Origin of the sequence: Bradyrhizobium sp. AUGA SZCCT0176, assembly GCF_018130145.1 — a bacterium.
Taxonomy (GTDB): domain Bacteria; phylum Pseudomonadota; class Alphaproteobacteria; order Rhizobiales; family Xanthobacteraceae; genus Bradyrhizobium.
Window position 1 is genome coordinate 1 of sequence record NZ_JAFCMB010000020.1, and the last position, 57,671, is coordinate 57,671.

43 protein-coding genes (1 of these 43 running past the window's edge) are annotated in these 57,671 nt (G+C 59.9%); 14 read left to right on the forward strand and 29 right to left on the reverse strand.

What is annotated here, in order from left to right:
- Window positions 1-455: 455 nt before the first annotated feature.
- Both JQ600_RS30225 and JQ600_RS30230 read left to right on the forward strand, forming a co-directional pair.
- On the forward strand, window positions 456-1,430 hold the full coding sequence (locus tag JQ600_RS30225) for a tripartite tricarboxylate transporter substrate binding protein (protein WP_212391872.1): 975 nt from the start codon (window positions 456-458) through the stop codon (window positions 1,428-1,430).
- A 67-nt stretch (window positions 1,431-1,497) separates the two neighbouring features.
- Window positions 1,498-1,836, forward strand: a complete 339-nt coding sequence (locus JQ600_RS30230; RefSeq protein WP_212268985.1) for a monooxygenase — start codon at window positions 1,498-1,500, stop codon at window positions 1,834-1,836.
- A 66-nt stretch (window positions 1,837-1,902) separates the two neighbouring features.
- On the opposite strand, the gene JQ600_RS30235 is transcribed toward JQ600_RS30230, so the two are convergent.
- Window positions 1,903-2,184 (reverse strand): hypothetical protein, encoded by a 282-nt coding sequence (locus JQ600_RS30235; RefSeq protein ID WP_212391871.1) that lies wholly within the window; start codon window positions 2,182-2,184, stop codon window positions 1,903-1,905.
- Window positions 2,185-2,604: 420 nt separating this feature from the next.
- Here JQ600_RS30235 and JQ600_RS30240 point away from each other — a divergent pair, with 420 nt between their 5' ends.
- Window positions 2,605-4,101 carry a WG repeat-containing protein gene (locus tag JQ600_RS30240; RefSeq protein WP_212268983.1) on the forward strand — a complete coding sequence of 499 codons (1,497 nt, stop codon included), beginning with the start codon at window positions 2,605-2,607 and terminating at the stop codon, window positions 4,099-4,101.
- Window positions 4,102-4,358: 257 nt separating this feature from the next.
- On the opposite strand, the gene JQ600_RS30245 is transcribed toward JQ600_RS30240, so the two are convergent.
- The 3 genes from JQ600_RS30245 to thiD all read right to left on the reverse strand — a co-directional run bounded on the left by JQ600_RS30245 (window position 4,359) and on the right by thiD (window position 7,573).
- Window positions 4,359-5,447, reverse strand: coding sequence for a TRAP transporter substrate-binding protein (locus tag JQ600_RS30245; protein WP_212268982.1), 1,089 nt, complete (start codon window positions 5,445-5,447; stop codon window positions 4,359-4,361).
- Between the two features lie 182 nt (window positions 5,448-5,629).
- Window positions 5,630-6,610: a tripartite tricarboxylate transporter substrate binding protein gene (locus JQ600_RS30250; RefSeq protein WP_212391870.1), complete on the reverse strand. Its 981-nt coding sequence runs from the start codon at window positions 6,608-6,610 to the stop codon at window positions 5,630-5,632.
- 165 nt (window positions 6,611-6,775) lie between these two features.
- A complete protein-coding gene (gene thiD / locus JQ600_RS30255; protein ID WP_212391869.1) occupies window positions 6,776-7,573 on the reverse strand; it encodes a bifunctional hydroxymethylpyrimidine kinase/phosphomethylpyrimidine kinase in 798 nt (265 codons plus the stop codon).
- 195 nt (window positions 7,574-7,768) lie between these two features.
- Here thiD and JQ600_RS30260 point away from each other — a divergent pair, with 195 nt between their 5' ends.
- From JQ600_RS30260 to JQ600_RS30285, 6 genes are all read left to right on the forward strand, one after another.
- Entirely contained in the window at window positions 7,769-8,014 is a 246-nt protein-coding gene (locus tag JQ600_RS30260) for an Lrp/AsnC ligand binding domain-containing protein (RefSeq protein WP_212490210.1), read from the forward strand.
- A 55-nt stretch (window positions 8,015-8,069) separates the two neighbouring features.
- Window positions 8,070-9,392, forward strand: coding sequence for an ABC transporter substrate-binding protein (locus JQ600_RS30265; protein ID WP_212391867.1), 1,323 nt, complete (start codon window positions 8,070-8,072; stop codon window positions 9,390-9,392).
- Between the two features lie 163 nt (window positions 9,393-9,555).
- A complete protein-coding gene (locus tag JQ600_RS30270; RefSeq protein WP_212490211.1) occupies window positions 9,556-11,271 on the forward strand; it encodes an iron ABC transporter permease in 1,716 nt (571 codons plus the stop codon).
- A 25-nt stretch (window positions 11,272-11,296) separates the two neighbouring features.
- Window positions 11,297-12,406, forward strand: coding sequence for an ABC transporter ATP-binding protein (locus JQ600_RS30275; protein ID WP_212391863.1), 1,110 nt, complete (start codon window positions 11,297-11,299; stop codon window positions 12,404-12,406).
- A 73-nt stretch (window positions 12,407-12,479) separates the two neighbouring features.
- Window positions 12,480-13,529 (forward strand): Ldh family oxidoreductase, encoded by a 1,050-nt coding sequence (locus JQ600_RS30280; RefSeq protein ID WP_312011132.1) that lies wholly within the window; start codon window positions 12,480-12,482, stop codon window positions 13,527-13,529.
- Window positions 13,530-13,747: 218 nt separating this feature from the next.
- On the forward strand, window positions 13,748-14,908 hold the full coding sequence (locus tag JQ600_RS30285; RefSeq protein WP_212391861.1) for a TAXI family TRAP transporter solute-binding subunit: 1,161 nt from the start codon (window positions 13,748-13,750) through the stop codon (window positions 14,906-14,908).
- 151 nt (window positions 14,909-15,059) lie between these two features.
- On the opposite strand, the gene JQ600_RS30290 is transcribed toward JQ600_RS30285, so the two are convergent.
- The 9 genes from JQ600_RS30290 to JQ600_RS30330 form a co-directional block, all read right to left on the reverse strand.
- On the reverse strand, window positions 15,060-15,989 hold the full coding sequence (locus JQ600_RS30290) for a cytochrome c (protein ID WP_212391859.1): 930 nt from the start codon (window positions 15,987-15,989) through the stop codon (window positions 15,060-15,062).
- Between the two features lie 233 nt (window positions 15,990-16,222).
- On the reverse strand, window positions 16,223-16,672 hold the full coding sequence (locus JQ600_RS30295; RefSeq protein WP_211998934.1) for a cytochrome c: 450 nt from the start codon (window positions 16,670-16,672) through the stop codon (window positions 16,223-16,225).
- Between the two features lie 105 nt (window positions 16,673-16,777).
- Window positions 16,778-19,084 (reverse strand): xanthine dehydrogenase family protein molybdopterin-binding subunit, encoded by a 2,307-nt coding sequence (locus JQ600_RS30300; RefSeq protein WP_212391857.1) that lies wholly within the window; start codon window positions 19,082-19,084, stop codon window positions 16,778-16,780.
- Window positions 19,085-19,280: 196 nt separating this feature from the next.
- Window positions 19,281-20,153: an outer membrane protein gene (locus JQ600_RS30305; protein ID WP_212391855.1), complete on the reverse strand. Its 873-nt coding sequence runs from the start codon at window positions 20,151-20,153 to the stop codon at window positions 19,281-19,283.
- 173 nt (window positions 20,154-20,326) lie between these two features.
- Complete coding sequence (gene murJ / locus JQ600_RS30310) at window positions 20,327-21,868, reverse strand: murein biosynthesis integral membrane protein MurJ (RefSeq protein WP_212391853.1); 1,542 nt, start codon at window positions 21,866-21,868, stop codon at window positions 20,327-20,329.
- 130 nt (window positions 21,869-21,998) lie between these two features.
- Window positions 21,999-23,150 (reverse strand): DegT/DnrJ/EryC1/StrS aminotransferase family protein, encoded by a 1,152-nt coding sequence (locus JQ600_RS30315; RefSeq protein ID WP_212490212.1) that lies wholly within the window; start codon window positions 23,148-23,150, stop codon window positions 21,999-22,001.
- Between the two features lie 31 nt (window positions 23,151-23,181).
- The gene (locus tag JQ600_RS30320) at window positions 23,182-24,198 is read right to left on the reverse strand and encodes a Gfo/Idh/MocA family protein (protein ID WP_212268970.1); all 1,017 of its coding nucleotides are present in this window, start codon (window positions 24,196-24,198) and stop codon (window positions 23,182-23,184) included.
- 223 nt (window positions 24,199-24,421) lie between these two features.
- Window positions 24,422-26,578 (reverse strand): caspase family protein, encoded by a 2,157-nt coding sequence (locus tag JQ600_RS30325; protein WP_212391849.1) that lies wholly within the window; start codon window positions 26,576-26,578, stop codon window positions 24,422-24,424.
- A gap of 23 nt (window positions 26,579-26,601) precedes the next feature.
- Complete coding sequence (locus JQ600_RS30330) at window positions 26,602-27,528, reverse strand: DUF4399 domain-containing protein (RefSeq protein WP_312011131.1); 927 nt, start codon at window positions 27,526-27,528, stop codon at window positions 26,602-26,604.
- A gap of 305 nt (window positions 27,529-27,833) precedes the next feature.
- On the opposite strand from JQ600_RS30330, the gene JQ600_RS30335 reads away from it, so the two are divergent.
- The 3 genes from JQ600_RS30335 (at window position 27,834) to JQ600_RS30345 (ending at window position 31,774) form a co-directional block, all read left to right on the forward strand.
- On the forward strand, window positions 27,834-28,625 hold the full coding sequence (locus JQ600_RS30335; RefSeq protein WP_249136160.1) for a formylglycine-generating enzyme family protein: 792 nt from the start codon (window positions 27,834-27,836) through the stop codon (window positions 28,623-28,625).
- Window positions 28,626-29,063: 438 nt separating this feature from the next.
- Window positions 29,064-30,926, forward strand: a complete 1,863-nt coding sequence (locus JQ600_RS30340) for a hypothetical protein (RefSeq protein WP_212490213.1) — start codon at window positions 29,064-29,066, stop codon at window positions 30,924-30,926.
- An 11-nt stretch (window positions 30,927-30,937) separates the two neighbouring features.
- A complete protein-coding gene (locus JQ600_RS30345; protein ID WP_212490214.1) occupies window positions 30,938-31,774 on the forward strand; it encodes a class I SAM-dependent methyltransferase in 837 nt (278 codons plus the stop codon).
- A 68-nt stretch (window positions 31,775-31,842) separates the two neighbouring features.
- Here the strand turns inward: JQ600_RS30345 and JQ600_RS30350 are convergent, their stop codons facing one another.
- The 10 genes from JQ600_RS30350 to JQ600_RS30395 form a co-directional block, all read right to left on the reverse strand.
- On the reverse strand, window positions 31,843-33,249 hold the full coding sequence (locus JQ600_RS30350) for an MBOAT family protein (RefSeq protein WP_212490215.1): 1,407 nt from the start codon (window positions 33,247-33,249) through the stop codon (window positions 31,843-31,845).
- The gene (locus tag JQ600_RS30355) at window positions 33,246-34,322 is read right to left on the reverse strand and encodes a hypothetical protein (protein ID WP_212490216.1); all 1,077 of its coding nucleotides are present in this window, start codon (window positions 34,320-34,322) and stop codon (window positions 33,246-33,248) included. Before JQ600_RS30355 ends, JQ600_RS30350 begins: the two co-directional genes overlap by 4 nt.
- 78 nt (window positions 34,323-34,400) lie before the next feature.
- On the reverse strand, window positions 34,401-36,044 hold the full coding sequence (locus tag JQ600_RS30360) for a hypothetical protein (protein ID WP_212490217.1): 1,644 nt from the start codon (window positions 36,042-36,044) through the stop codon (window positions 34,401-34,403).
- A gap of 75 nt (window positions 36,045-36,119) precedes the next feature.
- Window positions 36,120-37,007 carry a bifunctional 2-polyprenyl-6-hydroxyphenol methylase/3-demethylubiquinol 3-O-methyltransferase UbiG gene (locus JQ600_RS30365; RefSeq protein WP_212490218.1) on the reverse strand — a complete coding sequence of 296 codons (888 nt, stop codon included), beginning with the start codon at window positions 37,005-37,007 and terminating at the stop codon, window positions 36,120-36,122.
- Window positions 37,004-39,184 (reverse strand): bi-domain-containing oxidoreductase, encoded by a 2,181-nt coding sequence (locus tag JQ600_RS30370; RefSeq protein WP_212490219.1) that lies wholly within the window; start codon window positions 39,182-39,184, stop codon window positions 37,004-37,006. Before JQ600_RS30370 ends, JQ600_RS30365 begins: the two co-directional genes overlap by 4 nt.
- A gap of 28 nt (window positions 39,185-39,212) precedes the next feature.
- Entirely contained in the window at window positions 39,213-41,138 is a 1,926-nt protein-coding gene (gene asnB, locus JQ600_RS30375) for an asparagine synthase (glutamine-hydrolyzing) (RefSeq protein ID WP_212490220.1), read from the reverse strand.
- A gap of 4 nt (window positions 41,139-41,142) precedes the next feature.
- Complete coding sequence (locus tag JQ600_RS30380; RefSeq protein WP_212490221.1) at window positions 41,143-42,192, reverse strand: glycosyltransferase family 2 protein; 1,050 nt, start codon at window positions 42,190-42,192, stop codon at window positions 41,143-41,145.
- Between the two features lie 372 nt (window positions 42,193-42,564).
- Window positions 42,565-43,977: a mannose-1-phosphate guanylyltransferase/mannose-6-phosphate isomerase gene (locus JQ600_RS30385; RefSeq protein WP_212490222.1), complete on the reverse strand. Its 1,413-nt coding sequence runs from the start codon at window positions 43,975-43,977 to the stop codon at window positions 42,565-42,567.
- Between the two features lie 13 nt (window positions 43,978-43,990).
- Window positions 43,991-45,004 carry an NAD-dependent epimerase gene (locus JQ600_RS30390; protein ID WP_212268966.1) on the reverse strand — a complete coding sequence of 338 codons (1,014 nt, stop codon included), beginning with the start codon at window positions 45,002-45,004 and terminating at the stop codon, window positions 43,991-43,993.
- Between the two features lie 19 nt (window positions 45,005-45,023).
- Window positions 45,024-46,310, reverse strand: coding sequence for a nucleotide sugar dehydrogenase (locus JQ600_RS30395; protein ID WP_212268965.1), 1,287 nt, complete (start codon window positions 46,308-46,310; stop codon window positions 45,024-45,026).
- Between the two features lie 193 nt (window positions 46,311-46,503).
- Between JQ600_RS30395 and JQ600_RS30400 the strand changes: the two genes are divergently transcribed.
- Window positions 46,504-47,475, forward strand: a complete 972-nt coding sequence (locus JQ600_RS30400) for a lysylphosphatidylglycerol synthase transmembrane domain-containing protein (protein WP_212268964.1) — start codon at window positions 46,504-46,506, stop codon at window positions 47,473-47,475.
- A gap of 31 nt (window positions 47,476-47,506) precedes the next feature.
- On the opposite strand, the gene JQ600_RS30405 is transcribed toward JQ600_RS30400, so the two are convergent.
- Together JQ600_RS30405 and JQ600_RS30410 are read right to left on the reverse strand one after the other, a co-directional pair.
- Window positions 47,507-48,178 (reverse strand): methyltransferase domain-containing protein, encoded by a 672-nt coding sequence (locus JQ600_RS30405; protein ID WP_212268963.1) that lies wholly within the window; start codon window positions 48,176-48,178, stop codon window positions 47,507-47,509.
- A 94-nt stretch (window positions 48,179-48,272) separates the two neighbouring features.
- Window positions 48,273-49,712 carry a glycosyltransferase gene (locus JQ600_RS30410; protein ID WP_212268962.1) on the reverse strand — a complete coding sequence of 480 codons (1,440 nt, stop codon included), beginning with the start codon at window positions 49,710-49,712 and terminating at the stop codon, window positions 48,273-48,275.
- Window positions 49,713-49,927: 215 nt separating this feature from the next.
- On the opposite strand from JQ600_RS30410, the gene asnB (JQ600_RS30415) reads away from it, so the two are divergent.
- Window positions 49,928-51,859, forward strand: coding sequence for an asparagine synthase (glutamine-hydrolyzing) (gene asnB, locus JQ600_RS30415; RefSeq protein WP_212490223.1), 1,932 nt, complete (start codon window positions 49,928-49,930; stop codon window positions 51,857-51,859).
- Here the strand turns inward: asnB (JQ600_RS30415) and JQ600_RS30420 are convergent.
- The 4 genes from JQ600_RS30420 to JQ600_RS30435 all read right to left on the reverse strand — a co-directional run.
- Entirely contained in the window at window positions 51,856-53,085 is a 1,230-nt protein-coding gene (locus JQ600_RS30420) for a glycosyltransferase (protein WP_212490224.1), read from the reverse strand. The genes asnB (JQ600_RS30415) and JQ600_RS30420 overlap by 4 nt on opposite strands.
- A 46-nt stretch (window positions 53,086-53,131) precedes the next feature.
- Complete coding sequence (locus JQ600_RS30425) at window positions 53,132-55,126, reverse strand: hypothetical protein (protein ID WP_212490225.1); 1,995 nt, start codon at window positions 55,124-55,126, stop codon at window positions 53,132-53,134.
- Window positions 55,127-55,228: 102 nt separating this feature from the next.
- On the reverse strand, window positions 55,229-56,989 hold the full coding sequence (locus tag JQ600_RS30430) for a glycosyltransferase (protein WP_212490226.1): 1,761 nt from the start codon (window positions 56,987-56,989) through the stop codon (window positions 55,229-55,231).
- A gap of 254 nt (window positions 56,990-57,243) precedes the next feature.
- On the reverse strand, window positions 57,244-57,671 hold the 3' portion of the coding sequence (locus tag JQ600_RS30435) for a bifunctional 2-polyprenyl-6-hydroxyphenol methylase/3-demethylubiquinol 3-O-methyltransferase UbiG (RefSeq protein ID WP_212490227.1). The gene runs 364 nt beyond the window's last position; 428 of the gene's 792 nt are visible here — the last part of the coding sequence; the start codon falls outside the window, past its right edge; the stop codon is at window positions 57,244-57,246.

Below are 57,671 nucleotides of genomic sequence, written 5' to 3' on the forward strand. Positions count from 1 at the left end.
CCGACGGCTTGACACCTGCAACGGGTGCCAGGACCACACGGTTTTGCCGTACGCCCGTCCACGCCGTCGTCTCAGCGTAAACCAGCGTCCACCGCAACCCGCCCAACGTCCGTGACGACGGCCGACGCCCTTCTGAGTAGGACGGGATAGCAAAAGATATGCACTTGATTTTCATTCTGGTAAACCGAAATATTTTTCATTTCGGGGCTTGACACGACTTCCGTAAATCAGAACTGATTTGCCCGACGGGTTGATTTGTCGCACTTGCGGAATTGGCCGTCGGTAGTCCGTAGCCCGGATGAGCAACGCGATATCCGGGTCTTATGTCGCATCGACCCCACATATCGCATGCGCTCATGCGGGCTACTTGCCGGCAGCGGTTGCTGCTGTCACACTTCCTCGAGGTCCTGCGGCAATGACCGCGCAAACCGGCATGCAGGACGAGAGAGGAAACGATGAAGTTCGTAGCGAGCCTGTCCGCCGCGCTGCTGGTGCTGCTGACGGCGCAGACGGCATCGGCGCAGTCCAGCTATCCGAACAAGCCGGTGAAGATCCTAGTCGGCTTCACGCCCGGCACTGCGCCGGACCTTGCGGCGCGCATTCTGGCCGAACGGTTTGCCGAGGTATGGGGCACGCCGTTCGTGGTCGAAAACCTGCAAGGCGCCGGCAGCAACATCGCCACCGAACGCGTCGCCAAGTCGGCCGCCGACGGCACCACGCTGCTGATGGGCGGCAACTCGGCGCTCGTCATCAATCCGAGCCTGTATGACAAACTGCCGTTCGATCCGGTCAAGGATTTTGCGCCGATCTCGCAGGTATTCATCGCGGCGAACGTGCTCGCCGTTCCGCCCGAGCAACCTGTCAAGACGGTGGCGGAGTTGGTGGCGCTCGCCAAGGCGCAGCCCGGCAAACTCTCCTATGGCCATGCCGGCGTCGGCACGTCGCAACATCTCGGCGCCGAACTGTTCAAATACATGGCGCGTGTCGACATCGCATCGGTCCCCTATCGCGGCACCACGGCGCTGATGCCCGACCTGCTCGCCAACCGCATCGCGATGTCGTTCGCCAATATCGTGAACGTGGTGCCGCTGGCCAAGGAAGGCAAATTGCGCGCGCTGGCCATCACCTCGGTCAAGCGCTCGGCCCTGGCGCCCGACCTGCCGACGATGGCGGAATCCGGGTTTCCCGGTTTCGAGGCCGTGCCGTGGTTCGGCCTGCTCGCGCCGTCAGGCACGCCACGGGACATTATCGACAAATTGTACGGCGAAACCGTCAAGGCGCTGGCGCTGCCGGAGGTACGCAAGAAGTTCGACGAACTCGGGCTCGAGCCGGTCGGCAATACGCCGGCAGAGTTCGCGGCCGTCATCACGAAGGAAACGCCCGAATGGGCAAAAGTGATCAAGGACGCCGGCATCAAGCTCGGCAACTAGACTAAACTGCACGCGCGCGGACTGCGCCTACCGCTACCCCGTCCACTCACCGACCTAGGAAACCGCCATGGCCAATTGCATCGTTGTCGTTCAGTTCGATCTGCCGAAGCGATCAGAGGAACAGGCAATCACGGGCGGCACGTCGAGCGCGCCGACCTACCGCGGCCTCGCCACCAAAGGATTGATCCGAAAGGACTACCTGAATGGCGAAACCGGTACCGGCGGCGTCTATCTCTGGGACAGCCGCCAATCGGCGGAAGCCTGGTTCACGGAGGAACGCGTGGCGGAATTGACCAAACGCTTCGGGGTGCGGCCTCGCCTGACCTGGTACGACACCCATGTCACGGTCGATAATCTGACGGACGAGACGCGCGTCAACGGCAAGGCGATCGAGGCCGTGGCCTGACGATAGCTGTTGCGGCACTGCGCGTGATTGCATCGCGCGCACTGCGTTAGGCGTGCGGAAGATATTCTAGGTCCCGCGCGTTGCCACCGAAGAGTATCGTTTGCTGCGCTTGCCTTCATTGGGCACGAACTGGGCAAACACTTCCCTGACGCGGTCGGCCGGCGTCGCATCGCGCGTGAAGCGAGGCTCGTTGAGGGTTTCCACCGCCCGGGGTGCGTAGATGGCGCTTTGATAGAGCGACCCGTCGAAGCGTGAATCGCTCTCGCTGTCGCGCAAGCAGGCATCGGAAACAAACAGCAATATGAACAGTGCCGACCCTACGACGTAAAAATACTGAAATATGGGCATCGCTTATGCGCCTCCTTTTGCAGGAGGATGCACGCCCGCGATAAAGGCCGGGTTTAGGATGGTCTTGATTTTGCCGAAGCAGTTTTTCGCCAGTTATCAATTTGTGTAAAATTTTAGCAATACTCATCCCTCGCCGGGAAGCTGCAATTCGGGACTGCGGACATGACCGGGTAAGCCGGCGGCCTGACCGGGTCGCGAATGACCCAAAGCAGAGTTTGGCATGACTCCAATTGGCGCTCGTCGGTCAGGCGCTTGGCGCAGGTGCGGATCATCCGAACCGAATAGACAGCCCGGCATTGATCGAATTGATTTCACCAAATGCAGTAAGGGTCTGGAAACATCGATGCCGGACCTCCAAGCTTATTAAGGCATTCTAGACGACACCGGGATACCACGACCATTCCACGCCCGGGGTGCTCCGTGAAGAAACTGATCGTTATTGCTACGCTGATTGCCGCAGCCGCGGTCGGCGGCATCATCTGGATTTTTCAGCCTCAACAAGAATTACTGAGCGCCTGTATTGCGAAAGAGCGGTGCGGCTACATCAACGATGAAGGCAAGTTCATCATCGCGCCGGAGTTCGAGGCAGCCAACGATTGGACTAAAGATGCAGGTCTCGTATGGCGAGGCGGCCGGGTTGGATCAATCGATCGCGACGGGCGCTACATCACGGAACCTCGGTCCTCCAGATTGACCATGAGCGGCGGAGCAAACAGCGTGCAGGTCAACCGCCAGCAATTGTTGACCGATTATGCGCTCCGGCCGCTGAATTCCGAACTCTGGGACGATTTCTACGGAATCAAACTTGATCGTCGATTGAGCCACGCACCGGAATACATCGCTGTCGGCCGCGGCGGGTTGTACGGTCTTGCCGACGGAAAAGGCAGGGTCATCCTTGAGCCGAAGTATGAAGAGATAGGCTGGCGTTCGCACGAATTTCCGCTTCTGTTCAAGGAAGGCAACCTGTTTGGCCACCTCGCAGAGGGCGGTCAGCCCATCAGCGCCCAGCGCTGGGATGCGGCGGGCATGTTCCACAATAAACTCGCCAGCGTCAGCCGTGCCGGAAAGTGCGGATACATCGATCGCGCCGGCCTTGTGGTCATACCGCCTGCTTTCGATGAATGCCGCCCGTTCCGTTATTCGGAGGCCACGATCGTACGGAAGGAACAGTCCTTCTCCCTTGTCGGCCGGAACGGCGTCGTCATCAGAGACGGCCTGGCGGATGCAGGAAATCCATCCGCAGATGGCATGCCCATTGCTGTTCGCGTTCAAGACAAATGGGGCGCCCTTGATATGAAGGGCAATTTTCCCATCGCGGCGGAGTTTGATGGCGTCGAACCACTGGACGTATTCGATCCGGAGCCCATGATGCCACTCGGACCGAAAACGGTTGCATTTATCGTCGAATTTCAAGGCAAACGCGGGATTATGGACGCCGCCGGCAAATGGATTTTGCCCCCCAGGTTTGACCAGGTCGACAACAACTATGAAGGGGACGGCAAACTGGCGACGTTTCGCGATGGCGAGCTTTGGGGCTTTGTCGATCTTGAGACCCGAAAGGCAACCACGGCATCATGGAACGAAGTCAAGGCAACAAGTCGCGCCGTGCTTGTTCCCGTGCGCGTCGGCAGCAAATGGGGCTACGTCGATGCGGAAGGCAATATGCGGATATCCGCGCAGTTTGACCTGGCGGAAGATTTTCACGGAGTTTGGGCAAGCGTGCAGACCGGCGAGAAATGGGGTTTGATCGACAGCAAGGGTGCACAAGTCACACCAGTCGTATTTCGGTCTGTTCACGAGGTCACACCTGAAAGGGCGCGCGTGACATTGGCTGAGTCGCGCGGCTGGGTAACCCGCAAGGGTAGGTTGATGGGAATTTCGGAAACCGACCTGCAAAAAGCTGGTCTCAGAAAATAAGTTCGAGGACGCCGCTAGACGGTCTTTCTGTTCTGAGCGGGTGTAAGAATGTCCGCTGTTGGCACACGGCGTCGCTTCGCTGCGGTGCTCGACCTGGACGCTGCCGGCGTACAGCGGACATGACAGAGCTTACCAATGGCCCCGCGTGTCGCGTTCATGCAGGACTTGCGACGGCAGCCGGTTGGCGATGTGGTGATCAGCAGGACGGCATGCCGATCATGGACCAGCAAGCCATCCGCCTCCGCCACCGGCCGGACTCAGCCCTTGCGCATCTTGCTGAGCAGATAATTGTCGTAATAGTTTTCCGCGATCTGCGTGTAGAACAGCACTTCCTTCATGTAGGCGTCGTGGCTCTCTTTTGTCTTCTTGAAGAGCGGGCTCTTCTCGGCGATTTCGTTCAGATGGTCCTGCGTGGCGGTGTAGCAGGCCTCCATGACCGGTTGCGGGAACGCGCGCAGTTCGGCGCCGCCCGCGATCAGCCGCTTCAGGGCGGCTGGATTGACGCTGTCATATTTTTCGATCATCCAGGCGCCTGCCGCCGCACCTGCCTGGTTGAGGATCGCCTGGTATTGCTTGGGGAGCGCATTCCACTTCTCGTCGTTGACGATCATGTGGAGCATGGCGCCGCCTTCCCACCAGCCGGGGTAATAATAGTATTTTGCTACCTTGTAGAAGCCGAGCTTCTCGTCGTCATAGGGACCGACGAACTCCGCAGCATCGATCGAGCCTTTCTCGAGCGCCGAATAGACGTCGCCGCCCGCGATCTGCTGCGGCACGATGCCGAGCTTTGCCAGCACATGGCCGCCCATGCCCGCGATGCGGAACTTGAGGCCTTTGAGATCATCGGCGGTCTTGATCTCCTTACGGAACCAGCCGCCCATTTGCGTGCCGGAGTTGCCACACAGGATCGCATGCGCCTTGAAAGGCTTCAGCGCCTCGTTGCAGAGTTCAGCGCCGCCGCCGAACGTCCACCAGGAATGCTGATGGCGATGGTTCATGCCGAAGGGTGCGCCGGTGGCGTAGGTGAGCGCCGGCTCCTTGCCGATGTAAAAGTAGAGCGGCGTCTGCGCCATCTCGACGGTTGCGGTGCTCACGGCATCGAGCGCCTGCAGGCCGGGCACGATCTCGCCTGCAGCAAACGTCTGGATCTGGAATTTGTTGTCGGTGGCGTCAGCGACGTATTTCGCAAACGTCTGCGCCGTGCCGTAGATGGTCTCGAGCGACTTTGGAAAGCTCGAGGTTAGGCGCCACTTGATCTCGGGCGCGGCTTGCGCGATCGCGGGTGCCGCAACCAGCGTCGTTGCGCCGGCCACGGCGCCGCCTTTGAGGAACGTACGGCGTTTCATGTGATTACTCCCTGGAATTGCAAACCGGTTGGCGCGCGGCAGCGAGGCCTCCGCGGCCTTCAGTCCTCATCTTAGCGAACTTTGGGGGATGCGTGGAAGGGCTACTTCAGCGGCCGGCGCTATGCGCAGCGGCGGGCGGGCACCGATCAGCGGTGCCCGCATTGGAGCAAGGAAAACGCTCTCTAGTCCAGCTTCACATTGGCCTCTTTCACGACCTTCCGCCAGCGCACGACTTCGGCTGACACCATCTTCGCGAATGCAGGGCCCGTCACGTCAGGGACATCAGAACCGTTGCGCTCCCAGGCCTCCTTGATCGCAGCCACCTGCATCGCCTGCTGCAGCTCCTTGATCATGCGTTCGACGATTGCCGGCGGCGTGTTCTTCGGCGCGAACAGTCCGTACCAGGTCGCCACTTCAAAATCGGGCAGACCGGCTTCCTTGGCCGTGGGAAGGTCGGGGAAAGCCGCCACCCGCTTCGGTGCGGCGACCGCTAGCGCGCGGAGCTGCCCGGCCCTGATCGGCGCAGCCGACGAGCCCATGCCGTCGAACACGACAGGCACATGGCCGGCGATCAGATCCTGCATCGCAGGTCCCGCCCCGCGATAGGGGACGTGCTGGAGGTTGGTCTTGGTCAGGATCTTGAACAACTCGCCCGCGAGATGATGCGTGGTGCCGGCGCCGGCGGAGCCGTAGTTCAACTGACCCGGGTTCGCTTTGTTGAACGCGATGAATTCGGCAAGCGTCTTGGCGGCGACCTTGTCGGGGTTGACCACGATCACCTGCGGCGGACGCGCGATCAGCGCAACCGCGACAAAATCCTTCTCGATGTCGTAGTCGAGATTGGGATAGAGCGAGGGTGCAATGGCGTGATGCGCCGCGCCCATGAAGAAGGTGTAGCCGTCGGGAGCGGCCTTGGACGCCGCGGAGGCGCCCACCGTGCCGCCGGCGCCGGCGCGGTTTTCGATCAGCACGCGTTTGCCGAGCTGGGTGTCGAGCTGGGCTGCGAGCGGGCGCGCGAAGGCGTCGGTGCCGCCACCGGCCGCGAACGGCACCACGAACGTGATCGGCTTATCCGGCCATGTCTGAGCCTGGGCCGGATTTGCGGCAATGGAAAGGCCCGCCAGAACGGTCAATATGGCGTAGCGCAGGGTTTGTTGTCTCACGGCGTTTCTCTCCCGGATATTGCGACATTGGTCCGCGCGTTGGCGACGTCGCGATTCACTTGAATTACAGGCGGCGAATTATAGGCGCCGGGCATGGCCCCGCCAATGGGCCATTCGGACAAGGAACAGCCGCGGCTGCGGCGGTGCTTCCAGTAACGTCTGCCTTCAGTAATACTTATAAAAATGATGCACCGGGCCATGCCCGTGGCCGACGCTGAAGCGGTCCGCGGCTGCGATCGCGGCGCTGATCCAGGCCTTGGCGTTGCGGACGGCGGTCTCCATGTTCTCGCCCTTCGCCAGTCCGGCCGCAATCGCCGACGACAGCGAGCAGCCGGTGCCGTGGGTGTTTTTGGTGGCGACGCGCGGCGCGGCCAGCGTGATGGTCTTCCCGGCGTCGATAAAATAATCGGTGCTCTCGGCGCCCTCCCCGTGGCCGCCCTTGATCAGCACCGCGCGGCAGCCCATCGCCAGCAATCGCTTGCCCTGATTTTCGACCGCGGCTTCGTCTGTCGCAATCGGCTCATCGAGCAAGGCCGCCGCTTCCGGCAGATTGGGCGTGATGACCGAGGCGAGCGGAATGAGCTTGGTGCGTAGCGCATCGACGGCTTCCGCGGCCAGCAGGCGGTCACCTGATGTCGCGACCATCACGGGATCCAGCACGACATGCTTCGGCGACCAGCGCGTCAGCCCCGCGACGATGGCATCGATGCTGGCGGGCTGCGCCACCATGCCGATCTTGACCGCGCCGACGGCGAGATCGGAGAATACCGCATCGATCTGGGCGGTGATGAACTCCGCCGGCACCTGATGGATGCCGCTGACGCCGGTCGTGTTCTGCGCCGTCAGCGCCGTGATCACCGAGGCGCCATAGACGCCGAGCGCGGCAAACGTCTTCAGGTCGGCCTGGATTCCGGCGCCGCCGGACGAATCGGAGCCAGCGATGGTCAGCGCGATTGGTGTCATCGCCCGCCTCGTGCAAAAGGTGTGTTCGGGATCATAAACTGTCCTAGCGCGCCGTTCCATTCCCAGCAAGTTGGCTTGCCACGGGCTCCCGTTTTTGGCCTTCTGACTCTGACGCGTTTTCCTGATGCGAACCGGTATCCACTTCGCTTGAAAACGCTATATTGAGCACAAATCTTCCCTTCGGAGACGACAACCATGGTTCCCTTCTTCGTCCAGTTCAAATGCAAGCTCGGCCAGTCCTATGCGGTGGCCAATGCGCTCGCGGAAGCCGAGATCGCCTCGGAAATCTATTCCACCGCCGGCGGTTACGACCTGCTGGTCAAGTTCTACGTCGACAACGCCACCGACATCGGTCATTTCGTCAACGAGAAGGTGCAGGTCATTCCCGGTATCCAGGACACCCACACCATCATCACCTTCAAGGCGTTCGGCGGGAGCTAGGCCCCGCCCGCTTCCGCGGCCACCGGCAACGACAAGAACAAGCAAACGGGGAAACATGATGCATCGGCTGTTGATGCTGTCGCTTTGCGCAGCGCTGGTCTCGACCGCGGCGTTCGCGCAGGCACCCGCCGGCAAGGTCACGGTCGTCACCTCCTTTGCCAAGGACGTCACCGACCCCGTCAAGAAGGCATTTGAGACGGCGACGCCGGGTGTGACGCTGGAAGTGCAGAACCGCAACACCAATGCCGGTGTGAAATATCTCGAGGAAACCAAATCCAGCAACCAGGTCGATCTGTTCTGGGCTTCGGCGCCTGATGCGTTCGAGGTGCTCAAGGGCAAGGGGCTGCTGCAGAAATACGCGCCCAAGGCGTCAGGCATTCCCGAGAAGATCGGGCAATTTCCGATCAACGACCCCGCCGGCTTCTATTTCGGCTTTGCCGCGTCCGGCTACGGCATCATGTGGAACGAACGCTACGTGAAGGCCAACAAGCTGCCTGATCCCAGGGAATGGCAGGATCTGGCCAAGCCGGTTTATTACGACCATGTCTCGATCGCCGCTCCCTCGCGCTCCGGCACCACGCACCTGACCGTCGAAGCCGTGCTGCAGGGCGAAGGCTGGGCCAAGGGCTGGGGCACCATCAAGGCGATGGCCGGCAATTTCCGCAACATCACCGAGCGCTCGTTCGGGGTGCCGGAAGCGGTCAATTCCGGGCAGGTCGGCTACGGCATCGTGATCGACTTCTTCGCTTTCTCGGCGCAGGCCTCCGGCTTCCCCGTCAAATTCATCTATCCGACCGTGACGACGATCGTGCCGGCCAATGTCGGCATCGTCGCCAACGCGCCGAACAAGGCGGCGGCCGAGGCCTTCGTGGAATTCCTGCTCTCGCCTGCCGGGCAGCAAGTGCTGTTCGAGCCGGGCATCCGCCGCCTCCCCGTCAATCCCGACGTCTATGCCAAGGCGCCCGCGGACTACCCGAATCCCTTCAAGGATCCGCGGCTGAACGCGATGATCAAGTTCGACGTCGCCAAGTCCGAAGCGCGCAACGATGTGGTCGACGTGCTGTTCGACCAGCTGATTTCGTTCCAGCTCGATTCGCTCAAGGCCGCGACCAAGGCGATCCACGAGGCCGAAGCCGCGCTTGCCAAGAAGGACAATGCGCAAGCTCGCGCACTCGTCGCGCAAGCGCGCGAGCTGATCGCCGCTATGCCGGTCGATGAAGCCGCCGCCTCCGCCAAGGAGACGGCAAGCGCATTCACCGGCGGAAAACAGAAGGGCGCGCGGCAGGCCGAACTGGAACAGCAATGGGCGGTTTTCGCCAAGGAACGCTACGCGCAGGCGCAAGCCAAGGCCGAGGAAGCGACGAAGCTGGCGAAGTGATGCGAGGGCGCCCATCATCCCTCAATGTCGTCCCGGCGAACGCCGGGACCCATAGCCACCGGCGTTTATTGTTGACGAAGGTCGCTGACGCCTACGTTTCACCGCGAGGACACGGCGTATGGGTCCCGGCCTTCGCCGGGACGACGTTGTCGGTGCACCGCCCATGAGCCTCGCCCTCCCCGCCCCTCGCGCCCGCGCAAGACTTTCGGCGACGCCTGGGCAGATCGCACTGGCGCTGGGCATTGCGGTTTTCCTCGCGCTGTTTTTGGTGTGGCCGTCCGCGACGGTGATCTATGTGGCGTTCACCGAAAAGGGCGGCGGCGCGTTTACCCTGGTCAATTTCGTCGATTTCTTCCGCACCGATTTGTTCCTGCGTTCGTTCTGGAATTCGTTCTACGTCTCCGCGATGGCGGTGGTCGGGGCGTCGATCCTGGCGCTGCCGCTCGCCTACATCACCTCGCGCTTTGCCTTTCGCGGCACGGTGCTGATCCAGACGCTGGGATTTCTGCCGCTGATCATGCCGCCATTCGTCGGCGCCGTGGCGATGCAGTTGTTTTTCGGCCGCAACGGCAGCGTCAACCTGCTGCTCGACGATTGGTTTGGCTTCAAGATCCCGTTCATGGAGGGACTGAACGGCGTCATCTTCGTGCAGTCGATCCACTATTTTCCGTTCATCCTGATCAACCTCTCGGCGGCGCTGCGCAACATCGACGCCTCGATGGAGGAAGCCGCGCAAAATCTCGGCTCGTCCGGATTTCGCCTGTTCCGCCGCATCGTGTTTCCGCTTGCGATGCCCGGCTATATCGCGGGCGCCTCGCTGGTGTTCGTCAAGGTGTTCGACGATCTCGCCACGCCGCTACTTTTGAACGTCAAGGACATGCTGGCGCCGCAGGCCTATCTGCGCGTCACCTCGATCGGGATCGCCGATCCCATGGGCTATGTGATCGCGGTGGTGCTCATCGTGGCCTCCGTCGCGGCGATGGCACTTTCGGCGCTGGCGACGCGCGGCATCGACTATTCGACCGTGCAGCGCGGCGGCGGCGGGCTCTCCCGGCGCGTGCTGCGGCCGTATGAAAGCGTGCTCGCCTATCTGACGGTGACGCTGATCCTGCTGCTGGTGCTGGCACCGCATGCCGGCCTGCTGCTGCTGTCGTTCTCGACCATCTGGTCGTTCTCGCCGCTGCCGGACGGTTATACAATGGCGCATTACGCGAGGATTTTCGGCGAGAGCTCGCTCTACATCAAGAACACGCTGATCTATGCCTCGTTGGCCGGGCTGATCGACGTCGTGCTGGGCACGGCAATCGCCTATCTGGTGTTGCGCACCAGACTGGTCGGGCGCGACGTGCTGGACTGGGCGGCCTCGGCCGCGCTCGCCGTCCCCGGCATCGTGCTCGGCATCGGTTATCTGCGCGCGTTTTACGGCGTGAAACTGTGGGATGGCACGCCGCTGGCCTCGCTGTGGATCGTGATCGTGCTGGCGCTGGCGATCCGCCGCCTGCCCTACGCGTTGCGGGCCTGCTACGCGGCGCTGCAGCAGATATCGGTATCGCTCGAAGAAGCCGCCGAAAATCTCGGCGCCACCAAGCTGCGCACCGTGCGCCGGATCGTAACACCGCTGATGATGGGCGGCATGCTGGCCGGCTTCGTCACCAGTTTTGCCACCGCCGCCGTCGAGCTCTCGGCGACGCTGATGCTGGTGCAGTCCAACTCCGATGCGCCGCTGGCTTACGGTCTTTACGTGCTGATGCAATCGGCGGCGGGCCGCGGCCCTGGCGCCGCGCTCGGCGTCATCGCCGTGCTGCTGGTCGCGGTCTGCACGGTCCTGTCGCATTTCGTGATCGAGCGTGGCCGCGCCATGCCGCAATCAGGACATTGATGTTCATGCCGGGATTATCAGCACCATGACGGCCGCAACAGCCAATCGAGCGATCGCCGTACCGGCCGTCGGTGTCCGGATCGAACAGGTCAATTTGTCCTATGGCGACAATCACGTCTTGAAGTCGATCGATCTCGATATCCGCCCCGGCGAGTTCTTTGCGTTTCTCGGCCCCTCCGGCTGCGGCAAGACCACGCTGCTGCGGCTGATCGCCGGCTTCAACCATGCCGACAGTGGCCGCGTGCTGGTCGGAGAGAAGGATATTTCCGCTCTGCCGCCATGGAAGCGCGACATCGGCATGGTGTTCCAGTCCTATGCGCTGTGGCCGCATATGACGGTGGCGCGCAATGTCGCGTTCGGCCTCGAGGAAAAGCGCGTGCCGCGCGCCGAGATCGGCCCGCGGGTCGCGGCCGCACTTGAACTCGTCGGGCTCACGGGCCTCGATCAACGCCGCCCGGCGCAGCTCTCCGGCGGGCAGCAGCAGCGCGTGGCGCTGGCGCGCACCATCGCGGTCGAACCGAAGCTCCTGCTGCTCGATGAACCCCTGTCCAATCTCGATGCCAAGCTGCGCGTCCAGGTCCGCCGCGAGCTGCGCGAACTGCAGCAACGGCTGGGACTCACCACCATCTTCGTCACCCACGACCAGGAAGAGGCCAACACGGTTTGCGACCGGATCGCGGTGATGAACCAGGGCGTCATTCAGCAGGTCGGCACGCCGAAGGACCTTTACGAGCAGCCGGCCAACCTGTTCGTGGCGAACTTTCTCGGCACGGCGAACATTGTCGAAGGCCGCGTGATCGGCGACGGCGCGTCGCGCGCCTATGAGGTGGCCGGCGGCCTGAAGATACCGATTGCTGTGGACCGGAAGCTGGCGCCGGGGGCGCGCATGGTGTTCCGGCCGCAGGATTGCACGATCATCGGCGCTGGCGAAAGCGCGGGGCCAGACAGGACAGAAGCCGCGGGCACGGTGAGCTATCGCGAATTCCTCGGCGCCAGCGTGCGCTATGGCGTGCGCGCAGGCGCCGCCAACATCGCCGTCGATTGTCCCTTCCACGCCGGCGACACGCTGCACGAGGTCGGCACCGCCGTGACCGTCGCCATCGCCACATCATCGGTGCGCTTCCTATCCGACTAGGAATTTGCCACGATATGTCCAGCGCAAGTGCGCCAACAAGAAAACGGGAGTTGGTATCCTGACGACATCGACAGTGACTTTCGACCGGCTGAAGGGCTTCATCCTCGAAGCCATGACAAAGCTGGGCCTGCCTGAAGCCGACGCCACTGATGTCGCCACGCTGATGGCGGAAGCCGATCTGCAGGGATCGGACGGCCACGGCGTCAGCCGGCTGCCGCAATATGCCCGCCGCATCAAGGCCGGCGGCTTCAACGTGCGACCCGACATCACGGTGGTGCGCGAGCACGCCTCCACCGCCTTGCTGAATGGCGATAACGGCATGGGCCACCTCGTGATGAAACGCGCGGCCGAGATCGCGATCGAAAAGGCGCGCACCACGGGGATCGCATGGGTCAACTCGCAATACAGCAACCATGCGGGTCCTGCCTCGCTCTACGCGTCGATGCCGCTGAAGCATGACATGATCGGGCTCTATTTCGCGGTCGGCAACGCCAACCATCTGCCGCCCTGGGGCGGCCTCGACATGCTGCTGTCGACCAACCCGATCGCAGCCGCAATTCCGGCCGGTGATGAGAAGCCGATCATTCTCGATATGGCGACGACGGTTGCGGCCTATGGAAAAGTGAAATCCAAGGCACTGCGCGGCGAGACCATGCCGGAGGGATGGATGATCGATCGTGAGGGCAAGCCGCTGACCGATCCGAAGCGCGCCGACGAAGGCATGCTGCTGCCGCTCGGCGGCATGGAGGCCGGCTACAAGGGTTATGGGCTTGCCATGATCATCGGCCTGCTCGCGGGCACGCTGGGTGGTGCAGCGATGGGCCGGGACGTCATCGACTTCAACCATGATGACGACAGCGTCACCAATACCGGTCAGGCGGTCGCCGCGATCAACATCTCGGCCTTCGGCGATGTTGACGTGTTCAAGGCGAGCGTCGACGCGCTGGTGCGCGATTTCAGAAACTCCGAGCGGATGCCCGGCGTGAACAGGATCTTCGTTCCAGGCGAGCGCAGCCACGCCACGCGCGAGGCGCGGATGCGCGATGGCATTCCGATTCCGCCGGCGCTGATGCGCGGGCTCGATCAGGTCGCGGATGAGCTTGGCATGGCGAAGCTGACCTGAATCAGGACCGGCCGCCACCCTCCGCCGTTTCGGACAACGCAACGCGTCAAGCTGACGCGGATCGATACCCCCTGCTTCTGCCTTGCGGGAGGAGCGGAAATCCGCGAGCATTCGCGTCAATACGCAGCGCCTGTTTCCAACTGACGTCCGTTTCGGGCAAGGAAGCACCGGCGAAAAGCGTCTCAAGGCTGCAACGACAGCCGCAACGGGAGGGATGAATGATCAATCCGAAGATGATGCTTGCCGCCATCGCGCTGACCGGAACCGTGGTCGCGGCATCGACGGCGGTCGCACAGGTGAAACTGCCGCCCAACGTGACGATGACCGCCTATGACACCGGGACCTCCGGCTTCAACATCACGGTTGCCGTCGGCAAGATGTTCAAGGACAAGTATGGCAGCGATGCGCGCGTGCTGCCCGCCGGCAACGACGTCGCCCGCCTGCAACCGCTGCGCCTCAACCGCGCCAGCATCTCGGCGATGGGCGTCGGGGTCTTTTTCGCGCAGGAAGGCGTGTTCGAATTCGCGACCCGGGAATGGGGACCGCAACCCATCCAGATCACGCTGAGCTCGATCGACTGCAACGGCCTTTCACTGGCGGTCGCCGCCGACATCGGCGTCAAGACCTATGCCGACCTGAAAGGCAAGCGCATCGGCTTCGTGGTCGGTTCTCCCGCGCTCAACCAGAATGCGCTTGCCGTGCTGGCGTTCGCCAATCTGACGGCCAAGGACGTCAAGATCGTCGAGTTCGCGGGCAACAATGCGATGTGGAAAGGCATCATCAACAACGATACCGATGCGGTATTCGGTTCGACGATCTCTGGGCCCGCCAAGGAACTGCAGACATCGCCGCGCGGTATCACCTGGCCCGCGATGCCATTCTCCGACAAGGCGGGATGGGAGCGCATGCGCAAGGTCGGCCCGTATTTCACCGAGCACAAGGCAACCTGCGGCGCAGGCGAATTTTCCAAGGACAAGCCGGTCGAGGTCGGCACCTATCCGTATCCGATCTACAGCGTCTATGGCAGCCAGTCCGAAGACGAGGTCTACATGCTGACCAAGGCGATGATCGACGGCTATGACGGCTACAAGGACAACGCGCCCGGCGCCAGCGGGCTTGCGGTGAAGGCGCAGGCAAAGAACTGGGCGGTGCCGACGCACAGGGGCGCGGTCAAGGCGCTCAAGGAGGTGGGCGCCTGGAGCGACGACCAGGAGAAGCACAACAACGCACTGCTCAAGCGGCAGGAAGTCCTGATCGCGGCGTGGACCGACTACATGAAGGGCAGCCCGGCTTCCGATCCGGCAAAACTCACCGAGGAGTGGATGAGCGCACGCAAGGCCGCACTCGCCAAGGCCGGCATGGTCAATACGTTCGAGTGATGCGGCAACGTCATTCCGGGATGGTGCGCAGCACCAGACCTCAGGGGCGCAATTGCGCCCCGGGGAATCTCGAGATTCCGGGTTCGATGCTGTGCATCGCCCCGGAATGACTGGTCGACACAGCTTCGGCTCTGATGCAGTCAGAGCCGAGTTATGACGCCTTCTCCGCCTTCTTCGGCCGCGGCGGTCCCTCCACCGGGGGCAGCGATTTCAGATACTCCGCCATCGCGGTGCGGTCCTCCGGCGACAATTGCGAGGTGTTGCGGATCACGCGCGCCATCGAGCCGCCGGCGGTGTCGCCCTCCGGCGTCATCCCGCTTTCGAGGAAATAGGCAAAATCCTTCGCGCTCCAGTCCGACATCCGCTTCTGCGTGATGTTGGGCACCCAGCCCTCGCCTTCCGGATTGGGCCCGCCGGCAAAGCGCTGCGCGTCGATGATGCCGCCGAGGAAATTGCGCGGGCTGTGGCACTCCGCGCAATGACCGAGGCTGTTGACGAGATAGGCGCCGCGATTCCATTGCGCCGACTTGCTGGCGTCCGGCGTGAACGGCTTGTCGTCCGTGAACAGGAATTTCCACACGCCGACATTGCGGCGAATGTTGAACGGAAACGGCACGTCATGGTCGCGCGTCTTGCCGGCCACCGGCGCCAGTGTCTTCAAATAGGCAAACAGGTCTCGGACGTCTTCGACCTTCGCATGTTCGTAAGACGCGTAGGGAAACGCCGGAAAATAATGGAAGCCCGACGGCGACGTGCCCTTGAGCACGGCGGTGACGAAATCGGCCTCGCTCCATCGCCCGATGCCGTCGTTGGGATCGGGCGAGATATTGGGAACGTTGAAGGTACCGAACGGCGACGGAATCGGCAATCCACCGCCGAGCTTGAGCCGGTCGGGCTGGTTCGGCACGGCGTGGCAGGACGAGCATCCGCCGGCATTGAACGCTGTGAGGCCGTTGGCGAGGTTAGGCTTGTAGGCTGGCAATGAACTCGCAGCGACCATCGCCGGTATGGTCAGCCACCAGAAAATGCCAAGCCCGGCGACGGCGGCCAAAACGGCCAGAAGGAACAGTCGTTTCAGCATTCACCAATCCGTCATCGCGCGTTTTGATATGGCGGCCAGTATGTACGCAATTTCAGCCGGAAGCTTCCACGAAATTTCGACAACTCACGGTGATGAAGCAGGCTTCACACCGAGGCGATGAAACGGGCTTCACACCGAACTGATGCGCGAGGCAAGCCTTCGCGCCCGCGAATAATGAAAGAGGCCGGACACGTCACGCGTCCCGCCTCTTCCTGTCTGGTCCAACCGAAAGCCTAGCTGTTCTTGACGCGGTAGGTCTCGTGGCAACCGCCGCATGCCTTGCCGATCCCGGGAAAATTCGCCTTCAGCGTATCGGCATCCTTGATCTTGGCCTTGGCATCGCTCACCGCCTTGGCGAAGTCTGCGATCTTGGCATCGAAGCCGGCCTTGTCTTCCCAGATCTTGGGCGAGGCGCTGTAGTCGCCGTCGGCCTTCAGGCCCTTGGTGCTCGCCGGAAACATGGTCGGCAGGTTCTTTGCGGTATCTTCGAGCGTCTTGATCGCCCCATCGACGGCGGCCTGATCATAGGGCTTCTCGCCCTTGAACATCGGCGACAGCACGCCGCCTAGCGCCCGGCCGGTGGCCTTCATGACGTCCTGGTCCTTCTTGACCACGTCCTGCTGTGCCATAACGGCGCCGACACTGAGCAAAAGCGCTCCTGCAACCACCAAAACCCGTTTCATCGCCAGATCCCTTTTTCATGACACAGACCGGGCCGCGGTCTCCACGGACCGCGCCCAGGCCTGATAACACCATAAACTTAGAATCATTCCAGCTGCGACAAAATATCAGAGGTTATGCCGGCGCTGCGCCTCCCGGATGGCGATCCAGACCCGTTCGGCGGTCGCCGGCATGTCGATGTGGTCGATCTTGTACTCGCGCCACAGCCCTTCGACGATCGCATTGACCACCGCCGGACAGGACCCGATCGCGCCGGCCTCGCCCGCGCCCTTTACGCCAAGCGGATTGGTGGTGCAGGGAACGTTGTGGGTTTCGAAGTGGAAGGACGGGCCGTCGGCGGCGCGCGGCATCGCGTAATCCATGAAGGTGCCGGTGACGAGCTGGCCGTCGCTGCCGAATACCGCCTGCTCCATCAGGGCCTGGCCGATCCCCTGCATCGCGCCGCCATGGACCTGCCCGGCCAGCAGCAGCGGATTGAGCGTCACCCCGAAATCGTCGACGATGACGTAGTTGACGATCTTGATGATGCCGGTGGCCGGATCGATCTCGACTTCGGCGAGATGGGTGCCGTTCGGATAGGTGCCGTCGGCCTGGTTGAAGGTCGCACTCGCATTCAGCTTTGACGGATCGACATCAGGACGCTTCGCCAGATCGGCGAAACTCACCGAGCGGTCGGTGCCGGCGATCCGGATCCGGCCGTCGCTGATCTCGAGGTCGGCAGCGCTGGTTTCCAGTGCTTCGGCCGCGATCTCCTTCAGCTTGCCGCCGAGGTCGTGGGCCGCACGCTGCACGCTGACGCCGCCGGTCGGGATCGAGGCCGAACCGCCGGTGCCAAGGCCGGTGGCGACGCGATCGGTGTCGCCCTGCACAATGTGCACGCGCTCGGGCGGCAACCCGAACTGTTCGGCGATCAACTGCGCGTAGGCGGTCTGATGGCCCTGCCCGCTCGACTGGGTGCCGATCAGGATGGTGACGTCGCCATTGGGATCGAGCGCCACATTGGCGGTTTCATCGCCCATGGTGCCGCAGATCTCGACATAGCTTGCAAGGCCAATGCCGCGCACCAGCCCGGCCTTCTTGGCGGCCTTGGCGCGTTTGGAAAATTCCTTCCAGTTTCCGACTTCCATCGCACGCTTCATATGCGCGGTGAAATCGCCGGAGTCATAAACCTTGCCGGTCACGGTCTTGTACGGCAGCGCCTTCGGCGGGATGAAATTCTTGCGCCTGATCGCATCGGGCGTCATGCCGAGTTTGCGCGCGCAGGCGTCCACCAGCCGCTCGATCACGTAAGCCGCCTCGGGGCGGCCCGCGCCGCGATAGGCATCGACCGGCACGGTGTTGGTGAACACTGTGCGGACGCGGCAGTGGAAGATCTGGATATCGTAGAGGCCGGGCAGCATGCCGGCGCCGCCATGCGGAATGTAGGGACCGAAGGTCGACAGATACGCGCCCATGTCGCCCATCAGGTCGACGTCCATCGCCAGGAACTTGCCGTCCTCGGCGAGCGCCATCTTCGCCACAGTGACGTTGTCGCGCCCCTGCGCGTCACCCACGAAGTGATCGGAGCGGTCGGCGGTCCATTTGATGGTCTTCTTCAGCCGTTTCGCCGCGACCGAGATCAGCGCATATTCGCGGTACGGAAACAGTTTGGTGCCGAAGCCGCCGCCGACGTCGGGGCAGATCACCCGCATCTTTTCCAGCGGTATCTTGAGCACCATGCCGCCGATGATCTCGCGCAGGCGATGGCTGCCCTGGCTGCCGATCGTCAGCGTCAGGTGATCCTTCTTGGCGTCGTATTCGGCGACCGCGGCGCGCGTTTCCATGAAGTTGGTGATGACGCGCGGATTGACGATCGACACTTCGGCGACCGCATGCGCTTTTGCAAACGCGGCGTCGGTTGCCGCCTTGTCGCCGATCGGCACGTCGAACAGCACGTTGCCGGCGTGATTGGGCCAGACCTGCGGCGCACCCTTCTTCACCGCGTTGACAAGGCCGACCACCGCCGGCAGCGGCGTCCAGCTGACCTCGATCGCCTCGATCGCGTCGCGCGCCTGGTCGATGGTATCGGCGACGACGAAGGCGACGGAGTCGCCGACGTGGCGGACTTCATCCTTGGCGAGGATCGGATACGGAGGTCCGGTGAACGGATCGACTTCGAAATTGAACAGGCACGGCAGGTCGCCGAGATCCTTGACGTCGTCGGCGATCAACACCGCGGCGACACCGGGCATGCCGCGGGCCTTGGTGACGTTGATGGTGAACTTCGCGTGCGCGTGCGGCGAGCGCAGCATCAACGCATGCAGGGAGGGAGACGGCGAGACGTCGTCGGTATAGCGGCCCTTGCCGCGAATGAGCGCATCGTCTTCCTTGCGCCGGACGCTGTGACCGACGCCGAACTTGATGGGAGCTGCCATCGTATCTCCAATAGCCGTTAGAAGCGTTCCATATTGCAGCGGTTCGCGCGCCAGCGCAAACCGCTTTCGTCGGGCTCGTGACGTTCCGGTCGCAAGGAAATCGATCCGCTTCCTGAAGTTTTTCGCGCCTGCACAACAAAAAAAGCCCCGGACGATGCCGGGGCTTTAATTTGCGGGAGGAAGACGGCCGCCGCGATCAATACTTCGCGACCACCGGTCCGCCGAAGGTGTAGTTCAGACCGACGCGCAGCACATGGTCGTGGAAGCGGGTATCCACGTCAGCGCGGATCGCGCTGGCCGGAGCGAGCGTGAAGCTGGCGGCGCGGAACGAGTCGAAATCCATGTAGAGATATTCGAGCTTGGCGCTCCAGTTGTTGGTAATCTTGCCTTCGACGCCAACACCGACGGTCCAGCCGAGGCGGACGTCGCTGTTGGAGCCGGTCGCGATCAGCGCAACGCCGGCGGGGGTCAAGCCAGTCAGCGTACCGGTGGTCTTGAGCGAGCCGTAGGCCAAACCGCCAGTGCCGTAGAACAGGACCTTCGGGGTGGCGAGGATACCGACGCGACCGCGCACAGTGCCGAACCATTCGAGATGGGTACCGAGAGCCAGGTTGGTTCCGGTCGCGCCGGCCGGCAGGAACGTCAAACCGGGAAGGCAAACGCCACCGGCGAGCGTGCCTGCGCAGCGATAGGCCGCACTGCCCTTTTCATCCGACCACTGTGCGTCGGCTTCGAGACCGAACACCCAGTTGTTGCTCTGCCAGTTGTAACCGACCTGACCGCCGGCAATGGCGCCGTTCATGTCGTAGCTGGCGCCAGTAATGGAGCCCGCAGGCGGGGCGATCTGCAAGCCGGTAACGGTGTTGTAATACGAGACGTCCGAGCTGCCGCGTCCCCAGCTGTAGCCGGCGTTGCCGCCGATGTAGAAGCCGGTCCAGTTCCATACCTCAACCACGGGGGCCGGAGCCTTGGTGTAGCGGGGTGCCATGTCGGCAGCGGAAGCAACGGAAGTAGCAGCGACGACAGCGAACGTCGAAACCGCAATGGCCTTAAGTGTTGAAGTGCGCATGGAAGCCCCACTAACGAAATTTTGATTGAATCTCTGATGTCAACTTAACGTAGAGTCTCCAATCACGCATGCGCAGATGCGTCGCGATGGACATTTTCTGGGCACTTGTTGCAAAAATATCCCAGCGCCGTTGCCGGGCAGGCTTGTTTAGATTTGTTATAATTTCGAGCAGCTTAAGGAATATCTCGTCGCTCCCGGACCAGCGAGAATATCCACCCGCGCCCGAACAGCAGCAAGATCGCCACCCCGTAGACGAACATCCCGGCCACCACCAGAAGCAGCAACGCCAATTCGTCGCGGAAAGCGGGCATCGATGCGAAATAAAGATTCGCGAACCGCGCGGTCAGCCAAAGCGCTATAGCAAGCACGATGCCGGAAACCGCGAACTTGACGAGCGATCTGAGCCATTCCCGGTCCAGTTCGAGGAATCCTCTTCGCACTGCAAAACCGAGTACCAGCAGCAGATTGACCCAGGCGCCGATCGCAGTGGCGAGCGCGAGGCCGATCTGGGCGAGCGTCCCCATTAGCGCGATTTTCAGGGCGACGTTGACGGCAACGCCGGTCAGCGCCGCCTTGACCGGCGTCGCCGTGTCCTTGCGGGCATAGAAGGTGGCGACCGCGCTGCGGATCATCACGAAGGGAATGAGCCCGACGGCATAGGCCGCCAGTGTCGCGCCCGCGGCCGCGGCGTCCGCCTTCGAGAACGCGCCGCGCGCAAACATGGCGCGCATGATCACGTCAGGCACCGTGAGGAACGCGGCGACGAACGGTATCGAAAACAACAGCGTGAAATTGAACGCCCGCCGCTGCGCCTTGGCGGCGCCGGCATGGTCCTGCGCCGTCAGCCGCCGCGACATTTCCGGCAGCAGCACCGTGCCGATCGCGATCCCGATCACGCCGATCGGCAACTGGTTGAGGCGGTCGGCGTAATACAGCGCCGACAGCGCGCCGGCGGCGAGAAACGTCGCGATGATGGTGTCGGCGAACAGCGCCACCTGCGTTCCCATCGAGCCGATCGTCGCCGGCCCCAGCGCGCGAAAGAAGGCGCGGACATCGTTATCGAGCCTGGGAATGCTGAACTTCGGCAGGATGCCGTTCTTAGCCGCGTCACCCGCCAGCAGCAGGAATTCGAGGATGCCGGCGATCAGGACGCCCCATGCGGCGGCATAGCCGGCGCCCGGAAAGAACGCGGCCAGCGCCAATGTCGCCATCATCGACAGATTGAGAAAGATCGGCGCCGCCGCAGCAGTGGCAAAGCGATGCATGACGTTGAGCATGCCGCCGTAAAGCGTCACCAGCGTGATCAGCAGGAGATAGGGAAAGGTGATCCGCGTCAGCGCAATCGCAAGTTCGCCGCGCGCCGGATCGTCGGAGAATCCCGGCGCCAGGAGGCCGATCACCTGCGGCATGAACAGCCACGCCACCACGAGCAGCACGACCTGGGCGCCGAACAACAGCGTGAAGATGCGATCGGCGAACAATTTTGCCGAGCTCTGGTTCTGCCCATGAAGGTGGGCATAGGCCGGCACGAACGCGGCGTTGAAGGCGCCTTCGGCGAAGATGGCGCGAAAATGATTGGGCAGGCGCAGCGCCACGAAGAACGCGTCCGCGACCGGCCCGGCACCGAGGATCGCCGCGAGCATGATGTCGCGCGCAAAACCGGTCACGCGCGAAAGAAGCGTATAGCCGCCGACGGTGAAGATGCGCCCAAGCATGGGCTAGCTTCTAGCGCATATTCGGTTCTGATTGCATCAGAACCGAGAGCTATATTTGTATTGACGCGTCTTCTTCACGTAAACGCTATCGGTTGTTTGACGCGTTTTCTTCGAAAACGCCATGCCGAAATCAGGAAGAAAGCGCGCCGCGCACCGCCTGGATGACGCGATCCTGCGTCGCCTCGTCGAGATAGGCGTGCATCGGCAGGCTGATGACGTCCTCCGAAAGGCTTTCGCTCACCGGCAGGCCGCCTTCCGCGACCGGGTAATTGCGATACGCGGTCTGCTGATGCATCGATTTGGTGTAGTAGACCGCGGTCGGAATGCCCTGCGCCATCAGCGCCGCGGCAAAGCCATCGCGGTCGGTGCCTTTGGGCAGGCGGATGGTGTACTGCGCCCACACCGAGGTGCAGCCGGAGGTGAGCCGCGGCACGGTCACCACATTGCCGAGGCCGCGCGCATAGCGATCCGCGATCTTGTTGCGCGCCGCGATCTCGTCGTCGAAAATCTTCAGCTTCTCGATCAGGACCGCCGCCTGCATGGTGTCGAGACGTCCGGTGAGGCCGAGGCGGACATTGTCGTATTTGTCAGAACCCTGGCCGTGCACGCGGATGCTGCGCAGCGTGTTCGCAAGTTCGTCATCGTCGGTGAAGATCGCGCCGCCATCGCCGTAGCAGCCGAGCGGCTTGGCCGGAAAGAAGCTGGTCGCGGTGGCGAGCCCGAAGGTGCCGAGCTTGCGGCCCTTGTAGCTGGCGCCAAAGCCCTGCGCGGCATCGTCAAGCACGAACAGCCCCTCGGCCTCCGTGACCGCGCCGATGGCGTCGTGGTCGGCGCTCTGCCCGAACAGATCGACCACGATCACCGCGCGCGGCTTCAGGCCGCGTTGCCGGGCGGTCGCGATGCCGCGCTTGAGCGAGGCAGGATCGATGTTGAAGGTGGCTTCATCGACATCGACAAAAACCGGCGTAGCGCCCGTCAGCGCCACGGCTTCACCGGTCGCGCAGAACGTGAACGACGGACACAGCACGGCATCGCCGGGGCCGACATTCCTGGCCATCAGCACCATCAGCAGCGCATCGGTGCCGCTGGCGCAGCTCACGACATGTTTGGCGCCGCTGAATGCCGCCAGCGCCGTCTCGAGCGCGGTCACTTCCGGACCGTTGATGAACTGGCAGTGGTTGAGCACTCGGGAAACGGCGTCATCGATCGACTTGCCAAGCCGGCGGCGCTGCGCGGCGATATCGATCAGGGGAATGGGTTCTGGACGCATGTGCTGGTTCATGGAGCCTTGCTACGAATGAGATGGACGGTAATCAGCCGGCGACGCGGCGTGGACCCTTGCGCGCGGAGGAAGCCGCGGGCCGGGCCGGCGCTTCGAGGCAGCGGATCGCGATTTCGAGGCTGGCCACGCCCTCGTCGCCGGTAACCGCCGGCACATTGCCTGACCTGACGGCATCGAGGAACGCGATCAATTCGGCGCGCAGCGGCTCGTCATGGCCGACCGGCAGATGACGCATCGAATAGCTGCCGTCGGGCTTGAAGCCGAAGCACTCCGTCACCTGACGCGTCAAGAGGTCGCCCATCACATATTTGCCGCGGGTCGCGACCGTGACGTTGCGCGCCTTGAACGGCGTCAGCCAGTTGGTGTTGATATGGGCGAGCACGCCCGACGCGGTGCGGAACTGCAGCAGCGCGATGTCCTCGCGCTCGGCGATCGCGCTGGAGAGCTGCGGCTGCACTTCGACGATGTCGGATTCGGTGAACCAGCGGATCAGGTCGATATCGTGCACGGCCAGATCGATGACGACGCCGACATTCGACATCCGCGGCGGAAACGGCCCGACCCTTGTGATGCCGATGGAAAGGATGTCCTCGCCGGAGATCGCCTGCTTGATCGCCGCGACCGCCGGATTGAAGCGCTCGACATGGCCGACCATCAGCGTGACACCGGCGCGCTGCGCGGCGTCGACGATATCGCGCCCTTCCTGCACGGTCGGCGCGATCGGCTTCTCGACCAGGATATGGATGTTGCGCGCGATGCAGGCGAGCGCGACCTCATGATGCAGATGGGTCGGAGCCGCGATCGTGACCGCATCGACGCCCTCGGCCAGCAATTCTTCGAGGCCCTCGAAAGCGCGGCAGCCTGCGAGTTCGGTGGCGCGCGCGCGGTGTTCCGGCAGCGGGTCGACGATGCCGACCAGCGTGACGCCCGGCAGCCCCGCCAGCACGCGGGCATGGTTGCTGCCCATCACACCGGCACCGATCACGCCAACGCGCAGTTCACGCGCGGCGCCGCTCTTCGCGTCCGATCCGGACCCTTTAAAACCCATATCGTCGACCCCAACAGACTTTTCGCCAGTCCCCGGCGGTTCTCTAGCACGCCGCCACAAATGTGGCGAACGCCATCCCCGCTATCCGGACACGTTTTGATTCAAAGAGTTACAGCCCAGGAGGCACTTGGAGAAGCGATCTGGCAGGACTCATAGGGGGCTTAGGCCACCGCAATATGGAGGAATTAAGTGCTTGGCCGGGGGCTGTGAGAGCCCATCCTGACTAACCGCCGGACAGGCTTTCCCGCAGCCGGATGACCTGAGGCCGCAACTGCTCGCAGGCCAGTTCGCGCTCGAATCGAACCACATCCTCGCGTGACTGGCTGGCGCGCAGCTTGGCCAAGGTGGCCCTCTCCTCGTCACAGCTTCGGACCTGAACAATCGGCGCGGGTTGCGCCGGCTTCGCCCCTGATGGCGCGGACTGAGCGGATTGAAGGGTTGGCGCATTGGCCGCGGCCGACGGCTGATCCGGCTGCGGCGCGTCCTTCGCAGTTTCCTTCGCAGTTTCCTTCGCAGTTTCCTTGGCAATTTCCTTGGCAATTTCCTTGGGCAGGCTCTCGCGCAAGCGCACGATTTGCGGGCGCAACCGCTCGCAGCCGAGGTCACGCTCGAGCGCGGCCAGATCGGCGTGCGAGGGATTGGCGCGGATCTTGGCAAGCCTGGCTTCGTCCTTTTTGCATTCGGGTGCCGGTGCGACAGTCGCAACGGCAACCTTCTGCGGCTCCGGCGGCTTCGGGGCAGCTTCCTGTTTCGGCGCAGCCGGAGGCGGCGGCGGTGGCGCAATAACCAAGGCCGGCGGCGGGGCAATTTTTTCAACGACAGGCTTGATCTGGGCGGCGATGGCCGGCGCCGCATTGGCGACCGCCGAGAGGCTTTCGCGCAATCGCAGTATCTGGGCACGCAATTTCTCGCAGCTCAGGCTCCGCTCCAATTCGGTGACGGCCTCGATCGACGGGTTGCTGCGCAACTGCGCCAGCATGGCCCCGTCGCGATCACAGGGATCGGCAGGCGCCGGCGCGGCCTCAGTCGGCGGCGGCAGCGTCCGGATGTCGGTCGATATGCCGGCAAGCGACGGACTGGTCGGCTCCTTCCGATCGATCGCGGCGATTTTGGTCCGCGCCTGCTCGGCCAGCAATTGCAGCGCCTCTTCACGCAGCTTGCGCTCCCGCTCGGCCGCGAGCTTCACACGTTGCTCTTCCTGGGCCTTTGCAGCTTCCCGCTCCTTGCGCTCCTTCTCGGCCACGAGCCGCAAGCGCTGCTCTTCCTGCGCCTGGGCGGCCTCGCGCTCCTTGCGGACTTTTTCAGCTGCCGCCTGCGCGCGAAGGGTCTCCTGCTTGCGCAGCGCCTCTTCCTGCTCGGCCAGTTTGCGCAGCGCCGCTTCGCGTTCGGCCTTGCGCTGTTCTTCCGCAAGCCTTGCTGCTTCGCGCTGCCGGGCCTCCTGGTTCTGGCGTTCGCGTATAGCGGCCTCGATGCGCTGGATGCGGTTTTGCGCCTCCGGCACGTAGCTCGACGTCGAGAACTTGGCGATGAAGTCCTGCAGCACGGCGGGATCGGGCGAGTCCTTGATCTTGTCGAACGCGATCCGGTCGGTCTGGTTGAGGTAGTAATTGCTCAGCAGCGACACGTAGGTTTCCGGGCGCTGACGGCCGCCGGTCTGGGCGTTGACGTCGGCGGCGACGCGGCGGAACAATTGTTCGATTTCGAGTCCGGGCTCCTTGAGCCGCTTCAGGAAGGCGCTGGTGAACGGGCTGTTGCGGCCGTCGCCGTCGGCGGCGACTTCATCCGCCGCGGTGGAATAGGCCACTACCATGCCCTGGGCCTTGTCGATCTTGGCGAGCCCGCCGCGCACGGCATCGATGGCGCGGCTGTCGCCGGACTTCTTCTTGCGGCGAAGCGCGTTGACGATCGGATTGTTGCGGCACGCATCGAGGATCACGATCTTGACGCCGTCGCCGCGGTCGAGCGCGGCGCGCACGTCGTCGAGCGGCGTCATCTGGTAGCGGAAGCTGATCTCGTCCTCGACTTCGGCGTCGGTCGGCATCAGGAAGTTGCGGCCCTGATACTGGACGGCATGACCGGCGTAATAGAACAGCGCGGCGTCGGCGTCCGTCGCCAGCCTTGCGAATTTGGCCATGTTCAGGTCGAGATCGCGCTTGTTGGCGTCGATCGCTTGCAAGACTTCGAAACCGACCCCGCGGAGTGCCGCGGCAACGTCCGTGGCGTCGTTCTTCGGATTGGCCAGGAACAGGCTCGCATTGCTGTAGTTCGAGTTGCCTACAACCAGCGCAACGCGCCGGTCAGCCTTCGCAACGCTGATCGAACAGGTCAGCAGCACGAGACTATACAGAGCTGCAATCCAGATCGGACGACGTGTGCTCATATCAGGCTCCGGAACTGCCCCCCTTAGTAATAGCGACGATATTTGCGATACTTCTTCTTTGCAGGCGGACGGCCGCTGGCGGTGACCGTGACCGTGATCGGTTCCGACAACAACGGCGGATCGTGCGGAATGTGGAGCTCGTCGGCCAACAGCAATCGCAGGGTATGCTTGCCGAGCGGCAGCGTGATCTTGGCTTCGGTCTGGCCGGCGCCGAAATGCAGATGATTGAAGTCGGCTGGAATCGGCAAATCGAGGTTCGGCACGTCGGTATCGATCAGCAAATGGTGGTGACCGGTGTTGACCTTCTCGAAGCCGGCGGGCGCGACGCCCATGCCGATCAGACCGAAGCGGATGACCGGCGTCGGCGAGACGTAACCGCGGTTGAGCGGATAGACGAAGTACACCTTGGCGCCGGGCGGCGATTTTTTGCGCCCCGTGCTGGCGGGGGTGGTCGTGGCGGGCGCCGCCGCAGATGCCGACGCCGCAGGCACCGCGGAGGCGGCAACCACGCGAATCTTGATCCGCTCGGAGATCAGCGGAATCGTATTGGGAATGTGGTCCTTGTCGCCCAGCACCAGCTGCAGCGTGTGCTCGCCTTCCGGCAAGGTCACTTCGGCCTCGGTTTGCCCCGCGCCAAAATGCAGATGATTGAAGTCGCTCGGTATCGGCTGATCGAGCGGCGGCAGCTCGGTGTCGATCAGCAAATGGTGGTGTCCGGCATTCGCCTTGTCGGAGCCGGCGGGTGCGACGCCCATGCCCTTGAGGCCGAAATTCACGGTGAAGGTGGTCGGAACGGTCTGACCATCCTTGAGACCAACGAAGTAAACGGCCGCTCCGGGGGGCGAGGGATTGGGCCCGCCAACCGGCTTTTGCTGTCCGTGGCTCGTTCCGATCGTTCCTGCCAGCATAAAAAGCGAAACAGCAATTCCGGTCGATACTTTCGAGAACACACACACCTCCTAAAATCACGACAGGCGGCTGCCAAAAGCTCAAATAACTCAAGAACTGAAATGCGTCTGTGAAATAGTACACTGGATTTAAGCCATTGAATATCGTCCCCTGCCGCGGGCGGACCACACCCTGCGCACAAGCTCTCATCGATTTGATGATGGGATGAGGCAAACGGGAGTATTATATTACCATCAAACTAACTGACGATAGCGACACTGCGACTTTTGATTTTATGGAGTGTTGCGGGCACGATGGACCACGGGCGACGCGCCAGACGACCGGCGCAATTGAGGCCGAGGGTATGATGTTCAGATTTTTTGCTTTTTTGATATTTCTGCTCGCTACCGGACCGGCCGCCGCCCAGTCGGCCGCGGCGCCCGAGCCCGGCGAGCTGTTCCGAGATTGTCCGGATTGCCCGGAAATGGTGGTGGTGCCATCAGGCGAGTTTGACATGGGCGGCAAGGACAGCCCGTACGAGGGGCCGCCGCACCGGGTCACCATCGCCAAGAACTTCGCGATCGAACGGCGCGAAACCAGTTTCGCCGAGTGGGATGCGTGCGTCTCCGACGGCAAATGCAGGCACCGGCCGGATGATCGCGGCTGGGGTCGCGGCGATCAGCCGGTCATCGACGTGAGCTGGGAGGACGCCAAGGCGTTTGTTCTGTGGCTAACGCAGAAGACCGGCCGCAACTACCGCCTGCCGAGCGAGGCCGAGTGGGAATATGCGGCGCGCGCCGGCACCACGACCACCTACTGGTGGGGCAAAGAGGTCGGCAAGTCGAACGCCAATTGCGACAATTGCGGCGACTCGCTGCGCCGGACGATGCGGACCGGATCCTACCGGCCGAACGGCTTCGGGCTCTACGACACATCCGGAAACGTCTACGAATGGGTCGAGGATTGCTGGAACGACAATTACAAGAATGCGCCCAAGGACGGCTCCGCCTGGACGCAAGGACAATGCCGCCAGCGCGTGCTGCGCGGCGGATCGTTCGCCAACAAGGCCAATACGGTCACCTCGGCGGCGCGTTACCGGTACGATCTCGACGTGCGCTATTTCGCCAACGGTTTTCGCGTCGTGCGGGACGTTCAGTAGTCCCGATCAGGCGCGCTAATCATTCTCAATGCGAATGATATCGCCCTCGCCGGAATTCGCCGCCGGCACGGGGAGCGAGCTGCTTCTGCAGCCGAGAGACATGGGCCGTCAAGTCGCACGCAACTCTGCGATCAGACGAGCAGGGCTCACCTTGGTCAGGCTCCCGTCAAAGCCAGACTCATTAGGGACCTCGACCCCGATGCATGGGCCAAAGCCAAAAATTGGATGCAATGGAACACCTATCGGTGGCTGAAATGCAGTATGACCGTTACGAGTCAGCGCTCGACTACGGGTGCGCCGCGTTAGTCGCGAGATTGCATATGAAATGATTTCGAAAACTGTTGGCCAACTTTCAGATATGCATTGATTGAAAAGGCCTTTTACTCAACAAGGATATATTCGACTCCTCGCCGCGGCGTAAGATTCCGGACCATACTAATGCAAATGGATGTGCGCCTTCATACGATACTTGCAGTCGCTATCTGCTTGGTTGGTATTGCAGTTTGGGGCTCCAGCCTCTGGTTAATGGCTCCGCCTGATCCAAACTACAGCGACACCGTTGCCCCTTCGCTTTGGTACGCCGGGAAGCTCGCGGCTCCCGTCGGTACCTTACAACATTCCCTATTCCCTCAGCTCCCACTCCTGCTCCCACGGATCCTAGGTGCGCTAGACCAGTCGTGGGCTCTTTCCGTGGAGTTAGCTCATGATGTTCTTGCGGGCCTTTTCTTAGTTTGCGGCCTCGGCGCCATTGGTATCCTAGCGGTTAGACTGTCATCGGCTCGCGGCTATGGAGCAGCTTTCGTCGCGATTTTTGCGATCGTAGTGTTCTTAAAGAGTTGGGTAACAGGACTTCACGTTGGCTATCCTTTGTATGTTCAGTATCCAAACCATCTGCTTGGCAGCTGGGGAATTGCGGCCTCACTTTTCGTTTGGGCCATCTGGATTACGTCCGGACAAAAACTCATAAATCTATTGATTTGTGCTGGACTAGCGGGGCTGCTTACTAATCTGCACGCAACGTACGGACTTATTGTTATAGGCATTATTCTTACGGGTATCAGTGTTGAAGCCTTGATCGTTCGCAAACTCGCACCTGCATTGCAGCGCATGGTGTTGGCGATATTTTGCTTCTCGCTTGGTGCTTTGCCGCAGGGGCTTCTCATACTTTATCACTTGCCGCCTGCCAGCCTGCCCACCGGGTTGCCCGACACAGCGTGGTGGACACTTATGATCTTTCGTAAGCCGTCCCACATCTATCTTTGGGGCCCTGGCGGCATTGTCCAACCTCTGTGCTGGATATTTGCTTTTTGGTGCGCCTTTATTGCGGCACTGTCATCAAGACTACCTGCCATCTACACTTACCGACTAATTGCGACGGGAGTCGCAGTTACCATTTTTTGTGCAATAGCGTACGCCGCCTTCGCAATTGTTCCTATGCCTACACTGATCGGGGCGGTCCTATCGCGCTCGGCATTGATACCATTGGCCGCGATCCCCGCGCTTGCAGCGACTCTTACAATACTTTGCTTGAGAAGCTGGAACGAGCAGCAAAATACATTGAACGCGTTGCGCTTGATTCTCGCTTCGCTAACAAGCGCCGTACTGGCTCTTCCGATGGCCAGCGATCTCGTCAAAGCATTGTCATTGATAGCGTTGGTAGCAACAACTATACTCATGCACCTACCCGATACGGTACCGACCGTCGCTGTGCGACGCACAACGCAACTTCGCCGAACTGCGCTCGCAGTTCTCGCCGTTGCTGTGCCATTTCTTATGTTGGCCGCAAAATGGCAAGGAGCGCTTGCCATGATGCCTCGCCACCCCGGCACTTCCTGGGCACAGGTCACAGATTACGTCCGAAACGTTATTCCACGCGATCAGATCGTTCTGATGCCGCCATATCCTTACGCCACGGTAACGTCTCGACACATAAATCCGGCGGATTACGGGTACATGGGGTACTCCGTTTACGCGCGCGGACTCTTGCCATTCGAAATTAACCAGATCGAACTTCTACTGAAAATCAATCTTTTGACTTCTTCGCCACAGGCCATTCAAGCTTACCTCGCAAATAACGGCCAAATACTCTGCGTCTTTGAAAAGGGTTACGCCAAGCTCACTTCGGACATTTCTCGGTTACACCAACTTCGCTCGCAGTATCCTTCGCTACATTACTTTGTAGGGATCAAACCTGGAGCGGCACCTGCGCAATGGACGTGCGGACCGGCCGAAACGCAAACTCTGGATCTACCTCGTGTCTTTGAAAACGACACCTATGTCGTGTATCAGCTTTCGGAATAAGCAGGATTATCATGCCGCGGGATTTGAAAAGCGACGTTAGATCGTTTTGGGAAAGCAAACCCTTATTTGTGGGCGAAACCACGTATGATCCAGGCGCCCGCGAGTATTTTCAGCATCATGAAAATGTCTACCTATCTGATGTATTCCCGCGCGGGCTGATACCGCCTGAATTTTTCCCATTCCAGGATCGGGAAATGATCATAGACGTGGGGTGCGGTCCGGGCTTTTGGGTTCGGCAGCTATCCCGTCGCGGGATGAACGTCATTGGCATTGATATCACTCTCGCGGCGGCAAAACTGACAACAAAGAGCTTGGCTATATTTGACTTGCACGCTCATGCGATTACGGCAGATGCCGAGACGATCCCATTCAGAGCTAACTCATTCGACGGAGCAGTGTCTCACGGCGTTATTCATCACACTCCGGATACTCAGGCATGTATTTGCGAGATATTCCGAATTCTGAAGCCGGGCGGATCCGCCGTCATTAGCGTGTATCGGCGCAATGCGATTCTGAAATCGAAACTACTCACACGACTAGCTGCCTTTGCGCTCGGTAAGATGGTTTTCTTGCCGGGCCGAGGGCGCGAAGATTTGCTTAAGTCAGGTGATGCAAATGAAATCGTTCGACTTTACGACGGAGTCGATAACCCCGTTGGCAAGTCGTACACCCAGGCGCAGATTTGCCGGATGATGGTGGACGCGGGTTTCAGTATCGAGAAAGCCTGGCGTTACTATTTTCCTTTGCGCAGCCTTGGCCGGATGGGAGCACTTTTGAAGCCGTTGCACAGCTTCATATCCCGACGATACGGCCTGATGATCGCCGTGCACGTCGTTAAGCCAATGTGATTGTGCGCTTGTACGGCTCGACAGCACCAAGATTGAGACCGCGTTTGTCGGCGATCTCTGAACTGAATCTAGAACTGGAAGTAGATAAACGTTTGAGAAGTGCCTGCTAAAAGGAAGCAGCCAACAATTATTGCTGCGATCGCTACGACTCTTAGCGTGACGCTTTCAACTCCGATTGAGCAAACATTATCCTGGTGTCGTCGTAGCCGATAAGTAATGGAATGCATTAAGGCCGCTACGAGCATCCCAACAATTAGCAGTGGCGACACGCGATCGAACTTTTCGGTGAACGGCATTGATCCAAGGCCAAGCATCCCTCCCCAGATTTGCATTGCATCTACGATCGTTTTTGCGCGAAAAAGAACCCAACCAGCAACAACCGACAGGAAAACTATCAGCATTTGTAGCGGAGCGGGTACATGTTCCCACAAGCTTCCGATTCGGGAGCCACGCGACCAGCCAGCGGCGGTGACCAACGTGCCGTGGTAAATTCCCCAGAGTATGAAAGTCCAAGAAGCTCCGTGCCACAATCCACCCAAAAACCATGTAACCGTGACGGCTGAAGCGAACTGCGTTAGACCGCCTCGGTTCCCTCCGAGCGGAATGTACAAATAGTCGCGGAGCCACGATGAAAGAGAGATGTGCCACCGGCGCCAGAAGTCGCGGATTGATCGGCTGAAATAGGGCCAGTCAAAGTTCAAGGCCAGCTCAAAGCCAAGCAACTTCGCAATGCCACGCGCAATATCCGTGTATCCACTGAAGTCGCAATAGATTTGGATGGCGAACGCAATACAAGCAATCCACAAGACGCCTCCGCCATATGCAGCGTGGTTGAGGAAAACTCGATCTACAAACGGCGCAAGGTTGTCCGCGATAACGAGCTTCTTGAAAAAGCCAACAGCGATTAGTTCAAGACCGCGCCTGGAGGCATAAGGATCAAATGGTTTCGCGGTTTCGGTTTGCGGAACGAAGTCGGCAGCTCGAACTATTGGCCCCGCGACAAGATGGGGAAAGAACGAAATGAACAGAGCATAATCACGCAGCCGCCTGACCGCAGGCATACGCTTACGGTGCACATCGACAATATAACTGATCGACTCGAACACATAGAAGCTAATGCCTAACGGCAGTTCCAGGGAAACTATCGGAAGGCACTTACAGCCCGCAATCGAGTTAAAAGTCTCCGCGAGAAATCCAGCATACTTGTAAGAGGCAAGCAGCGCGGCGTTGATTACGACGCCGATTATGAGCGCCCCGCCGTTACCCTTGGCCGATCCACGTTCGATCAGCTTTGCCAATCCGAAATTCAGCAACGTCATTGCAACCAGGATCGCCAGCCACAAGAGCGACCCGGCCGCATAAAACAAGTAACTTGCAATTACCAGAATCCACGGCCTAGCCGTATGCGTTACAGCAGCTAAAACAAATAACGTTACCGAAAGAAGAAAAAAGAATTCAATGGAGTGAAAACTCATCGGCCGAGCACCTCATCAACCTTTGCGCCGATGGCTTTGCTGTATTTTTCACGCCCTTTGGCAGACAAGTGTACTTCATCAACGAAATTTGCATCATCATCTTCAAACACTTTGTCGCGACCGATGTAGTAAGCGCCACACTGCTTCGAAATCTTTTCGATGCGCGCATCGATCGCATCGAAGTCAATTCCAACAGCGTATGGATTGGTTCGGCCAAAAAGTGCTTCCGGGGCCGCCGATATGATGAGCCTTACGTTATTTCGCTTAAGATCATCGCAAAAAGAGCTTAGTGCTGAATAGCCAAGTGTAGTGTCGCGCTCCGAGCTCTCAATGTAGGCACGACGCACCCAATTTTCCGATGAAACGGGCGGCCGTGGCACTCTGGTCCGCTCGCTCATTGGAGGCGGCGGCCGGTCAACAGAATAGTCAAAGGGCGACCTCAGCGGTTCAATATCCGACGCAAGAATGCGTTCAACATACGAAATAATGAGATTTCGATAGCGCCGGATCCAAAGGCGCTCTGATAGCAGCCGCTCACCAAAGCGAGCTGCGCGCCGAATTTGCCACCACGCAATCGGCTCATGGTTTAGGTCATCAATTGCACTCCCTCTGGCATCGATAGCATCGGGATTGCGGACATCAGAAAAGGAAAAGCCGTTGTACAAATACACCACGGCCACCGTGCCATCCGAAACAAGCAAAGACCGTAGCGGCGAAAGCTCACTAGAGAGCATACCCGTGAGCCCCAAGTTTCTCGGCTGAAGTTTGGGCGCCGCCTTTAGCGCTACTTTGACATCGTACTCGTCTATGCCATTGACGACCGAGCTACTACCAACGAACGAAACTCTTCGTTCTGGTTCTCGCGCCAAGGCTTCGAGGTGCAACATCTGCTTTTCAACGTGAACCCTGATATCAACCAACCCACTTCTGGGTATGTAGGGAGGCCTGTGGAGATCGAGCCACTGAAGAACTGGCTTGCTTCGGAGTGTTGATTCAATTGCCACAATAGTTACCAAAGCCAACGCGCTGGCACAGATAACTTCGATCAAGACAATTGCTTTTGATGATCGCATCATTCTATCGGTGATGACACATGACCTTAGGAGACGGACGGCTAGATTCCAGCCGATGTTCAAGATTATTCGCGGGCATCAGGGCAGCGCTATATGTCGATGATAGGTAGGCGGCTCTTGGGATCCATCGCTGAGCGGTTTCGCTGGCTTACATGCGACATGCGCACCACACCAATCCTCAAAATCCGCGTACCGCGATGACCCCATATGAAAGGGCACATGGCGCGGCACGGGAATGGGCGCTCCGCTCACACCTGTGATCCGATCCTCGATTGTTATCTTCCCGTCTTTCGCGACGGAAATGCGCCGGTGCAGCCGGCCCGGATGACTCCTTTTCTTGCGAATGAGCGTCGCGACCAGCAGGTCTTTGAGCCAGCGCGATACAGCCGGGAAGCGCCCCAGCGTGGTGGTGAAGAGTCGGAACGCGACGAATCGCCAAGGATCGAACCGCATCGAGGGAATGCCACGAAAGGCAGTTTCCACATCAGCGTGCAGCAAACGTTCATGATCGGTCTCGATCTGACAGCGCCCCTCACCCTGACTGACTACGAAGCCGTTCGGCGACGCGACAGCATATCCGCAGTCTTCATAGATCAAAGCGCCTGTCATCTCGAACAATTTGACCGAGCCACCCATCTGGCCACCCATCGCAACAATGCGATTATTGGCATTTGCTATCGCAAGGCCGGCATCCGCAAACACCGCGACAGCACCTCGAGTCCGCCAGGGAAGCTCCGCCGCATGCGAAAGATCGCCAGCGGCATCCGCGGCGAAAAGCAGGTTGTTAAGCAGCGGAAACTGATTCCACGCGTCCATCTCTCGCGCACCTACGCCGCGACCCGCTGACAATCTCTCGCGCATGTGCTTGGCAACCGCGGCAGATGATGGCACACGCGCTGCCAGCATTTCGAATGCAGCGGGATAAGCGAACTTCGTTCCTCGGCTCGCATACTCTCCCCCGAGACTGCCGTCGGGATGAGCGAACCAGCTCACAAAATCGCTGGCACGGATCAGACGCCCGAACAGCTCCTTATCGCCGGTCCGACGTTCGATCTCGGCAAGATAGAACATCCCGTGACTTTGATAGCCCGGATCCGCACCGCCATACTCTTTCATCCATCCTTCATCAGGATGCTGATGCTTGTAAATCACGCCGAGATAGCGATCCCGCGCGGCCTTAAACTTGTCAGTGCCGACGACGTCACCCGCCACCTGCAAGGCAGCCGCGGACGCCGCGAGATGGTTGGAGAGGATACCATGATGTTCGCCATTATTTGCGAGCCAAGTCGCCCCACGCTCGATCGACGAAAGTGTTTTCAGCTCCGTCGCCTGGTCTACCCTGTCCCGTATCCGCTCCAGCGCGATTCCAAGATAGAAGCCGGTGAACGCCGTCGCGGCCAAACTTCGCTCAAACGGATAAGCCTCGTCAAAACTGCCATCGCTGTGCTGAAGCCTTGTCCAGAAACGCAGGGCGCCACCGGCAAGCTCTGTCATGCGGCCTCTTGCTTCGACAGGCGCCGGCGATCTTGGGGATGACGCCAGCCAGCCAAGCAGATGCGCACCTTCCTGGAAGCGGGTGGCAGAAAAATCGGTAAACTTCCAGCACCACCACGTTCGATCGAAGCTACCGTGTGTCGGCGATGTTGGCTCGGCATCGAGACCTGAAAGGGCACGGCCCAACAGCGGCCGGATGGCGGCGAGATAACTGTCCGAATTATCCATTGGCCCGCTCATCTTTTACCACCTCGAACTACAACAAACATGTTCTCGCCGACCAGCGACATGTTTCGAAGAACATCAGGCCTTGATGTCATTCAACGGCTTGCGGGCAATTGCTGTCAGCAAGGTCATGGAGCCAACGCGGCGCGCGAGCGCGAATACGCCCTGCACCGCAACACGCAAAACCGGCTGCGCTACAGCCAGCTCAGACGATTCCAACTCGCGGGCCTCTATTTTCACTTGTTCAAAGCCTGTTCTCTGCAACAACGCCGCCAGCGACGCCTTGGTAAAATACTGAACATGAAAGGGCGGCCAGAGACGCTCTTGCAGAGGCCGCAGCAATCCAGACAATTTCGCAAGCCCCCGGCCGATCCGATAGACGAGCCCATCGTAATTTGGCGTTTCCAGCGCCAGCGTGCCGCCTGGCTTCAGCACACGAAATGCTTCGCGGAGGAAGCGATCAGGATTATCGACGTGCTCGATGAGATCGAATCCGCAGATGATGTCGGCACTACATGCCGCCAACGCAGCGGTCTCCAGCGTACCGACCCGCAAGTCGCGGCCCGCGGCGCGGCCGAGCTCCACCACCTTGGGAAATATGTCGATGCCGATCGCTGTCATATGCCGACTTTCTACGGCATAGGCGACGAGGATTCCGAGATCGCACCCGACATCGATCATAGCTTTGCCGTCAAGCGCGCCGATTTGGCGCTCGACCCGCGACAGTTTTGCCTCGCATGCCGCACGTAGCACGGAAGTCAGCTCACGCCGCGCGATGAAATACGGATGGTTGAAATAGTCGTCGCTGCCATGCAGAGCCGTCAGATCGAGTGCGGAGGGGCGCGGCTCCAGCAATCCTGATCCGCAACTGCCGCACTCGCGGATGCCGCCGTACCCCAGCGAAACTCGCAACGGCCGCGGGTCAGACGAACCGCAAACCACACATGGCACGATCTTCCCTGTCATGCGTCGGCTCGCCCAATCTCGTCTTCGGATCCAACGCCCCGCAAAGCCTCGGTTACTGCGAGGGTAACCTCGGTGGTTGCAATCAAGCTTTCGATCGAAATTGCGGGATTGCCCGTTCGACAAGCCTCCGCGAAAGCGGCCGCTTCCGCCGCAAATCCCTTGTCAACATTCAAAGAGCGGCGGCGCGATGTTTTGTTTTTGGCCACAAGATCGAGTGCACGGAAATTGTCCAGCAGCGCCATGCGCTCTTGCGCAAAGGCTTCGAACCGTTCCTTAGGATAGCTTGCGTCACCGTTCGACCAGTAGTGCACGGTGCCAATCGACCCGTCCTGGAATCTCACCGTAAAGGTAACGATATCGTCGGCGGCAACATCGGAACGTCGCGGACTAACATGGGCTACTTGAACAGACTCTGGAAGTGAACCGCAGACGCTCTGCATAGCATCGATGAAATGGCAGGCTTCACCGATGATTCGGCCGCCACCACTTTCCCGATCGTGTACCCAGCCGAGCTCGGACTTGAGCGCAATACGGCCAGCGTTGATGCGATAGAGCATAACCATCGGTTCCGAGCGCCCCTTGAAATGCCCAGCCATCGCTTGCACTAAAGGTGAAAACCGCCGGTTGAAACCGACAGTCAGCGTGCCTGAAGAGGCGCGCGCCGCTGCCTCAACATCGATAAGTTCCTGGCGCGAGATTGCCAACGGCTTCTCGACGAAGACATGCTTGCCCCGGTTCAAGGCTTCGACAACATAACGCGCGTGGCTGTCGTGACGGGTAGCGATGACGACCGCCTGAACGGAGGGATCATCCAGCAAAGCATATCCATCGTTGTGGGCCATGCTCGCGCCATACCGCTCGGCAACACTTTTTGCTGAAATGCCCTTTCCGCTAGCTACGCCGACCATGTGGAACGCCTGAGCGTCCATCAAAGCGGGCAGCAGGATACCTTTTGCAAACGTTCCTGCCCCTATGACACCAAGGCCAATGCGACCGGATACGGGCCGTCGCGATACCGAAAGAGCAAGCGACTTCGAAGGACTCATTTCGGATGGATACTCAAGGACAATGCCTACGCTAAAATCCTGTTTTTTGCCGGTGACCAGATCGTAGCCCTCGGTTGCATCCGCGATTGAAAACTTATGAGTCGTAAGCCGCGCCGGATCCAACCTGCCATCACCAATCAATTCAAGAAACGCTGAGAGGTTGCGCCGCTCAGTCCAGCGCACGTAACCGATCGGATAATCCTGACCTTTCGCCTCATAAGCGGGATCATATCGGCCCGGTCCGTATGAGCGTGACTGAAGAATTTCCAGTTCTTTCTCGAAATAGGTTCGACGCGCTATATCCATCTTGACATCGCCGACCACGACTACGCGCGCCCGGTCGCGACACAGCTTGGCAACGTCTTCGAAAACTGCGCCGCTATCGCGGGAACCTACAGTTAGCAAAACCGAATCCACACCAAAACCACCTGTCATCGCGGCTATCTGAGTCGCAAGCGCGGGATCAGACGGTATTGCGGCAACGGTCGCACCGGCGGCTCGCGCCATATCGAGTTTGCGAGAATCCAGATCGAGGCCCGCAACCCGCATACCCGCAGCGACGCATAACTGCACGGTCAATTGACCGACCAAGCCCAATCCTACGACCAGAACAGTTGCTCCCAGTTGCTGATCCGCCTGCCTCAAGCCGTGGAGTGCAATGGCGCCCAGCGTCACATAACTGGCTTGTTCGTCGGTAACCGCTGCTGGCACACGAACACAGAGATTCTTGGGAACGGCCACTAGCTCCGCATGATTTGCAAAACCAAGGCCGGCGCAGGCAACGCGATCGCCCACCGAAATGTCGTTCACATCGCGCCCAATCTCCAGCGCGGTGCCGACAAGGGAATATCCGAGCGGGATCGGTTCTGCGATCAGATTCTTCACTACTTTATACGTTGGCCAAAGGCCTTCGGTGCGCGCCCGGTTTATCACCTTCATCGCAAGATCGGGACGGTCCAGGGCCTTGCCGAGATATCCCTTCTTGCCCAAGCCGATTATCGCGCGATCGGTGCCGGAACTGATGAGCGAACTATGCGCCCGAACGAGAACCTGACCGGGACCCGCACGCGGCGCGGGAACATCGGCGACCGACAGAACGCCAGACTTAAAGTTCTGCACCACAATCTTCATAAGGCCACCTTCTGTATTACCGCGCAGTTCAAGTCCAGCTTGAAGACGGCGCGAATCGTTCGAACCAAAGCTCCAGCATCACGATCGAGAACAACCGCTTGAGTGGTAAAAAGCCTTGGGCAGGATCCGCAGCGCGCTGCGCGGCAATCCATTGAGGACTAAAGAGACCGCGCTTCTTGACACGCACGGGATCGAGAGCCCAATCGAAAATATCAGCAAGAGGCTTGGTTGTCGCATACGCCTCAAGCGGAATGTAGAATGCGCGTTTGGGAGCCTGCAAGACCTCCGACGGCAGGAGACCAACTCCGAAGCGCCGCAACGCAAGCTTGTTGCCGGACGCCCCCAATTTGGTCGCATCCGGCAAGGCTGCCGCGGCTGCGATGACCAACTCGTCCATGAACGGTACCCGCCCTTCGATCGAATGTGCCATGGTCATCTTGTCGGCCTTCATAAGAATGTCGTCTGGTAGCCAATCGGGGTACTGCATCGCGACCAGCGATTGTAGTGCCGTTTCACCGGGTAATCGCTTCAAAACCGGACCGACGCTGCGATCCGCCACACCGGCAAGCGCATGACCTCCCGCCATCGCGCGGATATCATCCGCGTCGAAGAGCGACACAGCCGATCGATAGAGATCCGTCAGCGGTGCATCACCCATGCGCTCCAGCATGGACACGATCTTGCGACGCCCCACTTTGCCAAGCGCGCCAGGATAATCGAAAAGTCTCTCAAGGATCGCGACCGGCATGATCGAGGCGAGGCGTGCGGCAACTGGAAACGAATGCGCCGGCACAAACGATTTCACCCGCGCAATTTGCTGAAGCTTGCGGTGAAACATGTATCCGCCGAGAATTTCATCTGCGCCTTCACCGGACAATACCACCTTGACCTCTTTTCGGGCCTCGCGCGCGAGCACATACATGGGAACAACAATCGCGTCTCCCACCGGCTCGTCCAGCGCAAAAGCGATCTCCGGCAAGCTGGCCATATCCTCGGCGCGGCAATCGATCGCGTGATGGTCAGATCCGATGCGACGCGCCGTCAGAGCCGCAAGCTCGCGGTCGTGATCGGGGAAATCGGGAAATCCGATCGAGAACGTCTTGACCGGGCCAGCCGCAACCTCGGCCATCAAGGCGACAATTATGTTTGAATCGATGCCCCCGGACAGGAAGGCGCCTACCGGCACGTCCGCAATCATGTGCCGGTGAACGGACGCGCGCAGGGCCGTGCCAAAGCGATCCGCGGCCGCTTCGATATCAAGGCCAGCTTCCACCGAATCCGCGCCGGGCGGAAACCACCAGCGCCTCACCTCGATGTCGCCTTCGCACCAAACCAGGTCATGCCCGGCCGCAAGCTTTTCGACGCTCGTCAGTAGCGAACCGGGGCCTGGCACATATCGAAGAGACAGATACGAACGAATTGCGGCCAGATCGACCTCGGATGAAAACCCGCTGTCTGCCTGAAGCGCCTTGATCTCGGACGCGAACAGCAGGCTCTTGCCCTGACGGCGGAAATACAAAGGCTTGATGCCCGGACGATCGCGAACCAGCAATAGCTTCGTTCGACTGCCACGTTCATCAACAATGGCGATCGCGAACATGCCGTGAAGGCGCACCCAGGCGTCGCGCCCCCATGCTAGATAGGCATGAAGCACAACTTCGGTATCGCTCGTGGTGATAAAGCGATGACCCAGCTTCTCAAGCTCGGTACGCAATTCACGATAGTTATAGACCTCACCATTATAGACGATGTGGACGCGATTCTGATCGCCATGCAGCGGCTGATCGCCCGTTTTAAGGTCAATAACGGCAAGACGCCGCATTCCAATGCTTATTTCGGCACTTGGGAGATCGTGAAAGCCAGCGCCATCGGGTCCGCGGTGGGAAATCCTATCGGCCATGCGGCGTACCAAAGCCGGATCATACCGGCCTGCTGTCCCAACAATACCGCACATTTCGTTAGCTAGCTTTCACGGGAAATACCAATTCAGCAGGCTTTGCGGTGGGCGGAGTCCTCGCACCGTATCCTTGCATCCAATTCGTTCGCGCGAGCTCTCGTAGCTGAAAGAACAAAATAGAAAAGCCCGCAAAAAGCAGAGCAATAACGAAGAGAATCAGGCCGACCAGCGCGAGATAGATCGCCGGCGCTGCATGCGTGACCAGCATGGCGACAGCGGCTGCGATGAATCCGCAGCCGAGCAAAGCGGCTAGCGCTGTTAAGAAGGCGAAGTGCCGAACAGGTTGGGCGATAGCGATAAAGCGTAGATGGCTAGTGATAGTCTTGAAAATTTTTGTAGATGACTTGCGCTTGGCCGCACCGTCGCGTTGGAGTTTGTGATCGAGCCAAGTCAGGGTGGCGGGGATCTCGCGCGCACGAAAGCCGAGGCCAAGAAGCTTGAGAAGCACCTCAAGATGAAACTCTTTACCATTCTCCTCCGTCAGGAGCGGTTGAATAACGGCGGCGCGATAACCACGAGTCATGCCCGTATTCATCGTGACGCTGCTGTCGAAGAAAAGACGGATCAGCCTGTTGCCTGCCTGGGTCAGGAACACCCGAGCGGGTGATACGTTCACCAAACTTCCGCCTTCGCGATGGGGCGACGCAATTACAAAATCCGCCTCGGGATGAGCCACTAGCTCTGCGTGTAAGCGTTGAACTATGTCGTCGCCCCACGAGCAATCGGCCTCTGTTGTTACGATGATAGGAGCCGTCGCTTCGTCGATACCGATTTTGATAGCGCGCCCTCGTCCCTGGTTGATGGGATAAGACAACACTCGGACCTGCTTTTCTGCACGTTCGGCCACGAGCACGCCAAACAAGCGTTCCAGCGATTTATCCTTTGATCCGTCATTGACCAAAATCAGCTCAAACGCCTCGCCGAATTGCTGGCGGAGATTCATGAGCATGCGCTGAACGGCGCGCTCGATAATCGCCTCTTCGTTAAAGAGGGGACAAACAACAGAAACAATAGGATAAGTAGCAACTGTCTTGGGCGCGTTTTGATCCACGATTAGTGCCTATTTGCCCGAAGGGTTGAAGGGGCTTTCCAAAGCACGGCAGCTATACCAACGCAACCACGGCACAGGAACGGTTACACACGCCAGTTTGGGGCCGAGTTAGGGACCCTATGCACCACATTTACAAAATATAAGTTTTTTCAATAGGTTATACATGAAGATGTCGAGGTCCGACGACCTGATGATTGCCACCGGTCGCCTCTGACCTCCGTCATATTCGGTCTGTACCTCAGACACCCTTAGCTTTGCGCGATGCACCGCCCTGAGCACCGTTTGGGCATGCCATCTGCCCCCCAGCAGGGTGGGCAAAATGGGTATCCCAGGCGCAGCATAGTTCCCAATGATCGCTAGCTTATCGACCCTCTATGAACGACTGTAATCATCTTCAATGCGGATGATGTCGTCCTCGCCGAAATAGCTGCCGGTCTGGACCTCGATCAGTTCGAGCTGGATCTTGCCGGGATTTTCCAGCCGGTGCACCGCGCCGATCGGGATGTAGATCGATTCGTTTTCGTGCACGGTCTTGACCAGTTCGTTGACGGTGACGCGGGCGGCGCCCCGCACCACGATCCAGTGCTCGGAACGGTGATGGTGCTTCTGCAGCGAGAGCCGGCCGCCCGGCTTGACGATGATGCGCTTGACCTGGTGACGCTCGCCATTGTCGACCGACTGATAGGAGCCCCAGGGCCGGTGCACCTTGATGTGATCTTCGGTCACCTGCGGCGCCACATTCTTCAATGTCGCGACCAGCCGCTTCAGCCCGTTGGCGTCCTTTTGCCTGGATACCAGCACCGCGTCCTGCGTTGCGACCACCACGAGGTCATCGACGCCTTCGAGCGCGACCAGCGCGCGGTCGGTCGTCACGTTGCAATTGCGCGAATCCTCGAACACGGCGGCACCGCGCGCGGCGTTGCCCTGCCCGTCCTTGTCGGACAATTCCCACACCGCATGCCAGGAGCCGACATCGGACCAGCCGCAGGCGACCGGCACCACGGCGGTACGCGAGGTCTTCTCCATCACCGCGTAGTCGATCGAGATCGACTTGGCGGAAGCGAACGTATCGGTATCGAGCTTGATGAAGCCGAGGTCGCTGCCGGCGTTGGCGACCGAATCGGCGACGGCCTGAACGCTGGCGCTATCGACCTTGCGGTATTCGTCGAGCAGCACCGCGGCGCGGAACATGAAGTTGCCGCTGTTCCAGAGATAGCCCGATTTGACATAGCCCGCCGCCGTTTCCGCGTCAGGCTTCTCGACGAATTTTGCGACCGCGCGAACTTGCCCCGAGATGACATCGCCCGGGCTGATGTAGCCATATTCGGTGGCGGGACGCTCGGGCTGGACGCCGAAGGTCACGATGTGCCCGGCTTGCGCAGCGTTAAGCCCCTCGCGGCAGGCGGCGACGAAGGCTGCGGTGTCGCGCACCACGTGATCGGCCGCCAGCGCCAGAACGATCGCATCCTTGTCACGCGTTTGCGCGAAGGCGGCGCCGGCCGCGATCGCAGGCCCGGAATCGCGCCGCATCGGCTCCAGCAGCACGTCGGCTTCAAGGCCGATCTCCGCCAATTGCTCGAGCACCATGAAGCGATAGGCATTGTTGGTGATGATGACAGGACGCTCGAACAACGCCGCGTCCGATACCCGGATCAGCGTATCCTGAAACGTCGAACGTGCCCCGAACAAGGGCAGGAACTGCTTCGGATGCACCTCGCGCGAGGCCGGCCACAGCCGGGTCCCGGCGCCGCCGCACATGATCAATGGAATGATGCGCTTGTTCATTTAAGCCCTGCCGCTAAATCTTGTGATATTCACGATACCATCTGGCAAATCGCATAATACCATCTTCAATCCTGGTCGCAGGACGGAAGCCGATATCGCGCGCCAGGTCTTCGACGTCGGCGTATGTCGCCGGCACGTCACCCGGTTGCATGGGCAACATCTCCTTGGTGGCCGTCCGTCCAAACTCTTTCTCCAGAACCGAGATCACATGCATGAGATCTTCAGGATTGTTGTTGCCAATGTTGTAGATCTTCCACGGCGCCGCGCTGCTCGAAGGATCGGGCCGGTCGCCGGACCAGTCCGGGTTACCTTGAGGTGGCCGGTCCACCAAGCGAACGATCGCCTCACTAACATCCTCAACAAAGGTGAAATCACGGCGCATCTTGCCGTGATTGAACAGCTTGATCGGCGTCCCGCTCAGGATCGCTTTTGCGAAAATGAACATCGCCATGTCCGGACGCCCCCACGGACCGTAGACCGTGAAAAATCGCAAGCCGGTGGCCGGAACGCGATAAAGATGGCTGTAGGTGTGGGCCATCAGCTCATTGGCCTTTTTCGACGCGGCATAGAGGCTGATGGGATGATCGACATTGTCGTTTACCGAAAACGGCAATTTGGTATTGGCGCCGTAGACCGATGACGACGAGGCGAACAGGAGATGCCCGCATCCATTATGCCGGCAACCTTCAAGCACATTGATAAAGCCTTCGATGTTCGCATCGATATAGGCGTGCGGATTTTCGAGTGAATAGCGAACGCCCGCCTGTGCCGCGAGGTGGATAACGGTAGGAAAGCGGTGCTGCGCAAACAGCGATTTGATCGCCGCGCGATCAGCCAGGTCGAGCCTCTCAAAAGCGAAATTTGGATCGCGCTTGAGAATTTCGAGACGCGCTTCCTTCAGCCTCGGATCGTAGTAGCTGTTGACGATATCGAGACCAACAACCTTGCGGCCAGCCGCCAGCAGGCGCTGCACCACGTGAAAGCCAATGAAGCCCGCGGCCCCGGTGACTAGTATCGTATCCGACATCTATCTCCCGACCTTATTCCTAGAGCCGCCACAATTCGATCCCGGCAGGCTGCGAGCCGCGGTCGAGCCTGGTCTTGACGTCGAGAACCAATCCCGCGCCGTCGTTCAACAGCTTCTGAATCAGCGGCCAACCTCCGCCGTCAGTATAGAGATCATGCGCCACCGCCAATATGACGGCATCAGCCGGCCGAAGAGCATCGATATCTACCAGCGTTACACCGTATTCGTGGCGAGCGTCCGCGGCGTCCGCCATCGGGTCATGAACCTGAACGGTCAGACCGAACGATTCCAGTTCGCGGATAATATCGATCACACGAGAGTTGCGCGTGTCCGGAACGTTTTCCTTGAAGGTCAGACCGAGCACCGTGACGATTCCGGCCTTGCCCTTTCGGCGCAGCAGCCCGCGAATACATTCGCGCGCGATGCGCTGCCCCATTCCATCATTGATCCGGCGCCCGGCAAGAATGACTTCCGGATGGTAACCTGCCTTTTCGGCCCGATGGGTCAGATAATAGGGATCGACCCCGATGCAGTGGCCGCCAACCAGCCCCGGCTGAAACGGCATGAAATTCCATTTCGTCCGCGCGGCCGCCAACACGTCGCCGGTGTCGATTCCGAGGGATTGGAAGATCAGTGAAAGTTCATTCATGAAAGCGATGTTGAGGTCGCGCTGGGTATTCTCGATCACCTTCGCGGCTTCGGCCACTTTGATGGACGGGGCACGGTGGATACCGGCCGTCACAACCGACCCGTAGACGTCCGCAACGATATCCAGCGTTTTGTCGTCCTGCGCCGAGACGACCTTCATGATTGTTTCGAAGCGATGTTCCTTGTCGCCTGGATTGATGCGCTCCGGCGAATAGCCGACCGTAAAATCCACACCCGCCTTGAGGGATGACGCCTGCTCCAGAACGGGAATGCAATCTTCTTCCACCGCACCGGGATAGACCGTCGATTCGTAGACGACGATATCATTCTTCTTGAGTACGCTTCCGATCGAACGCGATGCGGAAATCATCGCACCAAGGTCCGGTTTGTGCGCATCGTCGATCGGTGTCGGTACGGTCACGATAAAGAAGTCAGAGTTCCTGATGTCCGCGAGTTCGTGGCTGAAGGCCAGCGAACCATGTCGGAGGTCATCGGCTTCGACCTCCCGGGTGCGATCATGGCCAGCCTGCAACTCGGAAACTCGGGTACGGTCCACGTCGAAACCCACAACCGGAACACCCGCCCGCGCAAAAGAGACGGCAACAGGCAGTCCCACATATCCCAAGCCGATAACTGCTATGCTACGCCTATGTGTCACTTATGGTTTTCCAGCTGCGTCATACCCCACGACGGGGCCTGTTTACCCGCAGTGCTGCGCCTTCAGCAATAGCCGAAAAGGTCCGTATTGCCTATTCGGCCGTAAACCCATAACAGGGCTAGATAACCCTTCACTTTCTGGTAAATAGCGGTCGGCGCGCAGGGCGTCTTTCACTCCAACTCGACGGCTCGGAATGCGCGGATTTCTGGTTCTTGCTGCTCGTATTCTGGTGTCCGGCGCTCTGCTCTATTTGGCGCTCCGCGGCGTGAATTTTGCCGCGATCCAGTCCCGCCTCAGCGAAAGCAGCCCTGCCTGGATTTTGGGCTGGATGGGACTTTCGGTGCTGGTGACCATCGTCCAGGTTTTCTGTGGCGCTTTGAGATGGCGGGAAATTTCCGGTCCCTGCGGGGCTCCGTTGCGTGCAACGCAAGCCTTCAAGTTCAACATGATCGGAACTTTCTTCAACCAAACGCTTCCGTCAACCATCGGCGGAGACGCCCTGCGTCTTTGGCTGGTCAACCGTACCGGCGCAGGTTGGCGAGCTGCCACCTATTCGGTGCTGGTCGACCGCGCAATCGGACTCATCGCGCTCGCGATCGTCGTGATTGTCAGCCTCCCCTGGAGTTATCAGCTGATCGGGGATTCGCGGGGACGCCTTGCTCTTGTGCTGATTGATCTAGCCGCCATCTCGGGCGGTCTGGGCTTCCTGCTCCTGGGGCGCCTGCCGTGGAAGTGGCTGCGGACGTGGTGGCCAACACACCACATCCACGCCTGCTCACTGATTGCAAATCGAACCCTCTTCGACCGTCACAGCGGACCCAGAATTGCAGTCCTTTCGCTGTGCGTGCACATCCTGACCGTCGTGATCGCATGGTGTGTCGTGCGCGCGATCTCTGCGCCCGCTGACTTCAGCCAGGTGTTCCTCCTCATACCACCGATCATGCTGGTCACGATGCTGCCGATTTCGATTGCCGGCTGGGGTGTGCGGGAGGCGACCATGATGGTCGCCTTCGGCTACGCCGGCCTGGTGCAGACAGATGGCACCATGGTGTCGCTGCTTTTCGGCGCATCCTCCTTCGTCGTAGGCGCGATTGGCGGACTGGTCTGGATCTTCAGCGCGGAGAAAGCTGCAAAGACTCCCGACGCGCTTCCAGAGGCAGGCTGAGGGCGCCGCAATTGGATCCGCTGGACGATGGTCAGGCAGATTTTTTCTGCAGCACGATCATGGTTCGAAACCCGAGCATGCGACCGAGCGCAGACTCGATGCGCTTCTCGAACGCCAGCACCCGCCGCCCCAAAGACTCCGGCATCAGTGTCCAGCGCTTGAACCCGCCGGAAAGCGGATAGACCCAGAAAGAGAACCAGGACACCTCGACGAATTCGAGATTTGGAAAGAGCCTCTCGAATTGAAGACGGTCGCGCGTCGCCAGCAGCGTCGGGATCGCTTGATTGGAATCGTAGGGATCACGCTCGGGGTTCGGCAAACCTTCGACAAAAGGAGTTGCCCTCATTCGTACCGGCTCGGGATGAATCAACCGGTAGAAAACCGTACTTCCGGGGGTGATCGCCGGCTCGATCATCACGCAACGGCCGCCAGCGCGCAAAACACGCTCGGCCTCCCGGAAGAACAGAACCGGGAACTCGATATGATGCAGCACGTCGAGCATGACGATGTTGCTGATGGCGCCGGAACCAAATGGCAAATTCTGCGCATCCGCGACCACGTCGACCATCGGGGAATGCTGGATGTCCGAAGATATGGCCGCGGGAATGAAGTTCTTGAGTTGCCCGATCCCCCCGCCGATCTCGATGGTTTCTCCGGCCACGCAGGCCGCGGCAATCCGGCGGTAGTAGTCCTCGTAGACCAATCGCAGGATCGGCTTTTGGGACCAAACGCTGCGATAGGAAGCGTGAGGGTCGCTCTGGATGGTACTGGACATCAATCAACCACCAAATGAATGATCAGATCGCCTTGATCTTGAAGAAGGCAAACACGACCATCTTCAGGAGCAACACGCCGTGGCGGAAGCGCGATATCTGCGTTTCACCATACGATCTCGCGGCATACCGGATCGGCAGATCGACCGACTTCAGGTTTAGTTTCGAGGCACCAAAAATCAGATCGAAATCTCCGAACGGATCGAAATCTCCGAAATACGCTTTACCCTCGCGCAGGCGATAATAGTCGGTTCGCCGCATTACCTTGGTGCCGCAGAGCGTGTCGGTATAGCGCTGGTTGAGCAACCACGAAAACAGATACGAAAAACTCTTGTTGGCGATCAGGTTCAGGAACCGCATGGCGTCATCTTCCAGCGGATAGACGAGGCGCGATCCGTTGATGAATTCACCTTTGCCGGACTGAATCGCATCCCAGAATTTCGGGAGCTGCTCTGGCGGCACCGTAAGATCGGCGTCGAGGATGATCAAGACATCGCCGCGCGCAACATCGTAGGCCGTGAACACGGCGTCGGCCTTGCCTTTGCCCGGCTGGACCATGGTCTTGATGTCTTTGTCCGGATAAGCAGCCTTGACCCGCTGCATTTCCTCAAAGGTGCCGTCCTTGCTGTGACCTTCAATGAAGATGATCTCCAGATCCTCGCAAAACTGCGGGATGCGCTGGACGGCGGGCTCGATGTTGCCGCGCTCGTTGCGGGCCGGAATGACGACTGTGGCAGAGCGCAACGTATCGTCGGGTTTCAACAGCGAACGGCAGACCACGTAATGACGTAACGCGAACCAACGAAACACCGGAAGAATGCTGATGAAGCGGTTGATGAGACGTCCGATTCCAAACAGCGACATGGGGACGATCATGCGCTGTTCAGTTTTGACGGCGTCAAAGCTGCCTAGACCGGCCAACGCCTGAACGTCTGCCGGCGACAGGACGTTCTGTGGCGGGTGGGGCATGCGCCCCCCGGCGAATTCAGCCAGCTTCAGCAACGGCATCCACAGATGCGAAAAGTAACCGACGACCAGCCGCGTCTCGCGCGTGCACAATGGATGCAGCCGCTCGAAAAACGCCTGAACGTCGTCGAGTGATCCGATCGTATCCAGCACAACGATGAAATCGAACGGCCCGGGAAGAGACGCAATCACCTCCGGATCTTCGGCATCGCCAACCAGAAATGTCAGACCGGGATGAAGCTTGCGCGCCTGTTCAACCATCGCCGGGCTGAAATCCAGGCCGACACCGAACGACGGTTCGAGGCCTGCAAGCGTATCGCCGGTGCCGCATCCGATTTCCAGAACGCGCGCACCTTTCGGGATCAAGAAGCGCAGATAGTTTTCGTCTTCACGATGAAAAAAATCGGCCTTCTCTCGCCAAGTGGCGCGAGCAGATGCATAGGCCTCTGAATGATTTAGAATAGCGGCTTTGCGCGATGGTCCTGCGACGACTGTCATGGCTTCGTGAGCACTTTCGAATATCCCCTGGCGGCGCAGCTATCCGACACGCGTCCAGCGTGAATTTCGAGCTATAAATATCCGCTTTTGGCGCATCCTTATGCGCTGGTTGCGTTGGCTTGCCAAGAAGGTATTTTTGGGTAAGAAGTGGTGAAATTCGCCGCAAATCCCCGCAATAACGGCTTCGAACAACGGAATATGGTGCTGGCTGGGATATGTGTGGCATAGCTGGCATCATCGACCCAAATCGGCGCATATCCCCGGACGATCTCACTGGTCTCGCAGATTCGATGGATCGCAGCCTCGAGCATCGCGGGCCGGACGGCCACGACGTCTGGCTTGACCATGATGCCGGGGTCGCGTTGGTCCACCGCCGCCTGGCCATCGTCGACTTGTCGCCCGCCGGGCGCCAGCCCATGCATTCGGCCGATGGGCGTTTCGTCATCAGCTACAATGGCGAAGTCTACAGCCACCTCGAGATTCGAAGGGAACTGGAGGCTGCCGGACAGGGCTTTCGCGGCCATTCCGACACCGAAGTGATTCTTGAATCGGTTGCCCGATACGGCATCACCGGGACAGTACGCCGGCTGATCGGGATGTTCGCGATCGCAATCTGGGACCGCAGGGACCGCACCCTGACGCTGGTCCGCGACAGGCTCGGGATCAAACCGGTCTACTGGGCGAAGATCGACGGCGTCTTCATGTTCGCATCGGAACTGAAGGCGCTGCGCGAATACCGCGGGTGGACACCGCGGATAAGGCCGGAGGCCGTCGCTTCCTACATGCGGCACAATTACATTCCAACACCGCATACCATCTATCAGGGCGTCCACAAGCTCGAGCCCGGAACGATTCTCACGCTGCCGTGGAACGGCGAACCCAGCAGTGAGAAATTCTGGAATGCACGCGAAATTGCCATCGACGGCATTCGCAATCCGCTTCGTGAAGACGATACAGAGTTGACCGACCGTCTCGAGTCCCTGCTGCTCGATGCGGTGGGAAAACGCATGATGGCGGATGTGCCGCTCGGCGCGTTTCTCTCGGGCGGCATCGATTCATCTCTGGTTGTTGCCTTGATGAAGGCGACGAACTCAGGCCCGGTGAAGACGTTCTCGATCGGCTTCGAACAAAGGGAATTCAACGAAGCGCCCTATGCCGCGGCGATCGCAAAACACCTTGGAACCGAACACACCGAACTGATGGTCAGTTCGAGCGAAGCGCTGGATGTCGTGCCCAAGCTCGCAGAAATGTTCGACGAACCATTCGCCGATTCGTCGCAAATTCCAACCTATCTGGTGTCGGCGATGACGCGAAAACACGTCACGGTCGCTCTATCCGGAGACGGCGGCGACGAACTGTTCGCAGGTTACAACCGATATCAGCTGACTTCGAACATATGGCGAAAGCTGACGCTTCTGCCCGGCTTCATGCGCAAGGGCGCAGCTTCGGGATTGGCTTCCGTCGGCGCCGACCAGTGGGACAACATCTTCGCCATAGTGCGAAGATATCGCCCGACGGCCCAACCCGGGCGTAGCCTGCACAAGCTTGCCAGCCTGCTTGAAGTCGACGACTCCACGCAAATTTATCGCCAGTTGGTGAGCCATTGGGATCCCGCCGCCCTGATGCCGGGTGTTTCAGAGACGGTCGGCGTCCTGCAGGACGACACGATTCAACACGACTTCCCCAACCTGCTCGACCGGATGCAGCTGCTCGATCTGACGACCTATCTGCCCGACGACATCCTCACAAAGGTCGATCGCACGAGCATGGCCGTAGCCCTCGAAGCACGCGTCCCCCTCTTGGATCATCGCGTGGTGGAGCTCGCCTGGAGGATGCCCCGCTCGGTCAAGATCAGGAACGGAAAAACCAAATGGCTGCTTCGGCAAGTACTCAATCGGCACGTTCCCGCCGAACTCGTTGAGCGGCCCAAGATGGGATTCGGCGTGCCGCTGTCTGATTGGCTTCGCGGTCCGCTCCGGGACTGGGCGGAAAACCTGCTATCGGAAAAACGGCTTGGCGAAGCCGGCCTATTCGATACGGCTTTGGTGCGGCGGTATTGGGAACAGCACCTTTCCAGAAAGAACAACTGGGCGTATCTGCTGTGGGATGTATTGATGTTCGAAGCCTGGCGCGAGCGTTGGGGTTAAACCTCACTGCCAGCGTTGCCGGACGCGCGCACCTCTTCAATATCGCAAACTCGTTTGCCGCCGAGCAGCCCGCGATAAAGGCTCTCATATCCGGCAACGCAAGCATCCAGGGTGAAATTCGACTGCACGCGCGCCTGTGCAGCGCTTCCGAAGCGGGAACGCAAGGCTGGATCGCCGACCAATTGCACGATGGCTCGCGACAATGCGTCGACATCTCGCGGCGGCACGATCACGCCGGTCGTGCGATCGAGTATTGCCTCGGCATTTCCGCCTACGTCGGTCGCGACGACGCATAGGCCTGCCGCCATCTGTTCAATGACCGCGTTGGAAAATCCCTCTTCGTGCGATGGCAGAACACCAAGATCGCTCGCGGCAATCAGGTCCGGAACATCGCTGCGCGAGCCCAGGAACCTGATGTGGTCACCGATTCCCAGCTCCACAGCCAGCGATCCGATTGCGGCGCCTGCCCCGTCGTCTCGACCGACGATCAGAAGCTGCCAATCGCGGGGCAGTGAAGCTCCGGCGCCGCCGAGCGCGCTGATCAGATCCAGATGTCCCTTGTAGGGTATCAAGTTCGCGACGACGATCATGACCAGAGCGTCTGCTGAAATACCCAGCGCGCCGCGCGTCTCGTTACGAGCTGCTTTTGAAGTAACACGCTTCAGATCGACGCCATTGTAGATAAGGCCGAGGCGCCGCTCATCGACCCCTTCTTCCATAAGGTCCCCGAGCACGCGCCGCGAGTTGCCCAGGATTGCAGTCATATGGCCATGCAGACGCCGCTCCAGAACTCGCAGCAAGGGGTATTTCCCCTGGTAATGGTTGAGGCTCCGGCGGCTCATGACCCGGATTCGGATGCCGGCGAGAAATGCCAATGGCGCCGTTGTCAAATAGGCCATCGGAAGAAAGCAGTGCACGATCGCGGGCCGTCTCCGCACCAGTACTGTAAAGAGGTGTCCGGACACGATCGAAAACCTGATGAAACGGACGATCATCGGAGCCGGCCGGCCGTCCCGCTTGATCGGCGGGCAAATGATATTCACCCCACTTTCGGTGAGGCTCCGGGCCAGCGGCCCCTCACCCGCCAGACTGTAGATCGAGACGTTCCAGCCTCGCGACACCAGCTCGGCCGCAACCGATGCCAGATGCAACTCGGTGCCCCCGACTTCCAACGTGCCAATGGTGAAGATGACGTCACCCTTGGCCGCATCCGGCTTCACATTCATCCGAAGTCCTGAACTCCGCAAATCGAAAGCGCTCGGAGCCGGCGTCTCATTTTGCAGGAAGATCTACAGGTTGCGCGTCAGTCACAAGGACCCAGTAAATGCTGTTCCCCTCAATCTTCGACCATTCGGCCGTGGTGAATTTCCACGCCTGAACGTTCTTATCCAGCACGACATGGGCCGGCACGATGAACTGGTTGTCGCTGGTCCTTCCCGCCTCCATTCTCGGCGCAACGATAAACCCGAAAGGCAATTGCGGTGTTCGATCTTTGAGAAGGGGCTGATAAATTTCATTATTGCTCAGCGTGACTATCTTGGCGAACTCACTCAAGTGCAGGCTGGGCACCTCCTTTGGCAACGGCTGGTCATCGGCAACAACAAGAAAGCCGGACACCCGCCTCCCTCCAAATACCAATTGCTGATTCGGAACCGCAGTCGCCGCTGCGGCGGGCGGAGCAATGCGGTGAGCGAACCAGGGAACCGACATAAAGAGCACCAGAGCGGTGGCGAGGCTCCCCCACCACCGCCACGCTGGTCGAACTATTTCGTTCACGGGCGGAATGTGCCGGGAAAAAAGTCCGGAGGCTGTCAGCGCTGCTATCAATGGATAGCTTCCCGTCATCACCCTCATTCCGTCGTCGTAATACACGAATGCCGAGGATACCAGAATCGCCAGCATGGTCATAACCCAGAACAACACCTCCGTGCCGCTGGGACGATTGATGGCGAGAATGATCAGGCCGATTATGGAAACCACGAAGAAGATCGAGGTCGGCAACCATTTTGACGCCGGCGCACGCAGGTAACCGTAAGTGATCGTCGGGGGAACGGCGCGGGCAAACAATTCAGCGCTTACAGCCAGTCGGCGAATAATCGTTGCTGGGTCCTTTGCAATATTTTCGATGCCTTTTGAATACAGGAAATCGGTTTGGGCTTTCTCGGTATTGTCTATCCGCTTCATTTCATCCGCATAGCGCACGGGACATGACGACCAGTCCTGTCCGATCGAAAGCCCGCAGAGCGTATAAGCAAAGTTGCTGCCCGAAAGATCGGCGCCCCTTCCATAAAGCTTTTGCAGAGCGAAATTGGCCGACAGGCCGACACCAACGATGCCGATCACGGCCACGAAAATATAGACTTTCTTGCGCCAACTATCGCCAAAGCAACATACGATCCACAGCATCACGGCGGGCAGCAGAAACATCGCACCCATTCGGGTCATCAGAGCCATGAACGTCAACGCCAAACCCAGCAGCGCGAATTGCAGTGACCGACGTCCGAACGACTCCACAAAAGCGGCGACGGAGAGGAAACTCCAGACAAATCCAAGCGGTTCGGTGAGAGTGGTCGCCAGAAAAGAGCGGCTGAACATCAAGGAGAGCGCGACAAAGGCCAGACATGCCAGCGGGCCGCGCCAGACAAGAATGGATCGCGCCGCGATCCAGACCGAGACCGAGACCAGGACAACCTGGATGATCAGCATCTGGGCATAGGAGAACCCGGCCGCCGTCATCAACACGGATCTGAACGCCGCAGCAAACGGCCTGCGCAGAGCCATGCCGTTCCAATAACCGTCCCTTGCCTGATCCTGAGCGGCGGAGAAATAGCCGTTTGCATCAGAGAATGGAATGAGGCCGCCAATGCTCGCACTATTGAAATCGCCGGGACGCGGCAAACCCGCCCATGTTCCGCTCATCGAGAATACAAATAGGCACAGGGTAAGAGGCAATCCCCAGGTCTTCAGGAATTTGTCGAGGGATTGCAGTTCCGGCTCGTACGAGTGAGACCCCATCAATACGGATAGCCAGATTGCAACGGCGCACAGGCTGGTAATCACCAGCAGGAAATGCGCCGCGTAGTGATCGTGCTCGCCCGCGGCGCGGAGCCAATCTGCCCAATGAAAGATGGCTGCGGTCGGAAGCGCGTAGCCGTTGAGAAGAGCCGCAAGGCTGGCGAGCACGTAAGCCAGTGACGTTGCCAGGCCGAGCCACATCGCCGCCCGCAACAACAGAAAGGGCATTCTCAAGAGGGTAGGAGCTGTCATAGGGGTGATTTCCTGAAATTCAGCGCACGCCACAGCCGCGCATGCCGCCGCCGTGCACTTCCGTACATAGCGGCTGATTTGTTCTATTGGCCACGCTCGAAGTCATGATGTGCCAGCTTCGAGGTCATAGACGCCCATGGTTGCCGCGATCATTCGCTCGACGGAGAACTTTTCCTGAACGAGGGCCGGGCCGAGAGACTTGATTCGAGCGAGCGCTTCGGGGCTATCGAGAAACCGCAGCACGGCCTCGGCAAATGCCTGCGGGTCCTCTCCCGCAACGGAAGCTCCCGTAACGCCCTCATTGATGGTTTCCGCACAGCCTCCCACCGCGGCGACAACAGCGGGTACGCCGAAATGCTGCGCCTCGATCGATACGTTGGGCAATCCTTCGACGCGCGACGTCAACAGAAACACCGTCATCGACGGCCATACCGTGCTGATGTCGCTGACAAGGCCCAGAAGCGACAGATGCGCGCTGATCCCCAATTGCTCGGCGCGGCGCTCGACGTCTTTGCGCATCGGACCATCGCCCGCCCACACGAAATGGACATCCGGGCGCTTCTTCAGGATGTGGCTTGCAATCTCAAGCCAGAGATATGGACGCTTTTCCTCCGCAATGCGGCCCACGGTGCCGACAACAATTTTGCCCTCTCGCACATGGCGACTTCCGGAGTCCGACACTGCAGACTTGCCATCTGACGAAAAATCCAGCCCGTTCGGTATCACCTTGATGCGCGCAATCGGCAGCTGGAGCCAATTGGCGTAGTCGTGAGCGCCTGCGACACTGTTGTTGAGAATAGTGACCTGGGGAAGCTTCGCCAGTTCGCGATAGGCCTGCCACATATACGGTTGAAAGAACTGGAAATGGAGCGGCGACAACGACCTGCAGCCCAGCACGATTTTCGGAACACCTGCTATCACTGCCCCTATTCCAGCTGCGATATTTGGCTCGTCCAGCCACGCATGAACGATCGCGGGACGCTCCGTCAAAAACTTGTTCGCGAAAAACAGGATGAGATCCACCAACTGCGGATTTCGACGAAACGCGGACCGTATCGACTGATCGTAGCCTGCAAGGGATTCACCCTGATTCAGCCTTTGCTGAACGCTGACCCGATCCTCGACAACGATGCCTGCGGCTTCGAGTTCGCTTGCAAAGAATCGGTTTCCGCCGGTCAGCGGCGACTGGCAAACAATCGAGACATGACGGCGAGTGCGGGAAGATATTCCCTTGGCAGTCAGCGAAAGCTGCCGTTCCGAGCCGCCCGCGCCAAGTGAGCCGGAGGCATAGACGATCGGACCATCGGCCTGGATGCGATTGACCGGAAAGCTCGACAGTTCCAGTCGGGAAATCGGGGCGCCGACGATTCTTTCAGCAAGCCTTCTAACACCGGCATTTCCGCTCTTCGCCAACAGCTGCAACAATCGGTCCGTAAGACGGAGACGACCGCGAACGTCCCGACCGATGAACTGGAGCGTGGATATTGACTCCGACTTCGGTGGATGGCGAGAAACCTTGACGATCCGAAGCGCGCCGCTTCGCAATACTGCGACGGCCCAGCGCAATCCCGCGAAATCCTCGGACCAGAAGATCAGTGCTGTTCGGAGCCGAAACGCAGAGCCTCCTAGTCTTCGGATGTCTTTTATACCCGGCGATGTCTGCGAAATCACCTGAGTGACACGGGGCTCTTGCTGCAAGCGCTGGAAGAGAGCGTCCGAGACCGAACCGGTCAGCACCAATACCACGGCCCCACTTCGCAACCGGCTGATCTCTTCCGACATACGATCGAGGATTGCCTGCTCCTCCGCGATCAGGGCGGGCGCCTCGCGCGCTTTGTCAGGTCGTGTGACTGGCTGTGCCATCTTCAGGCTGATGTCTGGTGAAACGTTCGGGAACAAATGAACGCGTCAGGACGGAATTCCCGAGCGTTCCGCTCAATACCATCTCATCTGTCAGGAGGAAAGGTCAGCCGCCGAGGCCCCATGGAGGTCAACGGCGATTGCCACATCGACTTCATGGACGTCGTACCGCGTCGAAAAACGCCTGATAGCCCCCGATGTCCGGCCGCAATTCCGTGCCGGAGCCTTTTGACAGGTTCAACCTCTGCGTGACGACTTCACTTTGGCTGCAACAGCCTTGCAACGATGTGGTGGTTCGGATGATCGGCGCGCCCGAACTCGCGAAAGCCCTCTTGCCAGAGCCAGGTCTCGATCTCATGCAGCGGATAGGTGTCGTTGATCCCCGGAGAAGCGGCATCGAACCAGCCTCCGGCGTCGGCGCCCTTGACCTTTTCAATGTAGTCGTACCGCTCTTTCAGATCCATGCCGGCGGTGGCGCGACGCAGCCGTTCGACTTCGACATAATAGTCAAATCCACCTGGATCGTTCGAGTTCGGTTCCGCGTACAACATCAGGAAGATGTATCCGCCCGGTTTGACCAGCCGGGCAATGTTGCGGAATGATCCATAGGTATCACCGGTATGGTGCAGAACGCCGAACGACCAAACCAGGTCGAAGCTTCGATCAGCGAGGGGAAGAGGTTTGG

Bases quoted from the DNA above. Each gene is read 5' to 3' on its own strand.
- JQ600_RS30355 (WP_212490216.1), bottom strand. From the start codon at position 34,322: ATGCGATCATCAAAAGCAATTGTCTTGATCGAAGTTATCTGTGCCAGC.
- asnB (WP_212490223.1), top strand. From the start codon at position 49,928: ATGTGTGGCATAGCTGGCATCATCGACCCAAATCGGCGCATATCCCCG.
- JQ600_RS30420 (WP_212490224.1), bottom strand. From the start codon at position 53,085: ATGAATGTGAAGCCGGATGCGGCCAAGGGTGACGTCATCTTCACCATT.
- JQ600_RS30270 (WP_212490211.1), top strand. From the start codon at position 9,556: ATGAGCCTCGCCCTCCCCGCCCCTCGCGCCCGCGCAAGACTTTCGGCG.
- JQ600_RS30360 (WP_212490217.1), bottom strand. From the start codon at position 36,044: ATGGATAATTCGGACAGTTATCTCGCCGCCATCCGGCCGCTGTTGGGC.
- JQ600_RS30235 (WP_212391871.1), bottom strand. From the start codon at position 2,184: ATGCCCATATTTCAGTATTTTTACGTCGTAGGGTCGGCACTGTTCATA.
- thiD (WP_212391869.1), bottom strand. From the start codon at position 7,573: ATGACACCAATCGCGCTGACCATCGCTGGCTCCGATTCGTCCGGCGGC.
- JQ600_RS30260 (WP_212490210.1), top strand. From the start codon at position 7,769: ATGGTTCCCTTCTTCGTCCAGTTCAAATGCAAGCTCGGCCAGTCCTAT.
- JQ600_RS30325 (WP_212391849.1), bottom strand. From the start codon at position 26,578: ATGAGCACACGTCGTCCGATCTGGATTGCAGCTCTGTATAGTCTCGTG.
- JQ600_RS30265 (WP_212391867.1), top strand. From the start codon at position 8,070: ATGATGCATCGGCTGTTGATGCTGTCGCTTTGCGCAGCGCTGGTCTCG.
- JQ600_RS30410 (WP_212268962.1), bottom strand. From the start codon at position 49,712: ATGACAGTCGTCGCAGGACCATCGCGCAAAGCCGCTATTCTAAATCAT.
- JQ600_RS30400 (WP_212268964.1), top strand. From the start codon at position 46,504: ATGCGCGGATTTCTGGTTCTTGCTGCTCGTATTCTGGTGTCCGGCGCT.
- JQ600_RS30285 (WP_212391861.1), top strand. From the start codon at position 13,748: ATGATCAATCCGAAGATGATGCTTGCCGCCATCGCGCTGACCGGAACC.
- asnB (WP_212490220.1), bottom strand. From the start codon at position 41,138: ATGTGCGGTATTGTTGGGACAGCAGGCCGGTATGATCCGGCTTTGGTA.
- JQ600_RS30365 (WP_212490218.1), bottom strand. From the start codon at position 37,007: ATGACAGGGAAGATCGTGCCATGTGTGGTTTGCGGTTCGTCTGACCCG.
- JQ600_RS30225 (WP_212391872.1), top strand. From the start codon at position 456: ATGAAGTTCGTAGCGAGCCTGTCCGCCGCGCTGCTGGTGCTGCTGACG.
- JQ600_RS30320 (WP_212268970.1), bottom strand. From the start codon at position 24,198: ATGGGTTTTAAAGGGTCCGGATCGGACGCGAAGAGCGGCGCCGCGCGT.
- JQ600_RS30275 (WP_212391863.1), top strand. From the start codon at position 11,297: ATGACGGCCGCAACAGCCAATCGAGCGATCGCCGTACCGGCCGTCGGT.
- JQ600_RS30305 (WP_212391855.1), bottom strand. From the start codon at position 20,153: ATGCGCACTTCAACACTTAAGGCCATTGCGGTTTCGACGTTCGCTGTC.
- JQ600_RS30245 (WP_212268982.1), bottom strand. From the start codon at position 5,447: ATGAAACGCCGTACGTTCCTCAAAGGCGGCGCCGTGGCCGGCGCAACG.
- murJ (WP_212391853.1), bottom strand. From the start codon at position 21,868: ATGCTTGGGCGCATCTTCACCGTCGGCGGCTATACGCTTCTTTCGCGC.
- JQ600_RS30315 (WP_212490212.1), bottom strand. From the start codon at position 23,150: ATGAACCAGCACATGCGTCCAGAACCCATTCCCCTGATCGATATCGCC.
- JQ600_RS30430 (WP_212490226.1), bottom strand. From the start codon at position 56,989: ATGGCACAGCCAGTCACACGACCTGACAAAGCGCGCGAGGCGCCCGCC.
- JQ600_RS30230 (WP_212268985.1), top strand. From the start codon at position 1,498: ATGGCCAATTGCATCGTTGTCGTTCAGTTCGATCTGCCGAAGCGATCA.
- JQ600_RS30335 (WP_249136160.1), top strand. From the start codon at position 27,834: ATGTTCAGATTTTTTGCTTTTTTGATATTTCTGCTCGCTACCGGACCG.
- JQ600_RS30370 (WP_212490219.1), bottom strand. From the start codon at position 39,184: ATGAAGATTGTGGTGCAGAACTTTAAGTCTGGCGTTCTGTCGGTCGCC.
- JQ600_RS30345 (WP_212490214.1), top strand. From the start codon at position 30,938: ATGCCGCGGGATTTGAAAAGCGACGTTAGATCGTTTTGGGAAAGCAAA.
- JQ600_RS30385 (WP_212490222.1), bottom strand. From the start codon at position 43,977: ATGAACAAGCGCATCATTCCATTGATCATGTGCGGCGGCGCCGGGACC.
- JQ600_RS30425 (WP_212490225.1), bottom strand. From the start codon at position 55,126: ATGACAGCTCCTACCCTCTTGAGAATGCCCTTTCTGTTGTTGCGGGCG.
- JQ600_RS30350 (WP_212490215.1), bottom strand. From the start codon at position 33,249: ATGAGTTTTCACTCCATTGAATTCTTTTTTCTTCTTTCGGTAACGTTA.
- JQ600_RS30300 (WP_212391857.1), bottom strand. From the start codon at position 19,084: ATGGCAGCTCCCATCAAGTTCGGCGTCGGTCACAGCGTCCGGCGCAAG.
- JQ600_RS30290 (WP_212391859.1), bottom strand. From the start codon at position 15,989: ATGCTGAAACGACTGTTCCTTCTGGCCGTTTTGGCCGCCGTCGCCGGG.
- JQ600_RS30295 (WP_211998934.1), bottom strand. From the start codon at position 16,672: ATGAAACGGGTTTTGGTGGTTGCAGGAGCGCTTTTGCTCAGTGTCGGC.
- JQ600_RS30340 (WP_212490213.1), top strand. From the start codon at position 29,064: ATGCAAATGGATGTGCGCCTTCATACGATACTTGCAGTCGCTATCTGC.
- JQ600_RS30390 (WP_212268966.1), bottom strand. From the start codon at position 45,004: ATGTCGGATACGATACTAGTCACCGGGGCCGCGGGCTTCATTGGCTTT.